The organism is Metabacillus bambusae, assembly GCF_017497975.1.
Classification (GTDB): Bacteria; Bacillota; Bacilli; order Bacillales; family Bacillaceae; genus Metabacillus; species Metabacillus bambusae.
Window position 1 is genome coordinate 115344 of record NZ_JAGDEL010000013.1, and the last position, 45024, is coordinate 160367.

41 protein-coding genes (1 of these 41 cut by a window edge) are annotated in these 45024 nt (G+C 36.4%); 10 read left to right on the plus strand and 31 right to left on the minus strand.

Annotated elements, in window-relative coordinates:
• A protein-coding gene (locus I7822_RS30270; protein ID WP_207980318.1) for a rhamnogalacturonan lyase family protein crosses the window boundary here: on the minus strand, positions 1-1099 show its beginning. Its footprint begins 3980 nt before the window's first position; only the first 1099 of its 5079 coding nucleotides appear in the window; its start codon is at positions 1097-1099; its stop codon lies off the left edge, out of view.
• 416 nt (positions 1100-1515) lie between these two features.
• Positions 1516-2331, minus strand: a complete 816-nt coding sequence (locus I7822_RS17080) for a rhamnogalacturonan acetylesterase (protein ID WP_207980319.1) — start codon at positions 2329-2331, stop codon at positions 1516-1518.
• 178 nt (positions 2332-2509) lie between these two features.
• Between I7822_RS17080 and I7822_RS17085 the strand changes: the two genes are divergently transcribed.
• The 4 genes from I7822_RS17085 to I7822_RS17100 all read left to right on the plus strand — a co-directional run bounded on the left by I7822_RS17085 (position 2510) and on the right by I7822_RS17100 (position 7177).
• Entirely contained in the window at positions 2510-3574 is a 1065-nt protein-coding gene (locus I7822_RS17085; protein ID WP_207980320.1) for a LacI family DNA-binding transcriptional regulator, read from the plus strand.
• Between the two features lie 198 nt (positions 3575-3772).
• On the plus strand, positions 3773-4933 hold the full coding sequence (locus I7822_RS17090; protein ID WP_207980321.1) for a Gfo/Idh/MocA family protein: 1161 nt from the start codon (positions 3773-3775) through the stop codon (positions 4931-4933).
• A gap of 318 nt (positions 4934-5251) precedes the next feature.
• Positions 5252-5986 carry a ThuA domain-containing protein gene (locus I7822_RS17095; protein WP_207980322.1) on the plus strand — a complete coding sequence of 245 codons (735 nt, stop codon included), beginning with the start codon at positions 5252-5254 and terminating at the stop codon, positions 5984-5986.
• Positions 5987-6079: 93 nt separating this feature from the next.
• On the plus strand, positions 6080-7177 hold the full coding sequence (locus I7822_RS17100; RefSeq protein ID WP_207980323.1) for a Gfo/Idh/MocA family protein: 1098 nt from the start codon (positions 6080-6082) through the stop codon (positions 7175-7177).
• 475 nt (positions 7178-7652) lie between these two features.
• On the opposite strand, the gene I7822_RS17105 is transcribed toward I7822_RS17100, so the two are convergent.
• The 3 genes from I7822_RS17105 to I7822_RS17115 form a co-directional block, all read right to left on the minus strand.
• Positions 7653-8651, minus strand: a complete 999-nt coding sequence (locus I7822_RS17105) for a SepM family pheromone-processing serine protease (protein WP_279381989.1) — start codon at positions 8649-8651, stop codon at positions 7653-7655.
• A gap of 190 nt (positions 8652-8841) precedes the next feature.
• Entirely contained in the window at positions 8842-11598 is a 2757-nt protein-coding gene (locus I7822_RS17110; protein WP_207980324.1) for a GTP-binding protein, read from the minus strand.
• A gap of 602 nt (positions 11599-12200) precedes the next feature.
• A complete protein-coding gene (locus I7822_RS17115) occupies positions 12201-12677 on the minus strand; it encodes a hypothetical protein (RefSeq protein WP_207980325.1) in 477 nt (158 codons plus the stop codon).
• A gap of 360 nt (positions 12678-13037) precedes the next feature.
• On the opposite strand from I7822_RS17115, the gene I7822_RS17120 reads away from it, so the two are divergent.
• Positions 13038-13499 carry a CotY/CotZ family spore coat protein gene (locus tag I7822_RS17120; RefSeq protein ID WP_207980326.1) on the plus strand — a complete coding sequence of 154 codons (462 nt, stop codon included), beginning with the start codon at positions 13038-13040 and terminating at the stop codon, positions 13497-13499.
• A 47-nt stretch (positions 13500-13546) separates the two neighbouring features.
• Here I7822_RS17120 and I7822_RS17125 read toward each other — a convergent pair whose 3' ends face one another.
• Genes I7822_RS17125 through I7822_RS17135 form a run of 3 tightly spaced genes read right to left on the minus strand, consistent with a single transcriptional unit; the run spans position 13547 to position 15542 of the window.
• Complete coding sequence (locus tag I7822_RS17125; protein WP_207980327.1) at positions 13547-13951, minus strand: DUF350 domain-containing protein; 405 nt, start codon at positions 13949-13951, stop codon at positions 13547-13549.
• Between the two features lie 17 nt (positions 13952-13968).
• Positions 13969-15222, minus strand: a complete 1254-nt coding sequence (locus tag I7822_RS17130; RefSeq protein WP_207980328.1) for a glutathionylspermidine synthase family protein — start codon at positions 15220-15222, stop codon at positions 13969-13971.
• Complete coding sequence (locus tag I7822_RS17135) at positions 15222-15542, minus strand: hypothetical protein (protein ID WP_207980329.1); 321 nt, start codon at positions 15540-15542, stop codon at positions 15222-15224. Before I7822_RS17135 ends, I7822_RS17130 begins: the two co-directional genes overlap by 1 nt.
• 234 nt (positions 15543-15776) lie before the next feature.
• On the opposite strand from I7822_RS17135, the gene I7822_RS17140 reads away from it, so the two are divergent.
• Positions 15777-16217, plus strand: coding sequence for a hypothetical protein (locus I7822_RS17140; protein WP_207980330.1), 441 nt, complete (start codon positions 15777-15779; stop codon positions 16215-16217).
• A 435-nt stretch (positions 16218-16652) separates the two neighbouring features.
• Here I7822_RS17140 and I7822_RS17145 read toward each other — a convergent pair whose 3' ends face one another.
• The 16 genes from I7822_RS17145 to qoxA all read right to left on the minus strand — a co-directional run bounded on the left by I7822_RS17145 (position 16653) and on the right by qoxA (position 33822).
• A complete protein-coding gene (locus tag I7822_RS17145; RefSeq protein ID WP_207980331.1) occupies positions 16653-17567 on the minus strand; it encodes an AEC family transporter in 915 nt (304 codons plus the stop codon).
• Between the two features lie 142 nt (positions 17568-17709).
• Positions 17710-18465 carry a LamB/YcsF family protein gene (locus I7822_RS17150; RefSeq protein WP_207980332.1) on the minus strand — a complete coding sequence of 252 codons (756 nt, stop codon included), beginning with the start codon at positions 18463-18465 and terminating at the stop codon, positions 17710-17712.
• Entirely contained in the window at positions 18452-19462 is a 1011-nt protein-coding gene (locus I7822_RS17155) for a 5-oxoprolinase subunit C family protein (RefSeq protein ID WP_243459513.1), read from the minus strand. Before I7822_RS17155 ends, I7822_RS17150 begins: the two co-directional genes overlap by 14 nt.
• The gene (pxpB, locus tag I7822_RS17160) at positions 19459-20172 is read right to left on the minus strand and encodes a 5-oxoprolinase subunit PxpB (protein ID WP_207980333.1); all 714 of its coding nucleotides are present in this window, start codon (positions 20170-20172) and stop codon (positions 19459-19461) included. Before pxpB ends, I7822_RS17155 begins: the two co-directional genes overlap by 4 nt.
• Positions 20173-20411: 239 nt before the next feature.
• Positions 20412-21656, minus strand: coding sequence for a glutamate-5-semialdehyde dehydrogenase (locus I7822_RS17165; protein ID WP_207980334.1), 1245 nt, complete (start codon positions 21654-21656; stop codon positions 20412-20414).
• Between the two features lie 11 nt (positions 21657-21667).
• On the minus strand, positions 21668-22768 hold the full coding sequence (gene proB / locus I7822_RS17170; RefSeq protein ID WP_207980335.1) for a glutamate 5-kinase: 1101 nt from the start codon (positions 22766-22768) through the stop codon (positions 21668-21670).
• Positions 22769-23375: 607 nt separating this feature from the next.
• Positions 23376-24713, minus strand: a complete 1338-nt coding sequence (locus I7822_RS17175; RefSeq protein ID WP_207980336.1) for an MATE family efflux transporter — start codon at positions 24711-24713, stop codon at positions 23376-23378.
• A 227-nt stretch (positions 24714-24940) separates the two neighbouring features.
• Positions 24941-25279 (minus strand): YrdB family protein, encoded by a 339-nt coding sequence (locus I7822_RS17180; protein WP_207980337.1) that lies wholly within the window; start codon positions 25277-25279, stop codon positions 24941-24943.
• Between the two features lie 27 nt (positions 25280-25306).
• Positions 25307-25882: a TetR/AcrR family transcriptional regulator gene (locus tag I7822_RS17185; RefSeq protein WP_207980338.1), complete on the minus strand. Its 576-nt coding sequence runs from the start codon at positions 25880-25882 to the stop codon at positions 25307-25309.
• A gap of 16 nt (positions 25883-25898) precedes the next feature.
• A complete protein-coding gene (locus I7822_RS17190) occupies positions 25899-26621 on the minus strand; it encodes an MBL fold metallo-hydrolase (protein WP_207980339.1) in 723 nt (240 codons plus the stop codon).
• A 194-nt stretch (positions 26622-26815) separates the two neighbouring features.
• Complete coding sequence (locus tag I7822_RS17195; protein ID WP_207980340.1) at positions 26816-28495, minus strand: glycoside hydrolase family 13 protein; 1680 nt, start codon at positions 28493-28495, stop codon at positions 26816-26818.
• 59 nt (positions 28496-28554) lie between these two features.
• The gene (locus I7822_RS17200) at positions 28555-29589 is read right to left on the minus strand and encodes a LacI family DNA-binding transcriptional regulator (protein WP_207980341.1); all 1035 of its coding nucleotides are present in this window, start codon (positions 29587-29589) and stop codon (positions 28555-28557) included.
• 386 nt (positions 29590-29975) lie between these two features.
• Positions 29976-30278, minus strand: a complete 303-nt coding sequence (gene qoxD / locus I7822_RS17205; RefSeq protein ID WP_207980342.1) for a cytochrome aa3 quinol oxidase subunit IV — start codon at positions 30276-30278, stop codon at positions 29976-29978.
• Complete coding sequence (gene qoxC, locus I7822_RS17210) at positions 30275-30892, minus strand: cytochrome aa3 quinol oxidase subunit III (protein ID WP_207980343.1); 618 nt, start codon at positions 30890-30892, stop codon at positions 30275-30277. Before qoxC ends, qoxD begins: the two co-directional genes overlap by 4 nt.
• 3 nt (positions 30893-30895) lie before the next feature.
• Positions 30896-32845, minus strand: coding sequence for a cytochrome aa3 quinol oxidase subunit I (qoxB, locus tag I7822_RS17215; protein ID WP_207980344.1), 1950 nt, complete (start codon positions 32843-32845; stop codon positions 30896-30898).
• Between the two features lie 17 nt (positions 32846-32862).
• A complete protein-coding gene (qoxA, locus tag I7822_RS17220) occupies positions 32863-33822 on the minus strand; it encodes a cytochrome aa3 quinol oxidase subunit II (RefSeq protein ID WP_207980345.1) in 960 nt (319 codons plus the stop codon).
• 466 nt (positions 33823-34288) lie between these two features.
• On the opposite strand from qoxA, the gene cyoE reads away from it, so the two are divergent.
• Positions 34289-35203 (plus strand): heme o synthase, encoded by a 915-nt coding sequence (cyoE, locus tag I7822_RS17225; protein ID WP_207980346.1) that lies wholly within the window; start codon positions 34289-34291, stop codon positions 35201-35203.
• Positions 35204-35510: 307 nt separating this feature from the next.
• Here cyoE and cobA read toward each other — a convergent pair whose 3' ends face one another.
• Positions 35511-36293 carry a uroporphyrinogen-III C-methyltransferase gene (gene cobA, locus I7822_RS17230; protein ID WP_207980347.1) on the minus strand — a complete coding sequence of 261 codons (783 nt, stop codon included), beginning with the start codon at positions 36291-36293 and terminating at the stop codon, positions 35511-35513.
• A 219-nt stretch (positions 36294-36512) separates the two neighbouring features.
• On the opposite strand from cobA, the gene I7822_RS17235 reads away from it, so the two are divergent.
• Entirely contained in the window at positions 36513-37406 is an 894-nt protein-coding gene (locus I7822_RS17235) for a dimethylarginine dimethylaminohydrolase family protein (protein ID WP_207980348.1), read from the plus strand.
• 194 nt (positions 37407-37600) lie between these two features.
• Here the strand turns inward: I7822_RS17235 and I7822_RS17240 are convergent, their stop codons facing one another.
• The 5 genes from I7822_RS17240 to I7822_RS17260 all read right to left on the minus strand — a co-directional run bounded on the left by I7822_RS17240 (position 37601) and on the right by I7822_RS17260 (position 42616).
• Positions 37601-38377, minus strand: a complete 777-nt coding sequence (locus tag I7822_RS17240; RefSeq protein WP_207980349.1) for a TIM barrel protein — start codon at positions 38375-38377, stop codon at positions 37601-37603.
• On the minus strand, positions 38374-39357 hold the full coding sequence (locus tag I7822_RS17245) for a Gfo/Idh/MocA family protein (RefSeq protein ID WP_207980350.1): 984 nt from the start codon (positions 39355-39357) through the stop codon (positions 38374-38376). Before I7822_RS17245 ends, I7822_RS17240 begins: the two co-directional genes overlap by 4 nt.
• A gap of 96 nt (positions 39358-39453) precedes the next feature.
• Complete coding sequence (locus I7822_RS17250) at positions 39454-40287, minus strand: carbohydrate ABC transporter permease (protein WP_207980351.1); 834 nt, start codon at positions 40285-40287, stop codon at positions 39454-39456.
• A gap of 19 nt (positions 40288-40306) precedes the next feature.
• Positions 40307-41257, minus strand: coding sequence for a carbohydrate ABC transporter permease (locus tag I7822_RS17255; RefSeq protein WP_207980352.1), 951 nt, complete (start codon positions 41255-41257; stop codon positions 40307-40309).
• A gap of 96 nt (positions 41258-41353) precedes the next feature.
• Positions 41354-42616, minus strand: coding sequence for an ABC transporter substrate-binding protein (locus tag I7822_RS17260; RefSeq protein WP_207980353.1), 1263 nt, complete (start codon positions 42614-42616; stop codon positions 41354-41356).
• A gap of 265 nt (positions 42617-42881) precedes the next feature.
• Here I7822_RS17260 and I7822_RS17265 point away from each other — a divergent pair, with 265 nt between their 5' ends.
• Positions 42882-43733, plus strand: coding sequence for an AraC family transcriptional regulator (locus I7822_RS17265; RefSeq protein ID WP_207980354.1), 852 nt, complete (start codon positions 42882-42884; stop codon positions 43731-43733).
• A 175-nt stretch (positions 43734-43908) separates the two neighbouring features.
• Positions 43909-44760, plus strand: coding sequence for a J domain-containing protein (locus I7822_RS17270; RefSeq protein WP_207980355.1), 852 nt, complete (start codon positions 43909-43911; stop codon positions 44758-44760).
• Between the two features lie 83 nt (positions 44761-44843).
• On the opposite strand, the gene I7822_RS17275 is transcribed toward I7822_RS17270, so the two are convergent.
• Positions 44844-45024 (minus strand): hypothetical protein (locus I7822_RS17275; RefSeq protein WP_207980356.1); only part of this gene is annotated, 181 nt, incomplete at its 5' end.

Here is a 45024-nt window from a genome sequence, read left to right on the forward strand (position 1 = left end):
CTGGCTCAGTATGAAGAAATAAAGAAAGTGTCCCTTCAGGTCCAATTGAATCATAGTAAGCAACACTTAACGTACTAAGGTCTACTAAAGGCACTACAAGTTCTTCTGCTACTTCCTTCATCCCTTGTACATATTCAGGAAAACTAATATTGAATTTACCTGTATCTGCGTTAAAATCTCTGCGTCCCACAGGAGTAACCAATACTGGCTCTGCCCCACGTTGACGAGCCCCGAAAATATATGTTTTTAAATAATTCTTATAATCTGGTACAGAAGCATACCGTTCAGGGCGACTGATTGTTGCATCATTGTGTCCAAATTGAATAAAGAAATAGTCATTTGGTTTAAGTTCTCTTAAAACTTCATCAAGTCTGCCTTCATTAATAAATGATTTCGAGCTTCTCCCACCAATTGCATGGTTTTCAAATGTAATATCAGAGCTAAAGAAACGAGGTATCATTTGCCCCCAGCCTGCTTCCGGCTTCCAATACTCATCATATGTCTGCACTGTAGAGTCTCCTGCAATAAACACGGTTGGATGCTCTCCAGCTGTTCGCTCTGGAAGCTTCTCAACGACTAATCCATTTAACTTAGGTGTTTCACCTGTAAATTCGAGCGTAAGTTGCCCATCAACAAGTGCGATATCAAATGATCTTTCTACAAATTCACCAGCCTGAATCGATGTATTTTGGATCTTTTGGATATTTTCCGCCTTCACACCAATCTCAGTTGCTTCCTTCTCATCACCTGTTACCACCGTAATGGCATAATCTCCATTTGGAAGATCAACATTGAAAGAAGTTTCAACAGTCATCGTAAAATCTGATTTTAAAGGATCCGATGTTGCACGATCTGTTGCAGTCACCTTTGAAGGATCTGCAAAACCAAATGTACGTTCAGCCGTATAGCCTGTTTCATTGGTCACTTTCGTATAGCCTTCCATAACTGCACTATTTCCAGTACCAAAATCAAATTTTTTCTCTATTAATTCTTCGGCATTTACATCGTGAGGTAAAATAGGAGCTGATGACAATAGAAGTAATAAACTAAGAAGTATAGCAAAAAACTTTTTTCCTTTGTTCTGTTTCTTAGTGTTCAATAAATTTTCATCCCTTTCAAAATTAGTTATTTATTTTGGAAATCTCTTGAGAAAAACTCACCTCCTACCACTTTTTAGAAAGCGTTTACAGATGTATGCTATCTTTTTGTTCAATTATTTAGTAGTTAAAAAACAGATGTTATTGTTTAAAAAACAGTCATGGACTGAAAATGAATCTATTTAACTAGTAAAATAAATAAATCGATGGAACTATTTTATCTTTTTGGCGTTTCTTATCTCCTATCTTTTGATGTAGGTTTTTACAAAAGTGGAATGTGAGGATTCCTTATATATAAATAGTAACGCGCCTCCATGGATGAAGGCGCGTTACTTTTTTTGGAATTATAAAACATGTATCTGAGTTTGTTTGATCAAAATTGTAATTAAGTAACTGACAAATAATCATAGCGATTTCCTTATTTTTTATCAGCAGGTGGATCGATATTGGTAACGTAAGAAGCAAGAGGAATACTAAGCTCTTTAATTCCACGGGATACCAAGCGAGCAATTTGAAGGGCTCCATTTTCCTGGAAATGGATATTATCATGTACACCTTTAGGGTACGCTTTATACATACCTGGTTTTGTGTGGAGAAATATAGAGAGTGTCCCTTTTGGACCAATTGTGTCATAGTATGCAACACTTGATAAACTTAAATCAACTAGTGGCACATCAAGTTCTGTTGCAATTTCTTTCATTGCTTTTACATATTCAGGAAAGCTAACATTAAACTTCCCAGTATCACGATTAAAATCCCTACTCCCAACAGGTGTTACTAAAATTGGCGTTGCTCCACGACCGCGTGCTCCATTAATATATAATTTTAAATAATTTTTATAGTCTGGCACAGTTGTGTAAAGGTCTGGGCGATTTTTTCTCGAATCATTGTGTCCAAATTGAATCAATAAGTAATCATTAGGTTTTATTTTTCTTATGATGGTATCAAGTCTTCCTTCTTTAATAAATGATTTCGAACTTCTCCCCCTAAAAGCATGATTTTCAAACGTAATTTTAGGGCTGAAAAATTTTGGTATCATTTGTCCCCAACCAGCTCTAGGCTTCGAAGTCTCATCATATGTCTGCACAGTTGAATCCCCTGCTATAAAAACTGTCGGATATTCTCCAGATTTTCGTTCGGGAAGCTTCAAGGATAAAACAGGCACCGAAATCAATAAAAGCAATAAACTAAGAATAATAACAACATTACCTTTTTTCTTCCCCCTATTAAACATACGCTTCCTACCCTTCTTTTGAAAATTCCATTTATAGCATTACCTAAAAAATTCTTTAAAATGTATTAGTATTGCTACTCTTTATTTTAGCATTTCATAAGGAACAATCTTACTCAATTGAAAAAAGTTTACGAATTTAATAATTTTATAATTGACAAATCATAGAAAAACAGAGAAAATGAACGCGTGTACATATTTTCGTTTGGAGGTGAATATCTTAGCTAATAGAAAAGATGTAGCAAAATTAGCTGGGGTGTCTGAAGCCACAGTATCACGCGTATTAAATAATATTGGACCGTTACGAGAAGAAACAAAACGTAAGGTCTTACTTGCGGCTGAAGAGCTTAACTATCACCCAAATGCAATTGCACAAAGCTTTGCAAGAGGTAAGAGTAATAATATAGGTGTCATTGTTCCTTATTTGCCAAAGGTTAACCTAATGTCGACACATTATTTTTCGGAGCTATTAAGCGGGATTGGTGCAACGCTTGGAGATCTGGGATATGGATTGCTCCTATTGTTTCAATCACCAGATGAACCAAAAGACTATGTTCAGCTTTTTCGTTCCCAAAAGGTAGATGGATGCATCATCCTTGGTTCAAAGAATGTTCCCGGTGAAGTCGAAGCACTTGAAAAACTCCATCAATTGAACCTGCCATATTGTCTTGTGAATCAAACCTTCTCGGGTTATTCTTTTCATTCTATTGATGCAGATCATAGTAGTGGTAGTTTTCAAGCAGTGTCCTCACTGTTAAAGAAAGGGTTTGAACACGTAATTTTTTTAAATGGTCCCTCTGAATATTCGAATAGTATTGAGCGTTTACATGGATATGAGGATGCAATCGGGAAAGCGGGAATTCAGCTAAATCAAGAGCTAATTTTCCAAGGGAATTACAGCAGAAAAAGCGGTGTTCAAGCTGCTGACCAGATAGCTCCATTACTACCAGATTTCCAAGCCATTTATGCAGCAAATGACCGAATGGCTATTGGTCTTATGCAAGGGTTAAGCGAAAAAGGCTATCAGGCTGGCCGTGATTACGCACTAATTGGTTATGATGACTCTGAAATTTCAAGAATGACCTCTCCGCCACTTAGTACAGTAAAGGTGCCTCTTTTTGAAATGGGACAATTGGCAGCAAAAAAAGTTCTTCATTTAATCTCAATGGATAGTGAGGAAGCAAGCACTATACGTTTGCCGGTTACTTTGATAGAACGAGCATCCTCATTAATTAGCCGCTCATGAATTATTGCTTCAGATCATTCATGAGTGATTAGTCTCTAAAGATGCTGATTACTTAGACATGCACAAGCACCGCACAAACGATTAGAAGAAACCCTTAAAATAGCGCAGTTTCTCTTTAAGAAATGCGGCGCTTGTGCTTTACAATATTGAACTATCAACATCCTATTCTATAAAATAACGAGGAAAAGGGGATTATTTATGGAAACGCTTAAAATTGGAATGATTGGTTATAAGTTTATGGGTAAAGCTCACAGTCACGCATATCGTGACATTCCACTCTTTTTCCCAAAAACCATTCGTCCTGAGATGAAGGTTATTTGTGGACGTAATGCTAGCGGAGTAGCTGAAGCCGCTAAACAATTTGGCTGGGAGGAATATACAACAGACTGGCAAAGCCTTTTACAAAGAGATGATATTGATTTAATCGATATTAATGCACCTAGTAATGTACATAAAGAAATAACAATTGCCGCTGCACAAGCGGGCAAACATGTTTTTTGTGAAAAACCGTTAGCGCTTACATTAGAGGATTCAAGAGAAATGCTCGAAGTTGTTGAAGCTGCCGGAGTTAAACATATGGTTGGATTTAATTATCGATTTGCTCCTGCTGTGATGCTTGCGAAAAAACTAATCGACGAAGGGAAATTAGGAGATATTTATCATTTCCGCGCTTGGTTTTTACAGGATTGGCTTGTCGATCCAAACTTCCCTCTTGCATGGAGACTACAGAAGGATATTGCTGGTTCAGGATCTCATGGAGATTTAGGCGCACATCTCATCGATATGGCCCACTATCTAATTGGAGATATGACCGAAGTGATTGGCATGAACGATACATTCATTAAAGAAAGACCAATTCCTACTAATATGACTGGCTTATCTGCAACTGGTAGTGATAATGCAGAAAAAGGCGAAGTCACAGTTGATGACGCTACCCTATTTATGGCTCGTTTTGCTAACGGTGCCTTAGGAAGCTTTGAAGCTACTCGCTTTGCTTCAGGTCATCGCTGTACAAACTCCTTTGAAATCAATGGTAGTAAAGGAAGCGTCATTTTCGACTTTGAACGCATGAATGAATTGCAAGTCTATTTCACCGACGACCGAGATGATGTGCAAGGCTTCCGTCGCGTATTAGCAACAGACCCTGCCCACGCTTTTTCTGAAAACTGGTGGCCACCAGGACATACAATCGGTTATGAACATACATTTATTCACGAAATTGTTGAGTTAATGGAAGCCTTCCGCGAAGACCGTCAGCCAGTTCCTAACTTCAAGGATGGTGTAAAATGCCAAGAAGTTTTAGAAGCAGTTGATCAATCAATTGAAAAACGCCAATGGATTAAAATTTCTGACGTATAACAAAAGCGGAAGCGCCTTGAACAGCCGCTTATCCACTGAATTTTATCTTAACTTAATCAAAAGCTCTTTTTATAACATTGTTGTTTATAATTAGTTTCCTTGTACAAAAATTATTTAGGTTGATTGGAACGGATATGCGAGACTCCTGTGGGCACAGCGGGACAGGTGAGACTCATGCAGGCGCTATGCGCCGAGGTGGCTCACCGCTCGCCCCACGGAAAGCGAGCATCCTTTTTCTGTAATCAACCATTCCAAATACTTGTTATATAGCAACAAAGTTTGCGAAAACAGCCTAATCAAAAAAAGGAGTGTTGAAAAATGAAAAAAAATGCATTGATCGTTTGGGGCGGTTGGGATGGCCATGAACCAGAGCAAGTCTCACATATTTTTAAAGGTATTCTTGAAGAAGAAAACTTTAATGTAGAGGTATCAAATTCACTAGATTCATATGCAGATCCTGAAAAGCTGAAATCATTAGATTTAATTGTTCCTCACTGGACAATGGGTGAAATTGATAAAAAGTATGTATTAAATATTTCTGATGCTGTTATGAGTGGTGTCGGGTTAGCTGGATGTCATGGTGGAATGTGTGACTCTTTCCGAAACAATGTTGATTGGCAATTTATGACCGGTGGAAATTGGGTAGCACATCCTGGAAATGATGGTGTTGAATATATGGTCAACATCAAACACTCCACAAGCCCTCTACTAGAAGGTTTCTCAGATTTCAAAGTCGTGAGTGAGCAATATTACCTTCATGTCGATCCAGCTGTGGAAGTGCTAGCTACAACACGATTCCCAGTAGTTGATGGACCACATGCAACGAATAAAGCAGTCGATATGCCTGTTGTATGGACGAAACGTTGGGGTCAAGGACATGTATTCTATAATGCACTAGGCCACCAAGCTAATATTGTTGCTATGCCAGAGGTTTCCCTCATTATGCGCCGCGGATTTTTATGGGCTGCTAACGGAAAGAACAGCTCTGAAGCATTAGTAACATCAGCTAACGGCAATGGAAGTGTATATACCGGTATGGGAGATAGCCAATAATTTTATCATTTCCAGCGAGAGCACTGCACTGTAGCTAGACAAGAAAACTCAGGATAAAAACTTTTCTTATCTAAAAAAATGGAGGTTCTACTAATGAAAAAACTTAAAATTGGTATTGTCGGTTGTGGGAATATTAGTTCAATATACATGGAAAATTGTCAAAAGTTTGATCACCTTGAACTTGTTGCTTGTGCAGATTTAGATGAACAGCGTGCACAATCTCAAGCTGAAAAATACGGTGTACCCAAAGCTTGCTCAGTTAATGAGTTGCTTTCTGATCCTGACATTCAATTGGTTATTAACTTAACAATTCCAAAAGCACATGCAACGGTTTGTATCCAAGCCCTTGAAGCAGGTAAGCATGTTTATACAGAAAAACCACTTGCCGTCACACGCGAAGAGGGTAAACAAATTTTAGAAACAGCTAAAAAACATAATCTCTTAGTTGGCAGTGCACCTGACACCTTCTTAGGAGCAGGAATTCAAACAGCCATCCATCTAATTGAACAAGGTGAAATCGGCGTACCGATTGGGGCATCTGCATTTATGATCCACCGTGGTCATGAGCATTGGCATCCAGATCCAGCCTTCTTCTATGACATTGGTGGCGGTCCAATGTTTGATATGGGACCATATTATTTAACAGCATTAGTGTCACTTTTAGGACCGATTGAACGAATATCAGGTTCTACTCGTATTAGCTATCCAGAACGAACAGTAACAAGTGAACCAAAAGCAGGCACTAAAATTCAAGTTGCAACACCAACACATATTTCAGGTGTTATCGACTTTGCTTCGGGTGCAATTGGCTCAATCACAACAAGTTTTGACGCATTTGGCGGAACAACACTGCCACCTATTGAAATTTACGGTAGTGAAGGTACTTTGCTAGTTCCAGATCCAAACACATTTGGAGGTCCTGTGAGTATCAGAAAACGTGATGAAAAGGAATTTGTCGAAGTTCCATTATCATACGGCTATTCACAAAACAGCCGCGGACTTGGAGTAGCAGATATGGCTAAGGCAATTCTTAATGGGGGAAAATACCGTGCAAACGGAGAATTAGCCTATCATGTATTAGAAGCTATGCACGGCTTCCATGATTCCTCCGATAATGGAACACATTACAAGATGGAGAGTTCATGTGAAAGACCCGAGTCTTTGACTGTTGAACAACAGGTTTCTAAGTAGGTTTTATTTATATTTTAGTCTTACTTACTAGAATATTAAAAAGCGTTCGGAGAATGGCAACATTTTTCTGGACGCTTTTGATTTATTTGTGATTTGTTTAGTGTGGATTGAACCGTTTTCCTGTAATTGATCCACTCTTCTTGTTTTATGAACCAAACTCCTTTGCCAACCTCACTTTAGCGTACGATTGAACGGATTTTCCATATAATTGAACCACTTTTTCTTGCGTTTGAACCACTTTCACCTTTAATTGAATCATTCTCCTTGTTTTATGAACCAACCTCACTTTTCAAGGTGAATTAAACCGCTTTTCCCCTTCTATTGAACCTCTCTTCCATTAATACAATCAGAACTCCTTACCAACCCTCTACTTATGCATTAAAACGAATCACACACCTATCCTTCCAACAACAACGAAAAAACCTCCATTCCCAGGAGGTTCCTTACATTTTTCAAAGATTTTGAGTTTAGTAATCTATTTCTTTACCTCTAACCCCAGCAAATAATCTACCGCTTCTGCCAATGTAGCAACGGGTACGATTTCAATACCATACTCATTTTCCTTAACTTCAGCTAGAACGTCTTTTTCATTCGTGTCGATTGAAGTGATGTCTTTTGGTGTAAAGAAGATGTCTGCCCCTTCTTCATTAGCAGCTGTAACCTTATGTTTTATCCCGCCTATTTGACCAACATTGCCGTTATGGTCAATTGTACCAGTTCCGGCTATTTTATAGCCTTTTGTTAAATCTTCTGAAGTAAGTTGATTGTAGATTTCTAAGGAAAACATCAAACCTGCAGAAGGACCTCCAATGTCCTCACTATTTATTTTTACTTTCCTTGAGACTGTTGCTGTGAATTCTTCCTCTGGTGCAATCCCTATTCCTACCCGATCTGTCGAGGCATCTAGGGCAATCATTTCGACTGTTTCCTCCAGCTCTTTATCGCCACGTTTTATTGTTAGGGTTGCGTGGTCTCCTACCTTTTTATTTTCTTCTATGTATGAAATAAACTCTGGAGCTTCATTCATTTTTTTACCATCAATGCTTGTAATCAAGTCACCAACTTTCAGGACTTTTTTCGCTGGTGAATCTGGTAAAATCGTACGAACAAAAATTCCGTGGTACTCGATATCCACTTCTTCACCGGCTTCTGTAAAGCCTGCTACTAATGCATTTTGCTTTGAATCCTTCATCATAAAGTTTAATATTTTCGTATATTCTGCATCTGTTAAATCGCCTTTTACATCTTCTTCCCTCACGATATCAGTGTGGGGAGCAACTAGTCCGTACACTAAAATATAAGGATTAAAAGCTTTCACAGATAATACTGTAGTCAAGTTAAAGCTTCCTTGTTCATTTTTATGTCCGCCCTCTACCGACACTTTAGGCTCTAAATCTTCAATTGGTCCTGGTTGGTAAAGATAATATGGAGTCGGTATAAAAGCAATGATCACTAAGAGTAGCAAAATGATCAAAATTCGTTTAAATGTCAGTATATTTTTTTTCTCAAAATCATAATCTCCTTGTTTATGTCATAGCCGCTTACCTATCATTATATTCTAAAAGAATAAAAATTAGAATTTCGATATCTCTATAAAAAAGAGACTTCATTCATACGGAAGCATATCCCTCCATACAAATTCAGTCTCTTCGTAATTAGCATTACTATACCATTCGACTATAATCCTTTTTCGCTTGTAGCATAAATTCCTGCTGAAGAAGATTAACTTCAAACAATTTCAATGGATCGTAAAAGAGCTCAGGATTTGCTTTCATTTCACTTAGCCCTTCTTTCCCCTCTTGGATAGTCGTTTCTGTTTCAACAATAGTTTCCTCAACCTCGCTAATTGGCGAAGTAAAGAAAGAGGATATATCTTGATTTAAGCCTTTTTCAAACAACTCAAATGGTAAAAATAATTTCTTGGAAATTGAATCTGTTACTTCTTCATAAGTTTCATTCTCAACATATTTTTTATATTGATTCACGAGCATCATCTTATTTTGATTCATTGCACCGAATAACTTTCCTGCGCTTTTTAAAAGGAGTTGTGTTGGTTTATTTTTCAGCATAATATTTTCGTTTTCATACTGAATTCTCCCTGTCATCCGATTAATATCACGACGCCAATCCTCTAATATCGTAAACTCACAATTTAATTGGAGCTTTTCTTGCTGATAGATTTCATTAAAGGTTTCGCTCATTTCCTTTAAGTAGGATTGACTATCATGTAATTCATCCTTTGATGCGGAAATCCAACTATCAAGCTTATCGCAAAGCGTTGGAAGCAAGGTCTGTTCATAATATTCCTTAACTTTGGCATTCATGCTGTTATTAAGCATAATGTGAATTTGTTTAAAATCACTGTCTTCTTTAATTTGCTCTGTGCTTTCTTTTAAAAGCTTAGGTATTGTTACTTGCAGCTCTGTTTTACTTTCCTTCATTAAATCTTTGTATGCAGCTACTATGGTGGCTACTTTTTCTTGTTGAAGATCAGTTAGCTTATTCGTAAAGCCTTTTAAACGACCTAATATATCTTCATTCCATTGAATGGAATCGATTAAACCCTTCTCCATATCAACGCGTTTTTGCAATAGATCCGTAAGCATTTTTCGGATTAAGGTTAGTACCTTTGCTGTTCGTTTTTCTTGTTTTTCCTTTATGCTATACGGAAAATGCGTGGATAAAAATATATTTAGCTTACTTAATTGCTGACTAAATGGATGTAATGATGAATAAGGCAAAATTTCCGCCTCAGGGTAAATAGCTCCGATTTGTAATTTTATTTCGTCCGTAAGAGTCGCTGTATGTGCGTCACTTGCAATTAAATCAACTTTATTTAATAAAAAGTGTACTTTTAAATCTGGAGCATAGTTTTTCATCTGACATAAAACATCATATTCTCGTTCGGATAACGACGAACCATCTAAGACATACAACAACCCGTCAGCTAATGGCAATGAATCAAAGATCTGGTTTCTCATCTCATTACTACCATTGATTGGTGGTGTATCTATGATTGCACACTGATGTTCATGCAATAAAATACACGGTCGTTTAACATGGATAAGTGATGTCTCATCACCTTGCATGTATTCATCTAATTCACGTTGATTGTAAACAGTTCGTTGTTCAGAATCAGAAATGTGATTCATTGTTAGCTCGTCATCATCATGTAGGATAACGAAGGATGTTGTTGATCCTTTGAATAGTTGGTCTCCTAGTAAAGAGTTAACAAATGTCGTTTTTCCGCTTCCCGATTTTCCAGCTAACAGAAAATGATTCTTAATTTGTGGGTTGATCAGCTCCTCTAACCACCAATTTACTTTATTATTTACTTCAACCGAATGATTTTCTGCCCATTCACTAATCGTTTTAAATAGTTGTAAGGCGTTTTCTAAGCCACTTTGCTCATTTTCAGCTTCAAAAATAATCGATTCCGCTTTATAGACAGCATCAGGCAGAACCGTTCCTGGAAAAATTTCATTCCAGGCTAATACGGTCGCCGATGGAAACAATCCATTCTCTCGTGTTGAAAGAAGTAACCAATTTGCCAATAAATTAGGAATAATATCGTGAAGCTCCCTTAAATAGTAAGATCCCTCTGTTAACCCAATAAATGTCTCTTCAAAAAGGTGTATTGTGTGATCCCATTGATGATCATTTGCTTCAAGGTCAACAGTAAAAAAGAGATCATTGATTGTTCTTAACCAGGTTAGATATGATTCTTCATTTTTATAGCTATTCCATAGAGCCCCGATAAATTGTGAAAAGGAATGTTTACTTACTTCAAAAATCGTTAGCAAAGCCTCAGCGAAAAAATCAGGCTGAAACTGTTTTGTATACCCTGCTTTTACATATGAGATCAGAACCTGGAACCATTCTTCACGTTCAGTTCGAATTGTTTCAGTAACCGCGAGCTTTACTGCATGTGCAAAGTCATTCTTCTCTTCATAAAAGTCTCGAGCTATCTTTGTTACTTGTGGATAATCTGGGTTAATATGTAATGCCTTTTGGATGATCTCATAAGCATTCTCTATCTTATTTCTTTCTTGATAAAGTGAAAAAAGCTTGAGAGCTACCTCAATGCTTAAGGTTTTGTCTTCTGTTTCAATTGAAATGTACTTATCTTCAGCTGCTGAAAGCAAGCCCAATTGATAATAGGCATCGCCAATATTTTTATTAGCCCATGGTTCGAGCTCGTTTTTTATATTCTCCCATTTAAAAATGGCTGTTTCATAATCCTGATACAGATAATAAATCTCACCTTGAGCAAAACGAATGTAGGATAAATCAAAGCTCTCATCACTGTTTTGTTCCTCAAAATACGCTTGACCAAGTACTTCAGCTGGTTGTCTTTGGTCACTTCCAGCTAAAAACGTCTCATAAAAGGTTTTATGAATTAATTGTTTTTCCGTTTGCATAGAATCCTCCTGCTAAAAATATAAGTTTATCATGAACATGTATAAAACATAATATAGGAACAAAAGCGCAAGCGCCTTGATAGCGCCGACAAGCATAAGATGATTATAGAATAGAAGGCGTTCTTTGCCTTCAATTCTAAATTAGCTTATGACCTCGAGGCGCTAGGCGCTGGAGCTGGATGTCAAAGCGCCTTTTGGTTTATTTTAACAGAAATACGTTCACGAAAAATGTTAATTTTATTTCAAATTTATTTATACTTTATTACCCTTATAATAAGAACAAAAAACCAATACCTTCTTAAACAATTCGTTAAAGGCATTGGTTTTATTAGGGTGTATGAATTAAACATATTGTGTAAGTGACATTGAAATTTTAAAAGAAGATTCATTTGAAGGAAGCATTTATACAAAGGAATTGGCAATGAACCCATTATTGTTTCATAATTCCAAGTGATAGGATGCCTTAGCTTCAATAAACCTATTGGAGAGCTTGTTTAATTCATTCTGATTGAGGTCAGTAGATAATTACTCAATTTTTTCTTCAACTATAAATAATTACTTTGTACAAAATTATGGTTTGGTTAATACAATACACTTGTGAATTATTTCATTTTTCTTTTCTTATACTTTTTTACCCTATGTATGATAAACCATATGATATAACCGATTAGTAATCCAGGAATGAGTGAAAGCATCGGTGTCCAAATAGGTCCTAAGCGGACACCATTTATTTTAAAAATCGGTGAATACATAAGGCCAACGGTTACAAAATACGCCCCAAATACAAAGGGAAAAAACGAATATGGAGAACTCTCACCCTCCGCATCCTTAAATGCATCCCACATCGCAAACATATATACACATGGATAAAACATAAGCCATTGATAGTTTACGATTTGAAAAGCTTTGTCAATTTCCCCTAAAAAGCTTGCCATAATCGCTGAATTAAAATTACTATTCACATTAATAAGAAACTCAAGAAAGATAAAGACAAAACCTTTGGCTAATTTTTTATTCAGAATTTGGGCAAATCCAGGTAGTGCTATACTCCATAAAATTGCTTCTGTTTTTGAAGTCATATTACTGCTTCCTATTCATCATTTTTAATAACAAATTACCTCACTTATTTCTCCTGTTTCATCCATAACTATTACGCTTCTTAACGCCTAAAACAAGTACTTCAACCGTTTAATTGTTAACGTATGGAACACTTTGTACTATTACTATTTACAATCACTTCCAATTATATTCTTAATTTGATAGATCAAATAGTAAAATATTGCACTATCTTACGATGGCTATTTTCAGACGGCTTCAAAGCCTTTAAGTAGATTAGACGATCTACCCAGCACAAAATCAAAAGAAAAACTATATTCTAACATAAAGTAGTACCTTCGTTTAGTTGGAGATTTACTGTTTTTTAGTGAAAGGTAGTGTAAATGCTAATGATTGAAGACACAAAAGATATGAATGCTCATAATGATTCCTGCATTTGGAGCGCACTCGAAAAAATCAAAAATTCCCAGGACAAAGCCGCGTATCTTCGGTCCACCTGTAAACTAATTGAGGCTCCGGCATTTAATACAATTCCATTTATCCTGCAAACTCAAAAGGGAGAGCCATTTTTCACATGGGCAAAAGCTGGAAAACCAGACTGCTTTGCAACTATTTTCTTTAAAGTTATCAAATTGGATCGTGAAACAGGCTGTGTAACATTACGTTTGTTACGTCCAAATAAATGTATATGGGATAACGAACTAAATGGAGTGAGATTTAGAAGAATTTGTGAAGTAGACTATGTAACTGAATCTGATGAAGGTGTTACCATTGACCCGACTAATTTTAGTGCCATAAAATGCTTTGATCCCACTTTTGTTAAGGAAGAAGAAGATCTAAATTAAAAAAGCACAAACAACTCACTTTCTTGTTTGTGCTTCATTGTTATTATTTAATACGTAAGTGATGCTGCAATAATTAGCCCTATTGATACAGACAAAAATAATAGAAATAATCCCACAGCTTGATTGTCGTCATCAATTGCTTTGGTAATATTAAATTTAGGTGTTAAAAGCTCTGCTAAATAAAAAACGATGATCTGAATGACAATCGCTATACTTCCCCACACCACCATATCCAGTATGTTGACAGAGTTTGATATAGATGAATAGAGGACAATTGCTAAACCTAAAATACGACCACCAAAGGCATAGACAGCCGCTTTGTTTCCATTTTTAATTAATTCAAATTCTTTATTTTTTGTCGTTACTTCAAATAGGACAATTCCAATAAATAATAATACTACAGCTAATCCAATATAGGAAACTGTCGACAAAAACAAATCTGTAAATGACATACTCTCAGGTCCCTTCTTTAACGTTTTAATCCTACTGGTAAGAAATAGGCATTGTTATCCGTAATTTGCTGTCCCGCTCTTAAACCAATTCCACAAGCTTTTCCATTTATTAAAAAGCTTCCGATTAGTAGCTTCCCGTCTTTTAGCCCATCGATCGTTTTAATTTCTTTTGTCGGGAGCTCAATAAACTTTTGATAAACAGGCAATGATTTTTCATAGCTTTTATTCTTGTCTTCAAGGATCTTCTTTGTTCCATGAAAAATCGCTACCGTATCTCCTTCTCGACCAAAGCTTGGTTTTTTCACATATTTTATACCGTTAGTTAGGAATACGTCTTCTTCAAGATATGTAGGCAAAAAGTAGGTTGAAATCCACTGCTTTTCTTCATCTGAGAAGAACGGATGGTCACACTCCATCATCCCCCAAATAACTGCTTGAACAGCCTTCGATTGCAAAAGAAAAGCTGAAATAGGATTGATCATTTGCAGCTTGCTTGAAGTAACTAGCTCGAGTAGCTGTAAACCTATTTTTTCATTTGTTTCTTCCTCGACGTCTTCAATTAAATGCTCTAACGGATATGTTTGCCGATAGAGAAGATCAATCTTTCTGCCTTCATCATCATACAATCCCACATGCTCTTTAATTGTGAGCTTATGTAATGGAACATATTTTGCCGAAACATTTGCTGATTCCATTAAAAACAATGTTGTTAATTTGTCTTCTTCATGTTCTTCATGTGATGTGAAAACGATATGTGGTTCATCTATAATTCCTGTATGATGTAGTACTTCTGCTAACGCTTTTCGTATTTCTTTACCTAGTAGATCAACTAATCCCTTATTCGGATCATCAACATTAAACTCTTCACACATGGCACCATTTACATAAAAAACTTCCTTCTCAAAAGTTGGAGTATCACTATTAAGCTCAAGCAGCTTCAAACCATTAGTCGTTTGGACTAAGTCCACACGTGCTATAACCGTTTCAACCGGTAAAGCCCGATGTCTGATAAAAGGGAGCATGCTTCTTGGGATATCTAGTTGCAATAAGGTTTCGTTAGATGAGTTTCTCAGTAAGTTACCGAGCTTAAAGAAAATTTGACCGACTCTATTTGTCACGGTACGAATTTCATTAACCTCTTCTTTTGTCATAAGAGCGATATCATATAACGCATATTCACTATCGTAAAGATCATGCCAAAAGGAGTTCATTTTGTTGTAAGCTTGATGCCGCTTTTGCCTATGATCCTCTAGATTAAATGAGTGTGACATTACCCACCAAAACCTCCACTAGACCCAGATCCAAATCCAGATTTTCCACCTTTAAATGAGCTACTCGATTTATAACTTTTATAAGCGGAGCTCGTTTTTAAGCTACTTTTAGACGAGAACATTTTTCCACCGTAATAAAAATAACCATAATGTGGTGAATCATTATCATCACATTCCCAAACTCCTTCATCAGCCTCCCATTCCCAATCATCACAATCAGTTCCCTCAGGAACAGGTGGTAACGACTCATCACTACATCCAGTAGCTGTAATCATTGTTGCAGAGATGATTCCAGTTAATAATTTATTTGTCTTTCTCAAACGCCTTCCCCCCCTTAAATTGAAAAGCGAGTCGCCTTGCTCAGCCCGCGGTAGATAAAAAACTGATATTTTATATCTGCATTTATATGTTCTTTGTGGTATAAAACCACATTGCTTGAGCTTGCCACAAAACTCCAGCAAATCGCTTTTCGCTGTTAATAATTACAAATTAATTCATGATAAACTACACCCTAATATAGTATAGTAGAAATAATGACATCTTTGGAGGTAAATATGAAAAAAAGTTATAAATTGGAATATCGTTTAAACGATGAGCTGAATAACTACCCTGCATTGTTTCATTACGAATTTGCAGAGCCCTCAGAAATCTTTTGTCGAAGACTATGTGATTATTTTATAAAAAACAAAAAGGTGTATCATCAAACGGCTTCCAGTCTTGAAGACGAATATTATGTTATTTATGTAGAAACAGATAATGAAGAACATATTTTTGACCATGCTATGCACTATACACATGTAACACTTGAAGTACGTGACTTTAGAGAATACAACGATTCACCACTTATCTTTACATATGATTTATATTCACATGAAGAAGCATTATCCCTGATTGGAAATGATTATTTATGGATACAGGATCAAGAATATGAAAAAATATCCGCAGAAATTGATGAGGACCGTTCTACATATGTTCTATACATGTCGAAGGCTTAGTATCTTTATAATGCATTTTTGGAGGTATCTTTACGGAAATTATAAAGATAATGGGTTGAATCTGCTGTTAACCTAACCTATTTTATTGGGAGGGATTTTTAGCAGGTAATTTCAATCTTTCAACTACCGTTTATCCCTCAATATTCTGACATATTTTCTTGGTTTTTCTCTTAAGATAAGGCTATTATCTGTGAGATTGTTGCTTTTAAAACAAAAACTATTTCAGGGTGATTGGAACGGATTGCGAGACTCCTGCGGGAGCAGCGGGACAGGTGAGACTCATGGAGGAGTTTACGCTGAGGAGGCTCACCGCCCGCCCCGCGGAAAGCGAGATCTCTCGCTGCAATCAACCACACCGCATTACTTGGTAAATAGCAACAAAGTTTGTGAACAGCGGAAAATAAAAACCCCTAATATGCTCAGAGGTCTAAAGAATCATCCATAAATTAAACTAGATACATATAAAACAATTGGTAATGTCACCAAGCTTAATACCGTACTAAACAATGTGGCTGTTGATACGAATTGTGGTTCTGTATCATATTGGAGTGCATACATAGTTGTATTCGCAGCTGTTGGCATCGCCGAAAGTACGATCATTATTTGTTTTAATAAATCATCAATTGGCAGGAATAACGTAAATACGAATGCAATAACAGGTGATAACAATAGTCTTAAACCTAAAGATAATGAAAGTGGAGCAAAATCTAATTTTTTCACAGAAATTTTAGCAAGCTGCATCCCTAAAATAATCATAATTGTTGGAACTGCTGCATCTCCCACCATCTCGATGGCATCCATAAATGAACCTCCGACCGGTATGTGAAAGAGATGAAAAACGATCCCAAGCAGTGCACCGTATACAATAGGCACTTTCACAACCTCTTTCAAAGCCATTTTTATGCCGCCACCCTCTGGAGAGCCCTTTGCAGCATAATAAATACCAACTGTACACATGAGAAGCTGCTGAATAACCATTAAAATAACGGCGTAATGAAGCCCTGCCTCACCGAAAGCAAAGAAAATAAGGGGTGTTCCATAATTCCCATTATTCATAAATGCAGATGCAAGGATCATCCCACATGTTTTCTTTACAGTATATCTTCTAATAAATGCAATGATATAAATAATGATAATTAGGCAAAGCGCTAGCCCGACCGTGTAAAAAGTCATCATTGCGTAATCAATTGTCAAATCTGTTTTATAAAATGTTTGAAAAGCTAAAAAAGGAAGCATTAAATATATCGCCATAACAGATAATGGCTTCGTATCAAACCCAATCATTTTTTGCCCAACAAATCCAATACCAAAAATAAAAAAAATCGGAATTAATACCGTGAAAAATTCCATAAGATCACCTTACCTAACTACGAATCTATGAATTGATTTATCTAGTATACCATATGAATATTATTGGATTGGTTTATTTAGTTGGTAGACTATTTTTGACCCATGAGTGAGGAAAATATTTCCCGGGCACTTAAATTCTTATTCACAACCCTTTAACCTCTATACCATTATCCTGCAAGGCTCTATTTATTTTTTTCGCAAATTCAACCGAGTGTTCCCCGTCACCATGGATACAAATTGTGTCAGCAGTTATTGGTACTTCATGTCCCGATTGTGTGATAACCTTTTGATCTAACACCATTTTTATCACTTGAGCGATTGCTGTGTTTTCATCTTTAATAAGTGCGTCCTCTTGATGACGAGGAGTTAACGTACCATCCCTTTGATACGTTCGGTCTGCAAATACTTCATTCGCTGTTTTCAAGCCGAATTTGTCTCCTGCTTTAATTAATTCACTTCCAGCAAGCCCATATAAAATAAGCTCGGGGTTTATTTTATAAATGGCTTCGGCAATCGCCTCTGCAAGTTCCTTCTTTACAGCAGCCATATTATATAACGCACCATGTGGCTTTACGTGTTTTAATACGGCTCCCTCAGCTAATACGAAGCCGTGAAGTGCACCGATTTGGTAAACAACGATATCATACACCTCCGCTGATGTAATAGACATTGTTCTTCTACCAAAGCCTTTTAAATCATCTAAGCCTGGGTGTGCGCCAATACTTACAGAATGATCCAATGCCAGACGTACGGTTTTCCTCATCGTTTCCGGATCGCCAGCATGAAACCCACATGCAATATTTGCAGATGTAATAGAAGTAATGATCTGCTCATCGGCACCGATTGTATATCTTCCAAAACTCTCCCCCATATCACAATTCAAATCAATACGAACCATTCTTCATCCTCCTAAAAGCTAATGAAATACCCATTTTCACTTTTGAAATCATCTGATCTCTATCTAAAAGCAATCTTTGGGCATCTGGTATGCTTATTTCTTTAAAAGTCAGGTTTTCGCCTGGCAATACTTGTGATAATACTGGAAAATCAATACTTGCTACATAACCTATTTTCGGGTAACCACCTATTGTTTGCCGATCAGCCATTAGAATAATCGGTTGACCATCTTTTGGCACTTGAATCGTTCCCATCGTTACAGCTTCTGATAAAAGTTCAACATTGGTGGTTAACTTAAGTGCTTTTGCAGATAGGCGATATCCCATGCGATCTGAATTAGGAGTAACTTTATATTTTTCTGAAAGAAATTCTCCTTTAGACTTTTCTGTAAATAGATCAAATTGAGGTCCTTTTATAAACCGTATTTGTGGGTCTTTTTTATAAACTGGTTTTATTAGAGAACTTACAGTCCAATTGACTGGTTTAAATGGCCCTGACCAAATTTGCATACGAAGGAATTTTGATAAATCACTTGGATTGAAGTTAAGTACATCCCCCTTTTGCAAAGCACGGCCTTGATAACCACCTATACCACCTCTTACATATGTACTTCTGCTTTCCATTACCAATGGAACATCAATTCCCCCTGCAATCGCTAAGTAGGTTCTACAGCCTTGTTGTGGACGGCCGAAGCGAAGGACACTTCCTGCTTTTACAAAAATTGGTTTCCATAATGGTACAGGTTTACCGCCAATGCTCGCAGACAAATCAGCTCCACAAAGCGATATTAACGTATCCTGTTGAAATAATAATGTTGGTCCTATTAACGTCATTTCTACTACTGCATCATCTTCGTTATTGCCAATGAGAATATTGGCAATTTTTGCTGCAACCTCATCCATCACACCTCCAACAACAACTCCATATTTCTGAAAGCCAATTCTCCCTAAATCCTGAACTGTTGTCGATAAACCTTGTTCCAGCACCTTTATCGTCATTGCTTCTCAATCCTTAGAGCTTCAAATTGCTGTGGAGTAATTGGTTGAAAACGGACGAAATCTCCTGCACTCAATAGACTAGGTTGTTTAGCATTCTGTCGAAATAATTGTAATGGAGTTCGGCCAATTAACTGCCAGCCTCCTGGACTTTCGATCGGGTATACACCTGTTTGTTCCCCGCCAATCCCTACACTCCCTACCGGTATCGTCAATCTTGGCGTCGCTTTCCTTGGTGTTGCAATTTCTTTTGACATCCCACCAAGATAAGGAAAGCCTGGCGCAAAACCAATCATATAAACTAAGTACTCTTGGTTAGCGTGGATATCAATGACTTGCTGTTGTGTTAGATGATGGTAGCTTGCAACATCTTGTAAGTCAGGGCCAAAATCTCCACCATAGCAAACTGGGATTGTGATTGTTTTTGATGGATAAGAATTGGATACAGGTAGGTTAGCTAAACTGGATTTTAGGATATTAAGGACAACGTCATATGGTGTTTTTTTGGGAGTAAGCATCTCAACCTTTGTTGGTTCATAACTAATTGTGGCAGTAGTAAAGCTTGGGATGACCTCGAGCAATCCTAGAAAAGGGTGTGCTTCTATGAATTCAGTGAAGGCAATGATCTTTAGATGAAGGTCTTTATGTAGTTCTTGACCAAAATGAATCGTGATTGCCTTGTCGCCTTGTGGGTAAAAGGTGATTTGGTCCATTTTATCCTCCTTCTCGTTCTGATTGATTGTAATTGAGATCCCTTAAATCAATTTTTATGAAACATTTTAGATTTAGTCTGATTATTAACTTTATTTTACCATTAACCTGAGGTTTACTACTATTGTCTGACTTTTATAAGCATAAAATGTTAGCCACAGTACTTTCCCTAAATACAAAAGGAGCTAGACCTAATAATAATAGGTTAAGCTCCAAATCAATCTTCACTTTCATTCATTTATTAACGAATCTGTCCTGTTCCATAAACAAAAAACTTACTTGAAGTTAATGCGTTTAATCCCATCGGACCTCTAGCATGTAGCTTTTGTGTACTAATGCCAATTTCCGCTCCATATCCGAATTCAGAGCCATCCGTAAAACGTGTTGATGCATTATGATACACAGCTGCAGCATCAACTTTATTTAGGAAGTTATTTGCATGGTCCTCACTTGCTGTGATAATTGCTTCTGAGTGTTTTGTTCCATACTTATTAATATGGTTAATAGCTTCTTCCACACTGTTTACTACCTTTACACTTACGGAAAGAGCCAAGTACTCAGTATACCAATCTTCTTCTGTTGCTAATTTCGCAGCACCAAACACACTACTTACTACTTCATCCCCATAAATTTCAACACCATTGTCATTTAGCGCATCAAGTAAATCCTTACCATATTGTGCAAACCATTTTTCTTCTACTAAAATCGTTTCAATCGCATTGCATACGGAAGGGCGTTGAGTTTTTCCATTAATCACAATACTTTCAGCCATCTTATAATCTGCTGATTCATCGATAAACACATGACAGTTTCCAGCTCCTGTTTCAAGAACAGGTACTGTTGCCTCTCTAACCACTGTATCGATCAGGTTCTTACCACCACGTGGAATTAGAACATCTAAATATTCCTTTAAGTGGAATAGTTCTTTTGCTGTTTCTCTGCTTGTATCTTCAATTAATTGGACAGCATCTACAGGTACTTTGCTTATTTCTAGAGCTTTATGAATTGACTGAACAAGGGCCTTATTTGAAAAACGTGCAGATGAGCTTCCTCTTAAAATAACAGCATTTCCTGTTTTTAATGTAAGTGTTGCTGCATCAATTGTTACATTAGGCCTTGCTTCATAAATCATCCCGATTACACCAAGTGGAACGCGATTCTGATTAATAAGCAGACCATTGTCTTTACGAATCGTTTCTAGCATTTCTCCTACAGGATCTTTTAGATCAATTAAAAGTCGTATCGCTTCTGCCATATCAAGAATGCGTTTTTCGTTTAGCATGATACGGTCTAACACGCTTTCTGATAATCCATTTTTTCTTCCAGCTTCAAGATCCTTTTGATTTTCTTCAAGGATAAACTCTTGATCTACAAGTAACTGATCAGCAATTTTCGCCAACGCATCATTTTTTTCCTCTGTTGAAATGCCAACCATCATAAAACTTGCATTTTTTGCTGCTTTTCCTTTTTGTAAGACCTCACTCATCCTATTCCCTCCTATGCTTTTACCCATTTATTTCGATGTATCACAACAATTGATGACAAAACCTCGTCTTTACTTAGCTCTTCACTTCGTTTCCCCATGAATTTTTTTAACTCATCAGAAGAAAAAAGAACCTCACCCTTGCCTAGTAATCCATTTGGTCCAACCACTTCAACAACATCACATTTCTGAAATGAGCCTTTAATATCATAGACTCCAGCAGGAAGTAGACTTTTTCCATTGTATAAAAGTGCATCCTCTGCACCTTTATCAACGTAAATTTTGCCTGATACTTCCGAATGAAACGCAATCCATTGTCTACTATTATTAATAGAAGTTAATCCGTCTTTTCCAATATAGGTTCCATTTCCTGCGCCCTCGATTATATCTATTAGCTTGTTATTTCCTTTCCCTAAGCCAATGAATACTTGAACACCTAATGAAATTGCCGTCTTAGCAGCCATTAATTTCGACTTCATTCCGCCTGTTCCTACCTTTGTTCCAGCACCTTCAGCTGCAGAAAGCATGTCGTCTGATACCTCTGGTAGATAGTCTATTTTTTTTGCTAAAGGATTTGTCCGAGGATTTGAATCATATAATCCATTAATATCTGTTAAAATAATAAGCTGGTCGGCATGAATAAGTCCGCTTACGAGTGCAGAAAGCATATCATTATCACCAAATGTAAGCTCTTCAACAGAGACGGTGTCATTTTCATTAATAATTGGCAAAATCCCTCGTTCTAAAAGCTCTGTAATTGTCGCATAAGCATTTTTATAGCGATCCTGCTTTGAAAAGTCATTTCGTGTTAAAAGAATTTGTGCAGGTATGATATCAAATTGACCAAACTGTTCAATATAGGATTGGACAAGAAGACTTTGTCCAACCGCAGCTGCTGCTTGCTTACCCTTTAATGTAACCGGTCGTGTTGGATAACCTAGCCGAGCAAATCCTGCAGCTACTGCACCTGATGACACAAGCAGCACTTCATGACCCTCTTCACGTAATGCTACCACTGCATGAACATGGTCTGAAAATTTCTCTTGATCGATTTGACCCTTAGCATTTGTTAACGAGCTACTACCGATCTTGACGACAATCCGCTTTTTTTCCATGATCTCTTTCCTCCACTATCTTTCTTAAAATACATACCCTGCATATTTAAAACAAAAAAGCCCTATTCATCCCTAAAAATAAGGACGAAAAGAGCTATGCTTCCGTGGTACCACCTTTATTGAATGTGAATTAGAAATGCGGAAGCGCCTTGTTCAGCTCCGACAAGCATAAGACGCTAATGAAATGAAGGTGTTCTTTACCTTCAATTCATTAGCGGCTAGACCCTAGAGGCAGTCAAAAACGCGACGTCCTGTCGCATTGACTGCCTCGCACGTCCTGTGCTTCGAAGCTGTGGCGCTGGAGCTAGACTCGAAATCTAAGTACAAAAACTTAAACCTTCTTATCTATTTTTCAATCACATCCCACTTTACCCTTTTAACGTAGGGACACGCCTATGTTTTCATAGGACTCGGGAGGTAGGTTCGGCAGCTTTTATGTTATGAAGTCTTCCAGCTAATAAACTTCACTCTCTGGTACTAAAAGTCCCGCTTACTATTCCTCCGTAAACGTTCTCCGATTTTTTACTATTATGCCGAGTATTTTGCCTACTGTCAAGCCTGTAAACGCTAATTTTTAGAAAATTTACAAATGGAGTTATTGTTATTTTCACAGTTTCTTACTTATCTTTATTTCATCCCATTTACCAAACTTATAATAACCATATGCAATCACACTGCTAATCACAAAACTTAGTCCCATTCCAACTGCAATCCCATTTTCGCCTAACCAAACTGAACATAAATAGGATAATGGGTAGCGAAGAATCCAAAAGGAAATCACATTTAAAACTAATACTTGAAACATCGCACCTGCAGCACGGACAATACCATTTAAGATAAAATTAATCCCTAAAAACGGATAAAATAGGGCAATAATCTGTAAGTATCTCATTCCAAATTGAACAGCGGCTTCTTCATTAATAAATAGCCTAATCGCCATTTCTGCAAATAAAACGACCAGAATACTTATAAAGACCATAATAAATAGATTGATCAAAACTCCATATTTAGCAATCTGGTGAACACGGTCCATCTTATTTGCCCCGATATTTTGTCCAGCCATACTATTAACAGCTGTACCAAGAGCCATAGCTGGTAACATGATGACACTATCAAGACGCTGTGCAGCACCAAATCCAGCGACAACATCATTCCCCAAGGAGTTGACAACACTCATAATTGCCATGACACCAGCTGAAATGACGGTCATTTGTAGGCCTGATGGAGTTCCAAGCTTTAAAATCGTCACGATTTCATCCTTTTTAGGTAGCTTAGGTAGAATAAACGGGATAAGCTTTCGTTTCATCGTATCGCAAATACCATATAAAAAAGCAATACCTTGTGAAAGAATCGTTGCATAGGCTGCACCTTCAATTCCAAGTTTGAATACTAACAGAAATATCGGATCAAGAAGCGCATTTAAAATAACGGCAATGACAACATATCGAATCGGTGTTTTACTATCACCTAGTGCCCTTAGGACTGTTCCGATGAAATTGTAGCCAAATAAAAATAAGATTCCGATGAAATTGATTTGAAGATAAGCCGTTGCCTCTTGGATCATTGACTGAGGAGTACCGAGAAATTCTACGATCGTCTTGGAAAAGATATAGCCGATGATCCCTAACAAAACAGATAAACTCGTTAATATCACAACAAACGCATTAATATAACTCTTTAGCCCACTTTCATGCCCTTGACCCTTTTGCTGTGAAAGAATCGTTAAAGTTGCGTTATTTATTCCAATAATGAACGATAAAATTGTAAAAATCACCGTACTAGATACGGCAATTGCCCCTAGAGCATTTGCACCGAGCAGATTCCCAACCCACAAGCTATCGATAAATTGATAGGATACTTGTAATAGGTTTGTAAGCATAATCGGCAGTGAAAAAAACCAGATTTGCTTCACAATCTTTCCATTCGTAAAATCCTGTTGATTCATGCCATACATTCCTCTCATGTCGATCCATTTATCTTATCATAGCCCTGGATAGACACGCACAAGGTTTGCATTTTATATAATGGGAGGTTTACGATAAATTTTTATCTACGATTATGAGGCTTTTATCTTCGAAAATATTAATTTATCTTCGAAAAATGATTATTTATCTTCGATTTTTTCATTTTATCGACCATTCGACAAAATTCATCAAATTGCTCCACTCCTCTTCACTGTTCCCAAACAATCATTAGGACTTTATTAATAATAACGACAACAATAAAAGTACCAGCTAATGAAGGTTTGCCTGAAGCATATAATGCGAAAGCTGCTGCACCATTGATAACAATCTCTAATAGTAGTCTAATTGGGACACCAACTTTAAAGGGTGCAGCCGGGGAGCCGAACAATCCCCAAAGAGTTGCAGCTACTAATGGTGTCCCAATCCCTAATATAACCTTCAGAAAGATTCCATGACCTGTTTTAAAACCCCAATAACCAAGTGCTGCTAATGCACAAAGTTCTAAAACAAACCGCAAGCCTAAATTACTAGCTTTTAATAAAAGCATTCCCCTCTCCCCCAGTACAGTGTAACGTTATGAATCTTTTTTCATCTTGTCAATTCCAGCTAAAAAACTATCAATTAATAAATGGAGGCTAATATCAAGGTCAAGAGGCAAACCAAACCCACCCTTTTGTTCAAGAGAAGAAAATCCGTGTAAAATGCTTCTTAATCCACGAACAGCATGGAGCGCTGCATCTTTTTCTAAACCGTATCCATTTAACACTTGAATTGTTAAATCAACGATCTTTTGACCTGCTAATTGAATCTCTATATCTTCCGGATCAGATATACTAATTGTTATCTCATATAATCCAGGCTGAGCCCTTACAAATGCAACATAGGCATCCGCAATTGCATGGACTGCTACATCCTTTGATCTCCCAATTGCAGCTTGTGTTAGCTTGCTATAAAGTTCTTCCAAGCCGTGTATAGCTAATTTTCTTCGTAGACCAGATAATCCATCAATATGGTTGTACAAAGATGGCGGACGTACCGATAGTTTTTTTGCCAAGGTTGCTAAGGTAATTGCTTCTACACCCTCTTCATTAGCAATTTGAGTAGCTGTTTGTAAGATTGTTTGTAAATTAAGTCCGATTCTTGGTGACATCCTAATCAACCTTTCTCTATTTCGTGGCTGTTGCTACATTTTTTTCTGCTTGATGAATAGCCTTTTGAATAAGGAGTTCTGGGTTTTTTATCATTTCTCCATGACCTACTGCCAATAAGCTAGGCTTTAATTTATCAATCCTTTTCACACTTTCAATTGCTATTTCTTTGTCCCATGTACCAAATGCGGGAAATGGAAAAAGCGGAACAATTTGGCCACTTACCGCGGTTCCTCCTCTAGTCTGCATCGCATCGCCGACAATTATTGCTTGGTTACGAGTATCAAAGAAAGAGATTGAGCCTGGCGTATGTCCTGGAGTTGCAATAACCTGTAATGAACCAATGCGATCTCCTTCATCCAGCAGGTGATCTGCATGTGTTGTTTTAAGACTTTTAGGAACTCCACCTTTGATTGGTATTTGTGACTCATTACTGTCTAATGTTCTATCCCCTTTTAGTAAACGACTTTCACGAGTAGAGATGGATACAGGGACATGAGGGAATTTTCTTTTCAGTTCATCTAAGGAACCAACATGATCTACATGTGAATGTGTTAATAAAATATTTGTAAGTGGCTTATCAAGTTTTTCAATTACATTCAAAATTCCTTTATAACTGCTCGGTATCCCTGTATCAATTAGCGTAAGTTCTGTTTGTTCTTCAATTAAGAAACAATTCACTGGAAAAAAACCTGGTAAAAATGTCAGTTGATAAACAGTCTCTTCCTTTGATAATTTCATAAAAAATCTCCCCTTTAATCCGATTAGTTTTAAAACTAACATCATTAGTTTTATTGTAACTAGTTTCATTATTTTTAACAAGGGGACTTTTTACATAATTTTCTACAAATAATACCGTTAAGTATTTTCACTTCCAACTGCCCAATACCATACTAAAAAGGCATACCACTAAAATGTGATACACCTACATTAAATCAGTTTTTAATTCGATATACTCTTGTTTCATATGGTTTTAGAGTAAACTTACAAACTAAGTCGTGGTCAAGTACATCATGATTTGCTAGCAATAAGCCTTCTGAACCTACAGAGAAATCCAATACATCTTCCCATGTCGCTAATTCCTCTGATAGATTTGAAAACACAACAACCTTGTCATTATCCATTGTACGTGTATACGCATAAATTTGCGGATGATCATCAAGTATCAAATTATAGTCTCCATAGGTGAATACTTCATTTTTCTTCTTAAGTTGAATCATTTTTTTATAAAAATGAAGCACTGATGACTCATCTTGAAGTTGATTTTCTACATTTATTTCTTTAAAGTTCTCATTCACACCTAGCCATGGTTTTCCAGTTGTAAAACCAGCATTTTTCTCTGCTGACCATTGCATCGGTGTTCTTGAATTATCGCGGCTTGAAGACCAAATTACATCCATAATATCCTTATGTGCCACGCCTTCCTCACGTTTAATTCGGTACATATTTTTATCTGCAACATCATTGTAATCTTCAATAGAATTAAATTTCACATTCGTCATTCCAATTTCTTGACCTTGATAGATAAACGGTGTTCCTTGCATTAGGAAGTACATCGCCCCAAGTGCAGTTGCACTTTCATACCAATACTGTGCATCATTTCCCCAGGTAGAGACTCTACGTGGTTGATCATGATTTTCGATAAAAAGTGCATTCCATCCTTTGTTTTCAAGACCTTTTTGCCACTTTGATAAGACATTTTTCAATTCAACAATGTCTAGCTTTTTCTTTTTACCTGCATCCCATAACGATAAATGCTCAAACTGGAATACCATATTGAATTTTCCTGTTTCTTCACCTACCCACTCGTCAAGGTCTTCTTTATCCTCTGCTTTCACACCGTTTGCTTCTCCAACAGTCATAATATCGTATTTAGAAAAGGTTTCTTCCTTTAATTCTTGAAGGTATTTATGAATTCCACTTACATTCATATGCTTATCAAAGGATGGAACATATTTTAGTCCCGTATCATTTGGCATATCCTCTAAGCCCTCTTCTTTATTAATGTGACTAATTGCATCAACACGAAACCCATCAATCCCTTTATCAAGCCACCAATTAATCATTTCGTATAAAGAATTTCTTACCTCTTTGTTTCGCCAATTAAGATCTGGTTGCTTTGTTGAAAAGAGGTGAAGATAATATTGTTGTGTATTTTCATCATATTTCCAAGAAGATCCACTAAAGATACTTTCCCAGTTATTAGGTTCCTTACCGTCCTTACCATCACGCCAAATATACCAATCACGTTTAGGATGATCTTTTGAAGAACGAGATTCAATAAACCAAGGGTGTTCATCACTCGTATGGTTAATAACCAAGTCAATAATGAGTTTCATCCCACGATTATGAACTTCCTCTAATAATTGATCAAAATCTACCATAGTCCCAAAATCATCCATAATATCTTGATAATCGCTAATATCATAACCATTATCATCATTTGGTGATTTGTACATTGGACATATCCAAATGACATCAATTCCTAAATCTTTTATATAGTCTAATTTGGAAATCATGCCTTGCAAATCACCGATACCATCGCCATTAGAATCCATAAAACTTCTAGGATAGACCTGGTATGCGACAGCTTCTTTCCACCATACTTTTTTCATTTATTCTTTCCTCACTTTCTTACGAATGGGATTATTAAAACTTTCAATATATACTTGCGTCACATTGAGATATTCTTATTATTGGCACAAGATTTACGCTCAATGATTTTTGTAGGAATTGTAATTCGTCTAGGTAATAAATCCGGATTTTTTATTATTTCAATTAAACACTTTGCTGCCTCATATCCAAGCTGATAAATTGCTATATCAACTGACGTTATTGATGGCTTTGAATGCTCAGAAAGCAGTAAATTATTAAAGCTAACAATTGATACATCATCAGGAACACGAATCTTCATATTCTCAAGGTGACTAATTATTTCATAAGCGATTAAATCATCCTGAGTAACGAGCCCTGTTGGTGGTGACTGCAAATTCATAAGTGAGGTAATAGCTTTCTTACCATTTTCTTTTATTAACTCTTCATTGACTAAGTATTCATCATTGAATGGAATTCCTGCTTCACTTAGAGCTAATTTGTAACCATTTAAACGATCAATTGTGACAACAAAGTCTAGACTGCCACCAACAAAGGCAATATTCGTATGGCCTAACTTGATTAAATAATTCGTAATTTGTTTTGTAATAAAAATATTATCGTTATCTACATACGTAACTCGTTCTTCATTTTCATCTGGCCTTCCAACTACTGTAAAAGGAAAATCTGCTTCTTGTAAAAATTTCATCGTTTTATCGTTCACCCGAGAATACAGGAGAACAATTCCGTCAACTCGTCTTCCTTGAACCATAGAAGTGACCTCTTCAAAGATTTCGTCCTCTGTTGATCCTGTTGATAAATAAATACCATATTTATTAGTGTGTGCATTTGTACTTATTCCCCTTAATACTTCTGGGAAAAAGGGGTTTTGAAATGCATGATAAGCAGAATTAGGCATAATCACACCAATTGCCTGAGTGCTTTTAGCAGCTAGACTACGAGCTTGAAAATTAGGGTGATAACCTAGTTGTTCCATTACTTCTCTAACACGTTTTTTCGTTTTTTCACTAATTCGCGGGCTATTTGAAATAACTCTCGAGACAGTTGATGGTGCTACATTTGCTTCTTTTGCTACATCTTTGATTGTAACGATCATAGCAACCTCCTTAACAAAGGAAAGAATTATCCATTTAATTTGTGATATAATATAATGAATTCTAACCAAAATCCCTTATTTTTTTGAATATCTTGAAACTACAGATTTCGCCTCAATTCTACCCTGAAAATAACATTTTATAGTAAGCCTGTTTAGAATGAATACCTCTTCAGGAAAACGTTTGCGCAAATCTATATAGTAATGAATAGCCTACTCCCCTTGAGAAGACAGTGCTTTTTAATATAATTTAATGAAATCGCTTGCGCAATCTCGAACTTAATATATCATATATAAATTAAACGCACAATATGTACTGTCAGTTTAATTAAATAGTATACAAAAAACCGAGTGAAGAACAATTAGTTCTTACTCGGTTTTTTGTATTATTAGTGCATAGATGTCATAACCCAAACTGTACCCACAACAATGATTATTGCAATTAATGCTGCAGATATCATCTTACCTACCTGCCAAACACCACTTTCGCCTTCAGACACGTGCATGAACATAAATAACTGAATAGCTGCTTGGAGAAATGCAAGGCTGAATACAATAATAATAATTGTATTTAATGGTAAGTCAGTGTATAGTCCCAACCAAACCGCTAGAAATGTTAAAACAATTGAAAAGATGAAACCAATAATTTGTGACCACGGAAAATGGTTATGATTACTAGTATTATTTGTCATGATCCCACCAACCCTAATAGATAAACACCTGTAAAGACAAAGATCCATACAAAGTCTAAAAAGTGCCAGTATAAACTTGAGATAAATACCTTTTTAGCTGTATCTGGTGTTAAACCTCTTTTTATAACTTGAAGAACAATTAAGATAATCCATCCAATACCAAGTGATACGTGAAGTCCGTGTGTTCCAGTCAAGAAATAAAAACCAGACCAGAATGCATTTGTACCAAGAGTAGCACCTTCATGAACTAAATGGATGAACTCAGTGATTTCCATATAAAGAAATCCTAAGCCGAACAACAATGTAATAATAATCCAAACAATCATCGATTTCACATTGTTTCTTCTCATTTCATGAATCGCAAGCCCACTAGTGAAGCTACTTGTTAGCAATAGCAATGTCATAATTAATGTATTCTTAAGATCAAAAAGCTCACTAGGCAGAGGACCTCCGCCTGTGTGGCCATCAAGTACAAAAAATGTTGCAAAGATTGTAGCAAATAAAGCCATTTCAGCGCCCAGGAAGATCCAGAATCCAAAGATGTTCAGTCTGCCTATTCCAGACTGATATTCCAAGGGCGTGTCAGGACTTATATTTTCATTTACATGTGCCATCACTCACGCCTCCTTTTTCTCTTCCGTTTTTAAGATTTCTTCCACGCTGACATAATAACCTTCATCCTCTTTATGTGAGCGAAGAGATCGAACTGCTAAACATGCTAGGACGCCGATACCACCTAAAATAGCAATCCACCAAAGTTTAAAGACTAATCCGAAACCTGCTACAAAGAAGAAAGCTGACATAACAATAGGCGTTCCTGCGTTACTTGGCATATGAATTGGTTTATATTCGATTTTTTCTTTTTGCTTCTCTTGTTTCATAAGCCAGAATGCATCATAACCTTTAACTTCAGGAACAACTGCAAAGTTATAATGTGGAGCAACCGCAGTAGTTGTTGCCCATTCAAGTGTACGTCCATTCCCCCACACATCACCTGTTGTTTCTCTTTTAGAATAACGGAAGCTGTAATATACGTTATAAACAAGGATCATGAAGGCGATACCCATTCCTATACCACCAATCGTTGAAATAACGTTTAATCCAGTCCATCCATCTTCTGGACCGTATGTGTATACACGTCTTGGCATACCATCAAATCCTAATAAGAACTGCGGCAAGAAACAAACATTAAAACCAATCGTAAAGAACCAAAACGTCCATTTTCCAAGTCTTTCATTTAATTTATGACCGAACATTTTTGGATACCAGAAAACAAACCCTGCAAAGCAAGCAAATACTGTTCCGGCAATTAATGTATAGTGGAAGTGAGCAACAAGGAAGTAACTGTTATGGTACTGAAAATCGGCTGCTGCCATCCCAAGCATAACACCTGTAACTCCTCCAATTAGGAATGTTGGAATGAAACCGACCGACCAAAGCATTGGTACGGAAAACTCAATCCGACCTTTATAAAGTGTTAGTAACCAGTTAAAGATTTTAATTCCTGTTGGTATCGCAATGGCCATTGTCGTGATTGAGAACACAGAGTTAACCGCTGCGCTTCCACCCATTGTAAAGAAATGGTGAACCCAAACAAGGAAGCTTAGGAAAGAAATCGTCACGATTGATATAACCATTGATTTATAACCAAATAATGTCTTTCTTGCAAATGTCGAGATAATTTCAGAGAAAATCCCGAACGCTGGCAAGATAACAATATATACTTCAGGATGCCCCCAAATCCAGAACAGGTTTGCCCAAAGCATCGGCATTCCTCCGTCAGCTAACGTAAAGAAATGAGTTCCAAATATACGATCAAATGTCATTAACGCTAGAGTGACAGTTAATACTGGAAAGGCAAAGACAATAATAAATGCAGTTACAAGCGACGTCCATGTAAACATAGGCATTTTAAGTAGCGTCATACCTGGAGCGCGCATTTTAATGATTGTTACAATAAAGTTAATACCAGTTAAAAGTGTTCCGATCCCTGAAATTTGTAAACCGAGTAAATAATAGTTTATTCCTGGTCCAGTACTACCTTCAATTGCTAAAGGAGCGTAGTTCGTCCAACCTGCATCTGGTGATCCACCAAATACAAAGGAAATATTAAATAAAATTGCTCCAAAGAAAAATGACCAAAAGCTTAACGCATTTAAATATGGGAATGCTACGTCTCTCGCTCCAATTTGCAAAGGAACAACGACGTTCATAAGCCCCATAACAAAAGGCATTGCCATGAAAATAATCATGATAGTACCGTGTGTTGTGAAGATTTCATTATAATGGTGTGATGTTAAAAATTCATTATTAGGAACAGTCAGTTGTGCTCTCATTAATAATGCATCAACACCACCGCGGAAAAGCATGACAATGGCAGCAATAATATACATTATCCCTATTTTTTTGTGGTCGACAGTTGTTAACCACTCTGTCCATAGCCATTTCCATTTTTTAAAGTACGTTAAAATAAATACGATCCCAATCACAGATAATAAGATGGATATGTTAGCCCCAATAAGCATTGGATCATTTAAAATTAAATTATCTTTAATAAAATCAAACATTTGGTGTTCCTCCTTCCTTAGTGATGTTGATGTGAGTTTGATTCATCCGTTGAATCTGACTCTTCCTGATCGTTTTCTTCTTCACCTTGTACACCTACTTCAATCCCGTATTTTTCGCGAATTTTCATCGCATATTCACCGGAATCGACCCCGTGGTCTACAATATCTAAATGTGTATTTGAAAACGTCATTTCCTCAACTGTTTCAGGCAACATTAATTTTTCATATGTTTCTTCAGTAAGTTCTGGTGCGTTTTCTTGTGTTTCTTTCACCCAATTTTGATACTCGTCTTCTTCTAAAGCAACAAAATTAAACTTCTGGTGAGTCATACCTTCTCCTGTAAAGTTAGAGTTCATGCCATCATATATTCCAGGTTCATCGGCCTGAAGGTATAAATCATTGACCATTCCAGGCATTCCATATTCTTGTCCACCTATTTGTGGAACCCAAAAAGAACTCATCGAATCTGCAGAGGTAATTTTGAAAAGAACAGGATGATCTTCAGGAACATTTACATAATTAATTGTTTCAATATCCTCCTCAGGATAACTAAAAATCCATTTCCAATCTGCAGAAGTTGCATGGATCACGATTGGCTCTTTATGAGCAGTTTCCTTTGGTGGTTGTTCCAATTCATAAAGTGCGTTAACAGTTGGAATTGATAAAGCAATGATGATTACAATTGGAATAAGCGTCCAGATTATTTCCAACTTCGTGCTACCATGAATGTTTGGTTCATGATCCTTTTCATTGAAATTTTTTCGGTCACGAAATTTTACAATAACAAAGGTAAATAAGACGTAAACAACAATCATGATAAATAGCATAAAGTAGATAGAATACATAATAAGATCACGTAGAGTTTCAGCATTAGGGCCTTTCGGATCAAATACAGCAAGTTCACTACAGCCACTTAATACCATTAAAAAAAGCAAACCCATCACTACACTTATCAATGGTTTAAACTTTTTGAACATCTATGTTCACCTTCCTTTCTAAAAAGTAAAAGATTAAGAATGAAGTAGATTCAATTTAAAAAACAAAATGTTTACATCTACACATACTATCAAAATATAAAAAAAACGAAATAGCTGAATCCGCTTTATTGACTAACATTCAAAATTTAGACTAAGTTTTTTCACAGATTGTTAACAATATTGGTAAAGTATTTATGTATTGGTAGTTAAAAAAGCGTTATCCTTTCTAGCAAAAAGCAATGAATAGTAAAGAAAAACCCGTTATCAGTTATTGATAAGTGACTTTTCCCAAGTTTCTATGTCTATTTAAACTGTTTTCCCATCTATTTAGATCATAAACTAAAAAAATGTTAATAAATCGCAATAGCTTTATGACAATAATGTGTACTTTTGTAGATTGTGATACTATTTCGGTACTTTTTCCTCATAATTAATGTGTAATAGTAAAAGAAAGAGGAGAATGGTTGTGAAAAACACTGAAATAACTTTAGAGGAATCATTTTCATTGAAACAGTATTTTTCATGGAAAGTGATCAAGTTAATTATAAAAACAGGAATTATCAAATCAAATCTCATGGGGATGTTTGCAGGCCTCTGTCTAGCTTTATTTATTAGTGACTTAAGTTTTGTTGAACAGCTACCAATCATTGTCATATCCCTAATTGGAACATCCTTTGTCGTTGGTGGCTCAGGTGCGATTAACAACTATTATGATCGAGATATTGATTCTAAAATGCAAAGAACCAAAGTTCGACCTACTGTAGATGGATCGATTAATCCTAGATTTGCGTTATGGTTAGGCATCATTCTTGTTGCTGTTGGATTAGCACTTCTACTATCCGTATCAATATTGGCAGCATTCATGGGCTTTTTAGGTTTTGCCTTTTATGTGTTTGCCTATACAATGTTCACGAAACGCTCTACTATATATAATACTGAGGTAGGAAGCTTATCTGGAGCCATGCCACCAATTATTGGCTGGGCAGTTATTTCTTCAGATATTTTTCACCCTGTTGCGATCGCGCTTTTTGTGTTTATGTTTTTATGGCAGCCTCCGCATTTCTATGCAATTGCGATTAGACGATTGGAGGAATACAAGGCAGCTGGAGTACCAATGCTTCCTGTAGTAAAAGGTATACATCGTACAAAAGTACAATCCCTTCTCTATCTAGTTATCTTGCTGTTTGCATCAATTTTATTTTTACCCTTTAGTAAAATAATTGCATTTAGCATGTTTGGACTAACCTTAGCTTGGATGATAATTGGCATCTGGGGCTTCAAGAAGGTTGACGATATCAAATGGGCGAATTTAATGTTTGCTTTTTCTTTAATTCATCTTACAATTCTTTTCTCACTTATGATTATTGTTTCATTAATATAATTTTTAAAAAGGCTGACGGCGCCAAACTTTGTTGCTATTTACCAAGAAGTGCCGTGTAAGTTGATTTCAGCTCCAGTTGCTCGCTTTCCGCGGGGCGGGCGGTGAGCCTCCGCGGGGTAAACACCTGGGGGGTCTCACCTGTCCCGCTGCTCCCGCAGGAGTCTCGCAATCCGTTCCAATCAACCTAAAATAGTTCTTATTTTTAAAAGCAACAATCTCTTAGAAAAGAGCCTTAAAAAATGACCCTTGGATTATGTCCTAGGGTCATTTTTCAGATATATTTAAAATATAAACAAACAGGCATTGGTCATTCGTTTACTTGTTTCTTATTTTGTTCCACGACATCCTCAAACCATTTTATTTTATCGCGCATTTCAACTACTTGTCCTACTAAAACAATAGCAGGATGAGTAATATTATTTTTCTCTACATCCTCTACAATCGTTTCCAGGTTACCAGTAATGGTTACTTGTGAAGCAGTTGTCCCCCATTGAATAACTGAAACAGGTGTTTTACGGTTTTTACCATGTTCGATTAACTTTTGACAAATATATGGAAGGTTTTTAATTCCCATATAAAATGCAATTGTGTCAATCCCCTGTGCTAAAGCCCCCCAATTAATACTATCTGTTTGCTTGTCTGCTCTGCCATGCCCTGTCACAATCGCAAAAGAAGAAGCATAATCACGATGTGTTACTGGTATGCCAGCGTAAGCAGGAGCTGCAATCCCAGATGTAATCCCTGGAATAACTTCATAAGGAATCCCTTGATTTTTTAAAACCTCAGCTTCCTCAGCTCCACGCCCAAATACAAAAGGATCCCCACCTTTTAAACGAACAACTACTTTATCCTCCAAAGCCTTTTCTACTATTGTCTCATGTATTTGCTCTTGAATAAGCTCATGTTTTCCTGGTAGCTTGCCACAATAAATAAGCTCAGCATCCTTTTTGGCATGTTCTAATAACTCTTTACTAATCAGGCGGTCATATACGATAACATCGGCCTTTTGAATGCACTCTAAACCATAAACTGTAATAAGTTTGGGATCACCAGGACCCGCTCCCACTAAATATACTTTACCTTTACTCATCTTTTAACCTTCTTCCAATACCTTTTGTTTTTCTTTAGTTTTATTATAGTCTTTTTCTTTTAGTAATTGGAGGATTTTCATATTGTTTATAATTGGATGTAAGGAGTGTACTTGAAGAATATTTTGAGATTTGGCTAGTAGATAGTTAAGTAAATACGTTTTATTCCTATCCAGATAGGGCATATTACAACCAAACTGCATTAAGTTTGGAGGACACAAATGAATATACTACCAGATTACATAAAAAGCTCTTGTTTTAGTGAATACGATATATTAAAAAAAGTCGTATTATGCCAACCTGATTTTATGACGATTAGAGAACCTATTAATGAAACGCAAAAACAATACCTGAAAGAAAACATTGATACAGATCTTGCAAAGAAACAACATAAGATATTTGTTGAAACGTTACAAAATAATGGAATTGAAGTCATGTTGCTTCCTCCTGTAGAAAAATTTCCTGAACAGGTATTTACTCGTGATATCGGTTTTACACTCGGCAATCAAGTGTTTGTTGCAGAAATGGCACATGATGTTCGAAAAGGTGAAGAAAGACCATTTATCGATTGGCTAGAAAAAGAGAAAATAACCTATACAAATCTGATTGGAGATAAAATTGAAGGTGGAGATGTTTTAGTAGATCGCAACACGATATATGTTGGTGTTAGTAATCGTACAAATGAAAATGCCATCCAGCATTTACAAAGCTTATTACCGTCTTTTGACGTAATTGCTGTTCCTTTTACTGATACCTATTTACATTTAGATTGTGTTTTTAATATTTTATCTCCAAATGATGCATTAATTTTTCCAGGAGAACTTCATGAGGAAAAAGAAAGACTAATCGCTTCCAGATACAATTTAATTGAAGTTTCTAAAGAAGAACAAGCAACCCTAGGTACAAACGTCCTTTCAATTGGTGAAAAACGGGTGATCAGTTTACCTATTAATAAACAGGTAAATAAAAAACTTAGAGACCGTGGTTACCATGTCATTGAAGTAGATATAACCGAAATCATTAAATCTGGTGGTGCTTTCCGCTGCTGTACACTTCCAATACTTAGAGGACAAGCTAATGAACAAAAGCGCAAGCGCCTTGAACAGCAAGCATAAGACGCTTAAGAATAGAAGGTGTTCTTTACCTTCAATTCTTAAGTGGCTTATGACCTCGAGGTGCTAGGCGCTGGAGCTGGATGCCAAGCGCTTATCCACAGTACAAGAATTTTATAATTTCTAGACAATAAGAAAAGCCAAAAAGCGATTAAAAAATCGTTTTTTGGCTTTTTCACTTACGTTTATTTCCCACCCTATACTGAAAGTGTCTCCACATTTTTTAATATCGTCTGTTTAAACACATCTAATGCTTCATCTGTATCAATTGTATACCCACATTCCAGACCAACATACCCTTCATATCCTGTTTCTTTAATGGCATTTAAAATGTTGATATAGTTTAACTCACCTGTGCCTGGCTGCTTTCTACCTGGATTATCAGCGATATGGTAATGACTAATTCGATCAATATAGTTTGTTGCATTACGAATAACATTTCCTTCGGTAATTTGTTGATGATAAACGTCAAATACTAATTTTACATAAGGACTATTTACTTGATCAATGATAGATACTGCTTCATCTGAATATTGGAGAAAATGTCCATGATGATCAACCAATCCGTTTAATGGTTCAACCTCCAAGATGATTCCAGCTTCCTCACAAAGTGAAGCACATTGCTTTAACGTTTCAACCATTGCTTGTTGCTGAAAATCACGAGACATACCATCGATTACATTTCCGGTTTGGGTAATAATTGATTTTGTGCCTAGAATTTTACATGCCTCAATTGTTTGCTTCAAACCATCAATATATTCTAAGCGTTTCGTCCCATCAACTAGATTAAAAAATTTCGTACACGTTGCAATAATCCCAACACCGATTCGATCCTGTTCCTTAGCTACCTGTTTGATATCTAAGTCCCACCAGCTATAATACTCTAGACCTTGAAAGCCATGCTCTTTTATTTTCTCAAGGTGGTAGACGACATCTTTTCCTTTATAAGCTCCAATGCAAAGTGAGTATTTCATGTGCGGGACAGCTCCTTTAAATGTATTGGTTTTCCAATTTCTGCAGATCTATTTGCTGCTAATGTTACATTATGAGTCTTTAGGGCATCTCGATAGTCAGATAAAATTTTTGAAGAATCTCCAGTTAAAATTGCGTTAACGAAAACTTCATCCTCTATTAAATATGGACTTTTTCTTTCCTTATACTCTGTTATCGATTCAGGTTTAATATCCTTTAAACCAGCACTACTAACTTCGAGTACTCCTTGATCTGTATATAAATCCAGACCCACTTTATGCCCAACCGGTGACATACAAGTGTTAGAGATCGTCGCGATACTGCCATTTTCTAATTTCATTGTGACAGTTCCAACATCGGCAACTGTTGTCCCTTCTACCTTTTCATGCATAACCCGCTGACTGTATGCAGCAAAAACTTCAATAATCTCCCCGCTAAGATACCGTAGTAAATCGACAATATGAGTTGTTTGTTCCACGAACTGACCACCTGATCCAGTTTGAACCCTCCACCATGGAACCATAGGCATACCACCCATCCAATATCCTAACGACATCCCCAGCTTTCGTTCATTTAGTAAATCAAGAGCTCTTCTTGTTGCTTCCTGATATCGCCAATGATACCCAACAGAGGTAATGATCTTTTTTTGTTCTATTTTTTTTAGAATATCAGTTGGTGAATTATCAATTCCAAGTGGTTTTTCAACGAGAAATGGAATCCCTCTATCTATTACTGCGTTCTCCACCTCACCATGTGCCATTGGTGGAACACATATGTATACTGCATCGAGTTTACGATCATCCAACATTTCATTCAAATTATTGTAAGCCTTTGCATTCTTCCATTCTCGAGCTTCCTTTTGGGCTCTTTCTAACTGAATATCAAAAAAAGCAGTTACCTCTGCATCTTGAATTTTCGCTAAATTATTTAAATGTGCCTTTGCTATACCACCAGTTCCAATAAAACCAATATTTAGAGCCAAACGAATCTCCTCCTATTATATAATACAATTGATCAATTTAGTTTCTAAAAAAATTGTTTAGATCACCCCCTTTAGCTAAAAGAAAATAGGAAGCTCCTAATCCTTTATTGCACCGGCTGCAATCCCTGAAATAAACTGACGACTGACAAACATAAATAAAATAATTAATGGAAGAGTGGCTAACAGTGTTCCAGCCATGACCATCCCGTAGTCAGTGTCGTAAATTCCATTTAATTGTGATAATGTCACTTGCAATGTATATTTTGCAGGATCATTTAAAATAACTAACGGCCATAAATAATCGTTCCAAATACTTATAAACGAGAAGATTCCTAAGAAAGCAAGTGCAGGTCTTAAAATCGGTAGGCCAATGTTCCAATAAAGTCTAAAATGATTGCACCCATCTAATCTGCCTGCATCCAGTAGACTATCATGTATCGCCTCTTCAGAATATTGCTTAATCCAAAAGATCCCAAAGGCATTTGCCAGACCAGGGATAATAAGTGCTTGAAAGGTATCAACCCAGCCAATCTTTGAAATCATAATGTATGAAGGAACAAACGAAAGCTGAGACGGAATCATCATTGTTATTAAAAGTGAAGTAAACAGAAGCTTTTTTCCTGGAAACTGAAATTTTGCAAATGTAAATCCTGCAAGTGAACAAAAGAATAAAATAGCAACGGCTGAAGTTGTTGAAACAAAGACTGTGTTTAAAAAAGCTTGGAAAAAGTCTACATTTTGTACTACATTATTTATATTTGTAAAAAGTTCTGAGCCAAAAATTAATTTAGGTGGAAATCTTAAAATATCACTTGTTTTATTAGTCGACATTACGGCCAACCAGTAAAACGGAAAGATCGAAATAAAAACTCCTATTAATAATAGAAAATGTAAAACGAACTTTTTAAATCCTGCATAATTTCCATCCATTCTTAATCCCTCCTAATCTTTACTTCGCTCCAGTTTTTTGCACGATTTTCCAATTCAGTAATGAGAACAGAGCAATAATGACAAATAGTGCCCATGATACGACAGATGCATAGCCATATTGACTTTCACCAAATGCCTGCTTATACATATATAATGTAATCGTCAAACCGGACCCACCTACACCTCCAGAGTTACCAAGTAAAACTTGAGGCTCAGTAAATAACTGCATGGATCCAATCGTTGTCATTAATACTGTAAAGAGAATAATAGGTCTTAAGAGTGGAATTGTAATGTGGAAAAACATCTGAACGAGGTTTGCCCCATCCATTTTCGCTGCCTCATATAACGTATTTGGAATACCTTGTAATCCAGCTAAATAAATGATTGCATTATACCCAGTCCATCGCCAGACGACCATCGATGCAATCACAACCTTAATCAAAAACTCTGATTTTAGCCATTCCACAGGGTCAAGACCAATTGTCGTTAATACATAGTTTAGAAGTCCATAGCTATCTCCAAAGATTGACTTAAAAATAATCGTAACGGCTACAATTGATGTGACATTCGTGACAAAAAATGCTGTACGATAAAACCCTTTGAATTTTAAAAATGGAGTATTAAGTAGGAAGGCAATAACTAATGCACCGAATAACATTGGAATCGCCGAAAGAAACCAAATGGCAAAGGTATTTCCTACTGATTGCCAAAAAACAGTATCCGTTAGTAAATATGTAAACTGCTTAAGTCCAACAAACTCCATTGCACCGAGCCCACCCCATTTGTGAAAGGACAAATACAATGAAAAGACAATCGGAAACAAACCAAAGATTAAAAATAATAGATAGAATGGCGAAATAAAAAGATAAAGAGTTCGATTTTTATAGATTTCGTGTAATAAGCTTCCTCTACTAGCTGGTGTTATTTGTTGAACACTTGTTACCTTTTTTGTATTTGCTACATTATTCATGCAATCCCTCCTCAATCTACAAACTGGAAAGGAAAAGTACTAGGTTATTAGCCAAGTAGTTCGGAGCACCTAGTACTTTCCTATTTTTTGTTTTAGTTAGCGTGAAAGTTCTTTTTCAACTTGTTCTAGAACCTCATCCCAAGCCTTATCTGGATCAAGGTCTTGGTTAGCTACATTAGTTAATTGATCAAGAAACATTGTATTAACTGTACTGTAACTAGCACCAAAATAACGTGGCTTTACATTTTCGGCAGATTGACTAAAGATTTCTGTTGTATTTTGATTTCCAAAGAAAGCTTCTTCACTACTCATTTTTGGATCATTGTAAACACCAGGAGTCGATGGGAATAAATCCATTGTCGTATACGCCTGTAATTGATTTTCAGGGCTCATCAACCACTTAATTACTTCATATGCTTCTTCAGGATGCTTAGACGATTTGGTAATCCCGATAAATGATCCTCCATTATTTCCATCTCCACCTGGCGCTCGTGCAACACGCCATTTACCTGCCGTATCAGGTGCAGCATCCTCTAAAATCTTCTTCGTCCATACAGCACCGATAAATGAAGCAATTTCTCCATTATTCATTCCTGCATTCCATTCTGTACCGTCTACTAAATTTGCACTTAGGCCCTTTTCATGGACAGCTACTGCCAAATCCCAGGCTTTTTTGACATTACCGCCATCACCTATAAAATTATCTTCTTCATCAAAGTAAACACTGTCACTTTGACTTATATATTGAGTAAAGACCCGATTAATGCTATCAAACATCTTTACTCCTGTTGCAGCTTCTACTTTTTCACCAGCCTCTATATAATCTTCCCAAGTAGAAAGCTCGGCAGAAACTTCAGCTGGATCTGTAGGCAATCCTGCTTTCTTGAAAATATCTTCTCTATAAAATAATGCCGTTGGACCAGTATCTATTGGCAAGGCGATTAATGTTTTATTGTCTGGGGTCAATGTATAATTCCATTTCCACTCTAAATATTGGTCCTTTAATTCATCTGCACCATAGTCTAGCAAATTGACAAATTGGTCAGTATATGGAAGGAATTCATTAGCCCAATCGTTCATGGCAACAATATCTGGTGCTCCTGATCCTGCTGCTAATGTTGTCTGTAGCTTTGTTTTATATTCTGCCCCATCAATTTTTTGAGGTTTAAGGTTTACGTTTGGAAATTGCTCCTTTACTTTTGCCAATAAATCATCATCAAGTGAACGATTCCAATACCAGAGGGTAAGCGTTACCTTTCCATCACTATCCTCTTCAGCTGTGTTAGATTGTGAGGAACTACACCCAACCATTGCAAAAACAAGTAATAACACTAAAAGAAAGCTTAATTTTTTTCTCATCAGTTAAAAAACACCCCTTTTAAATGTAATCAACACCTGCTAATTGGACATCTAGCTTTCCTACTCACCCCCTTGATAGAAAAAGTAATAGAGTTATATGTATCCGCTTTCATAAAAACTATCACTAATCTTACGTCAAGAGTAACCTACATCAATACATAATTTGTAAGATTATTAGTTTTATAATAGTATTTATGTTGTCTACACATCAAGGGCATAATTGAACATAAGATTGGACAATTTGAACATGAAAGGAAGATGTCTCATGAAAGAATTACCAATCCGTTTTATTACCTCACCGTTTAATCAGGAGCTAATCCCCTTACAAATGTACACTGTAGGCTCCAATCATCAGACAGCGATCCACAGACCTAAGGGCTTTTCTGCCACTCAAGTATTCATAACTCTTAGTGGTAGTGGAAGAATTCGTGTTAACGGAGAACGTGACCTTGTGGTAAAGGAGCAACAGGCATTCATCATCTATGAAGGGGTCCCACACGAGTATTTTCCAATAACAGATGATCCATGGCTGGTCGGTTTTATATCGCTTCGAGGTGCTTCTGTAGCAACTATGCTTGCTAATATGGAATTTCATAATGGTGAGCTATTACATATTCATAATTTTGAGAAACTGTGGAATTTGGCTGAACAAATCTGGCAAATAGCTGAAAACAATGGAACCGAGGAATTATGGCAAATTTCTGTGTTACTCTATACCTTTCTATTAGAATTAAGAAAGCAGACAACAAATTTTTCCTATCAACCTCAAAAAGTAAATAACTCTAATTCTTGTGAAGCCATTTTAGAACATGTTACTACCATTCTAAAGGAGCATTATACACAACCTATTCTATTATCTGAGGTATCAAAGTCTTCAGGTTACTCTCATCAACATTTGAATCGATTATTTCGTCAATGCTATGGTGTCACCCTAAACCAATACTTACAAAATCTTAGGATTTTACATGCAGTTGACCTAATTGAACGTAATAAGCATATTACACTCTGTGAGATTGCTGAAGAGCTCGGCATCGACACTAGATATTTTACGAGATTGTTTAAAAAGAATATGGGGATGTCGCCAGGGGAATATAAGCGGATCGCTCATTATCATTAAAGCTATATCATGACTTGAAGTGATTCATATCGAAAGGAAACTTTGTTAATATTTTCATAGATAGTGCAAAAGTTTTCTACTTGCGTTATCTTTAATATATTGCTTACATTAATTACTTCTACAACTTCATCCAAAGAAAATCTATTAATAACTGTAAAAAGAGAGGTGCGTTTCATTGGACATAAAAGAAGCATACAAAGTATTAGACGTTTCAGAAAATGCTACAGATAATGAAATTGAAAAACAATACATGATTTGGGTTAGACGAAATCATGCCTATCAGAATCAACCAGATACAGAGAAACCGTTTGATATTGAAGCTATTACGACAGCCTATAATATAATTAAACACCATAATGAATACGGTTCCAATCCGTCCCAAGAAATGAATTCTTTTCGAGATAAAATTCAACATTTCTTCCATTATTACAAACTTCATATGGTAGGTTTTTTGATCCTTGTTGCTATTTTGGGTTCTTTAATCCAAAATGGCATTAATAATTATCAGGAGAAAAAAGAATTGGCAAGTCTTCCTCCAGAGGCCCTAAGTATTATGGTCTTTGGAGATTATTTTGATCCTAACAGTCAGTCAACTCCTCTATCAGATAATGTATTAGCAAAGTTTACTACCTGGGAGCGAGTAACTGTTAACATGAATTACGCACCTACTGAAATTAATGATTCCATTGATGCTAATCTTCAACAAAAAAGTGTTGTAACACTTGTTAGTGATAAATCAGATCTTTATCTTATGGATGCTAAAAACTTTGAACAACTTAAGAATAATGGAATGTTTCAACCTTTAGAGGAAATTGAGCCGACCCTTAAGGATAGTAAAGAAAGTGAACATATTATTTACTCTGCTACAACTGAAGATAAGACTGAGCATATATATGGGATTGTATTAAAGGATACATCTATCTTTAATGGGATGCCAGTAAATGATGCAAAAAAAATAGCGGCCATTCGAAAAGATGCCAAAAATAAAACGAATGCAATGAAATTGATTTTGGAGTTAGCAAACTGATTTTTGTCTACTATTAAAAAAGACGGTTCATTCAAGATACACAAAAATCCCTCTTGAAATATAGAGGGATTTATTATTGAATTTTACCTATCTTGAGGAGTTTCTACGCTAACCTCAAGAAAAAGAAAGGGCCCCATAATAATATGGTACCTATAGATAGGACACTTATAAAAGAGTGTTTCATCTATAGGTATTTTTTTATATACTTTAATTTCAAGATAATGGGGATTAGGGGACAACATGAGTAAAATAACATTTTCAACT

What these genes read in the sequence shown, in the direction of transcription:
- I7822_RS17080 (WP_207980319.1), bottom strand. Translation starts at nt 2,331, where the DNA reads ATGTTTAATAGGGGGAAGAAAAAAGGTAATGTTGTTATTATTCTTAGT.
- I7822_RS17085 (WP_207980320.1), top strand. Translation starts at nt 2,510, where the DNA reads ATGAACGCGTGTACATATTTTCGTTTGGAGGTGAATATCTTAGCTAAT.
- I7822_RS17090 (WP_207980321.1), top strand. Translation starts at nt 3,773, where the DNA reads ATGGAAACGCTTAAAATTGGAATGATTGGTTATAAGTTTATGGGTAAA.
- I7822_RS17095 (WP_207980322.1), top strand. Translation starts at nt 5,252, where the DNA reads ATGAAAAAAAATGCATTGATCGTTTGGGGCGGTTGGGATGGCCATGAA.
- I7822_RS17100 (WP_207980323.1), top strand. Translation starts at nt 6,080, where the DNA reads ATGAAAAAACTTAAAATTGGTATTGTCGGTTGTGGGAATATTAGTTCA.
- I7822_RS17110 (WP_207980324.1), bottom strand. Translation starts at nt 11,598, where the DNA reads ATGCAAACGGAAAAACAATTAATTCATAAAACCTTTTATGAGACGTTT.
- I7822_RS17115 (WP_207980325.1), bottom strand. Translation starts at nt 12,677, where the DNA reads ATGACTTCAAAAACAGAAGCAATTTTATGGAGTATAGCACTACCTGGA.
- I7822_RS17120 (WP_207980326.1), top strand. Translation starts at nt 13,038, where the DNA reads ATGCTAATGATTGAAGACACAAAAGATATGAATGCTCATAATGATTCC.
- I7822_RS17125 (WP_207980327.1), bottom strand. Translation starts at nt 13,951, where the DNA reads ATGTCATTTACAGATTTGTTTTTGTCGACAGTTTCCTATATTGGATTA.
- I7822_RS17130 (WP_207980328.1), bottom strand. Translation starts at nt 15,222, where the DNA reads ATGTCACACTCATTTAATCTAGAGGATCATAGGCAAAAGCGGCATCAA.
- I7822_RS17140 (WP_207980330.1), top strand. Translation starts at nt 15,777, where the DNA reads ATGAAAAAAAGTTATAAATTGGAATATCGTTTAAACGATGAGCTGAAT.
- I7822_RS17145 (WP_207980331.1), bottom strand. Translation starts at nt 17,567, where the DNA reads ATGGAATTTTTCACGGTATTAATTCCGATTTTTTTTATTTTTGGTATT.
- I7822_RS17150 (WP_207980332.1), bottom strand. Translation starts at nt 18,465, where the DNA reads ATGGTTCGTATTGATTTGAATTGTGATATGGGGGAGAGTTTTGGAAGA.
- I7822_RS17155 (WP_243459513.1), bottom strand. Translation starts at nt 19,462, where the DNA reads ATGACGATAAAGGTGCTGGAACAAGGTTTATCGACAACAGTTCAGGAT.
- pxpB (WP_207980333.1), bottom strand. Translation starts at nt 20,172, where the DNA reads ATGGACCAAATCACCTTTTACCCACAAGGCGACAAGGCAATCACGATT.
- I7822_RS17165 (WP_207980334.1), bottom strand. Translation starts at nt 21,656, where the DNA reads ATGAGTGAGGTCTTACAAAAAGGAAAAGCAGCAAAAAATGCAAGTTTT.
- proB (WP_207980335.1), bottom strand. Translation starts at nt 22,768, where the DNA reads ATGGAAAAAAAGCGGATTGTCGTCAAGATCGGTAGTAGCTCGTTAACA.
- I7822_RS17175 (WP_207980336.1), bottom strand. Translation starts at nt 24,713, where the DNA reads ATGAATCAACAGGATTTTACGAATGGAAAGATTGTGAAGCAAATCTGG.
- I7822_RS17180 (WP_207980337.1), bottom strand. Translation starts at nt 25,279, where the DNA reads ATGCTTTTATTAAAAGCTAGTAATTTAGGCTTGCGGTTTGTTTTAGAA.
- I7822_RS17185 (WP_207980338.1), bottom strand. Translation starts at nt 25,882, where the DNA reads ATGTCACCAAGAATCGGACTTAATTTACAAACAATCTTACAAACAGCT.
- I7822_RS17190 (WP_207980339.1), bottom strand. Translation starts at nt 26,621, where the DNA reads ATGAAATTATCAAAGGAAGAGACTGTTTATCAACTGACATTTTTACCA.
- I7822_RS17195 (WP_207980340.1), bottom strand. Translation starts at nt 28,495, where the DNA reads ATGAAAAAAGTATGGTGGAAAGAAGCTGTCGCATACCAGGTCTATCCT.
- I7822_RS17200 (WP_207980341.1), bottom strand. Translation starts at nt 29,589, where the DNA reads ATGATCGTTACAATCAAAGATGTAGCAAAAGAAGCAAATGTAGCACCA.
- qoxD (WP_207980342.1), bottom strand. Translation starts at nt 30,278, where the DNA reads ATGACAAATAATACTAGTAATCATAACCATTTTCCGTGGTCACAAATT.
- qoxC (WP_207980343.1), bottom strand. Translation starts at nt 30,892, where the DNA reads ATGGCACATGTAAATGAAAATATAAGTCCTGACACGCCCTTGGAATAT.
- qoxB (WP_207980344.1), bottom strand. Translation starts at nt 32,845, where the DNA reads ATGTTTGATTTTATTAAAGATAATTTAATTTTAAATGATCCAATGCTT.
- qoxA (WP_207980345.1), bottom strand. Translation starts at nt 33,822, where the DNA reads ATGTTCAAAAAGTTTAAACCATTGATAAGTGTAGTGATGGGTTTGCTT.
- cobA (WP_207980347.1), bottom strand. Translation starts at nt 36,293, where the DNA reads ATGAGTAAAGGTAAAGTATATTTAGTGGGAGCGGGTCCTGGTGATCCC.
- I7822_RS17235 (WP_207980348.1), top strand. Translation starts at nt 36,513, where the DNA reads ATGAATATACTACCAGATTACATAAAAAGCTCTTGTTTTAGTGAATAC.
- I7822_RS17240 (WP_207980349.1), bottom strand. Translation starts at nt 38,377, where the DNA reads ATGAAATACTCACTTTGCATTGGAGCTTATAAAGGAAAAGATGTCGTC.
- I7822_RS17250 (WP_207980351.1), bottom strand. Translation starts at nt 40,287, where the DNA reads ATGGATGGAAATTATGCAGGATTTAAAAAGTTCGTTTTACATTTTCTA.
- I7822_RS17255 (WP_207980352.1), bottom strand. Translation starts at nt 41,257, where the DNA reads ATGAATAATGTAGCAAATACAAAAAAGGTAACAAGTGTTCAACAAATA.
- I7822_RS17260 (WP_207980353.1), bottom strand. Translation starts at nt 42,616, where the DNA reads ATGAGAAAAAAATTAAGCTTTCTTTTAGTGTTATTACTTGTTTTTGCA.
- I7822_RS17265 (WP_207980354.1), top strand. Translation starts at nt 42,882, where the DNA reads ATGAAAGAATTACCAATCCGTTTTATTACCTCACCGTTTAATCAGGAG.